This is a genomic window from Apilactobacillus micheneri, from assembly GCF_006493595.1.
Lineage (GTDB): Bacteria > Bacillota > Bacilli > Lactobacillales > Lactobacillaceae > Apilactobacillus > Apilactobacillus micheneri.
Genome location: NZ_QUBI01000004.1, coordinates 1 through 57,671, shown reverse-complemented (window position 1 = coordinate 57,671; position 57,671 = coordinate 1). Strand labels below are relative to the sequence as shown.

The window sequence follows — 57,671 nt, the reverse complement described above, 5'->3', positions numbered from 1 at the left end:
AATTACTCTTTGTTGAGCCCCATAAGTAACAAATGTTCCACGTCCTCTTTGTTTTTCTAATAAATTATTGTTAACTAGAAGGTTCATCCCTTTTAGTACAGTTGCTGGGTTGATTTGAAATGTTTTCGATATTTCTGTAGTTGATGGAATCTGAGTTCCTTCTTTAAAAGCCCCTGTAAAAATAGCATCTTCAATTTGATTTGAAACTTGTAAAAATATGGGTTCCGGACTTTGAAAGTCAAATTGCATGTAAGCACCTCCAATGCAATTTTAGTTAGTTGCTTATATAACTAACTATATATATGCTAAATAACTTTGTCAATAAAAAAAGCACTCAAATAATGAGTACTTCATAAAAGATTATTTATTTTTCGGCAGGTAAAACTGCACCCTTATATTTATCTTTAATCCAGTTTTGAGTTGACTTAGATTGTAAAGCCTTAACTAATAATTTAATTTCTCGATTATTACGATCATTATGTCTAGCAGCTACAATATTGTTGTAAGGAGAGTCTTTAGTTGCCTTTTGTAGCGCAATAGATTGCTTATCAGGTTGTAAACCACCTTGTACAGCATAATTAGAATTGATAGCTACTGCATCACCTTCACCGTTATTATAAATTAATGGCATAATTTTAGGCTCATAGCCTGTTTGAAATTTTAAATGTTTAGGATTATAAGTAATATCACTAAAAGTAGCTTGAGAAATATTAACACCTTTTTTGATTTTAATTAAACCTTGTTGCTGGAATAATTGAATAATTCTTCCGTAATCAGGAGCATTACTACTTACCAAGATTTTAGATCCATCTTTTAGTTGAGATAAACTTTTTGCCTTCTTAGAATAAATTCCAATTGGTTCCAAATGAACAGCACCCATATTTACTAGATCTGCATCATTTTGCTTATTCCATTGATCTAAAAATGCTGGTGTTTGGAAATAATTAGCATCTAATTGTTTACCAATTAAAGCACGATTAGGCAATACATAGTCTTGAAATGTAACAATATCAAGTTTTATACCTTCTTTTTTCAAGATAGGTTCTACATGCCTTAATATTTCAGCATGTGGGATGTTAGAGGCTCCTACTCTTAAAGTATTTTTAGCTTTATAATTACCAGGTCCTAAAAATAATAAAATGATAAATAAAATTATTACTGAACCGAAGGATACAATTTTTTTCATAATTAATCCTCCTTATAATGAACGTTTGTCAGTTTTCTTAACTAATAAATCACCAATAGTTTGAACAATTAGAACAATTATTAAAATAATAACAGTTGAAACTAAAGTAACAGTATTATTATTAGATTGGAAACCATCTAAATATGCTAAATATCCTAAACCACCTGATCCAATAGCTCCAGCCATTGCAGTATAAGAAATTAATGAAATAGCAGTTACAGTTCCACCAGCAATTAATGCGGGCGTACTTTCAGGAAGTAAAACTTTAAAAATGACATCCCAATTAGTTCCTCCCATTGATTTCACAGCTTCAATAACTCCACTATCAACTTCTCTAAAATCAGCTTCCACCATTCTTGCATAAAATGGTGCTGCAGAAATTACTAATGAAGGAATCGCAGCTTTAGGACCAATAATTGTCCCAACTAAATCTCTTGTAAATGGGAGTAATAATACAATTAAGATAATAAATGGGATTGAACGAAATACATTTACAAAAAAGGAAATGATCCAATTTAATATTTTCCATCCAATGCCTTTTTTATTATGACTTTCAAATAAAAGTAAGCCTAAAATAATACCCACAATTGCGACAATAATCATTGATAATGCTGTCATCCAAATTGTTTCCCAGGTTGCTTGTCTCATAGCTGACCAATTAATATTTTTTAATTGAAAATATGATTGAATTCCTTGATTATCCACGGTTGATCACCTCAGTTTCAATGTTTAATGAATTTAAATATTCAATAGCTTTATCTTGATCTTTCGGACTACCCAATAGTTGAATTATTAGTGATCCAATTGAACCACTTTGAGTTTGATGAATAGTAGCTTCAATAATACTCATTTCTAAAGTATCAAATTCACGCATCATATTAGAAACAACTGGTTGTTGTGATTGGTTGCCCTTAAAAGATAATTTAAGCACAGTTCCATTTGGATATTTATCCAAGATATCATCAACCGTCATGTTAAGTTCACCTGAAGAAGCTGGATTATCTTCATTTACGAAACGTTTAGTAATATTTTGTTTAGGATTTTGAAAGATATCATAAATATCCCCATGTTCAACAATCTTACCTTCCTCCATAACTGCAACTTTCTTAGCAACTTTTCTAATTGCGTGCATTTCATGAGTTATTAATAAGACAGTTAAATTTAATTCTTTATTAATTTTTAAAAGTAAGTCTAAAATTTCATCAGTAGTTTGAGGATCTAAGGCACTAGTAGCTTCATCAGATATTAGTATTTCTGGTTTATTAGCTAATGCTCTTGCAATACCTACTCTTTGCTTTTGACCACCAGATAATTCAGAAGGATAATCATTTTCACGGCCTTCTAGACCAACTAATTTAATAAATTCCTCTGCCTGTTTCCTTCTTTCTGCTTTGCTAATCCCAGATATTTCTAATGGTAATTCAACATTTTCGATAATAGTTCTAGACCAAAGAAGATTGAAGTGTTGGAAAATCATTCCAATCTTTTTTCTTTGTTCCCTTAATGACTTATTGCTTAATTTAGATATATCTTTTCCATTAATTTCAATTGCACCTGAAGTGGGTGCTTCCAAACCATCAAGAATTCTTACTAATGTACTTTTACCAGCTCCAGAATAGCCAATAATACCGTAAATTTCACCATCATCTACTTCAAAATTAACATCATTTACAGCCGTTAAAATACTTTTATCTAACTTATATTTTTTATAAACATTTTTAAATTTTATCAATAAACTTACCCCCTCATAAATAAAAAAGCCCTTCGTACTCTACTAAGTTAATAGTAAAGGACGAAGAGCTTCGTGTTACCACCTTTGTTCATTATTGCTTCACAACAATAATCTCAATAAGTATATTATACTTGGCAAAATAATGCTTGCTAAACATTATTAATTTGTTTAAAACTCGTTAATAAAGATAAAACAAAGACCATATTCAATAATAATGAAAGGCTCTATCTCAGCATTCAAAAGCTCTCTTATTCATTCATTAATTATTTACTCATCTTTTCATCAAATTTTAATAAGTATACAAATAATATTTTACAAAGTCAATAAAATACTATGAAAAATCTTTGCTAGAACTAAACATCGATCCATAATTATGGTATTGCATGGACATAATTAAGCCAATTCCAATCATATTACCAATCAATGCTGAACCACCTTGACTAACAAATGGTAAAGGAATTCCAGTTAATGGTAATAATCCAATACTCATACCAATATTTTCAAACACATGGAATAATATCATCATGATAATTCCAGTAGAAATATAAGCATAATATATATTCTTGGTTTCAAAAGTTACTCTAATCATACGGTAAATCAAGAAGAAATATAATCCAATCAATACTAATCCACCGATAAATCCAAAGTTTTCACCGATGACTGAAAAAATCATATCTGATTCACGAACTGGTACATAAACATGCGAAACATTAAATCCTGTTCCACTAAATCCACCAGAACCAACTGCTTTAATACTTTGCCATAACTGATAACCAGAACCACTTAAATTAGATGGATTAGATGGATCCAACCAATCATTAACACGGTCAAATTGATAAGATTGAAAACCAACTGCTTCTAATATTTTACGACCACCACTAGTTATAACTAAAATTAAAGCCGTTCCACCAATTGTTATAAAAGAAATAATTCCTGGTACAAGAATTTTCCAGGTAATTCCAGAAACGATAGCTAATCCTCCAAGCATTGCAAAGAAAACCAACATTGTACCAAAATCATTTTCAACTTTTAATAAAACACAAATTGGTAATGTCCAAAGAATCATCTTTAATAATAACCAAAAATCTGTTTTAACTAAATGTTCTCCATAATTACGATTGTGTTCGACAATTACTCTTGCTAGCATAACAACAAATGCAGGCTTCATGATCTCTGCAGGTTGAAAAGTCAATGGGCCTAACTGAAACCAACTTTTGGCTCCTGTTTGAATATAAAAGGATCGACTGTATAAAACCAATAAAGAAGCCAACATCAATAATGCACCCCAATAAATAACTGGGGCAATTTTCCAAAGTTGTTCAGAATCAAATTGCATAATAATTACTATTGCAATTGTTCCAATTGTGTACCATACAACTTGAGTTATCATTTGTTTTACGATAGCTCCTGAATAAGAGTCATGAGAAACGGCAATAAAAATAGAACCAATTCCAATTAGTGCTAATAATAATACACAAATGATTATTTGCCAGTCAATTCTAGAATCAACATTGTCATTTTCATTAGAATTATTCAACAATCTAAATCATCACCTTATTAAATTTTATAATTAACCTCGATGTAAATGATATTGACTAATTAATGTTTCAACACCTTCATCGATACTCTTTGTATGAAATACATCTTCACCAAAAATGACATCAAATTTTGATTCATCATTTGGTTTGATATAACCTACTTCTTTTTTACCAATAGATAAAACTTCACAATCAGTTCCATCTATTTTTTTGGTATCTAATTTAACATTAACATTTTTATTTGATTTTGACATATTTTCCTCCAAAAATAAAAGTAGTCGATAAATAAAGATCGGCTACTTCAAATTCATAGAGCGACGATATTCATCACTCGCTCTTTTGTTTCTAAAAATAGTAAAATGATCAGAAACTGGATCATATCCACCCTTAACAAATGGCTGACATCGAAGGATTCTAGAAATTCCCATAATCAAGCCTAAGAAAGGGCCATGTTTTTTAATAGCATCAATCATATAAGTTGAACATGTAGGGTAATAACGACATGCGGGTGGAAATAAAGGCGAAATCCACTTTTTATAAACACCAACTAAAAATAATAAAATTTTTGTCATTATATTACTTCTTATATTAATCTTTACGCTTTTCTGTTTTGTTCATATGTTCTAATAAAGCACCTGCACCTTTAGCAACATTATCCAAAGGATTTTCTGAAATGATAACTGGTACAGTTAATTCCTTAGAGATTGCATGGTCTAAGCCCCTTAATAAAGCTCCTCCACCAGTTAACATGATTCCACGATCAACAATATCAGAAGCCAATTCAGGTGGTACTACTTCTAATACATCTTTGGCAGCTTCAATAATTTGTTTAACAATATCAGAAATAGCAGATTGTACTTCTGGACTAGTTAAAGTAATAGATTTTGGCATTCCACCAATTGCATCTCTTCCTCTAACTTCCATTTCTTTAACATCGTCTTCATCAACAGTAGCAGTACCAATTTGGATTTTAATCTTTTCAGCTGTATGTTCACCAATAACCATCTTGTACTTATCTCTAACATAAGCAGCAATTTCGCTATTCATAGCATCACCGGCAACTCGAATAGATTTACTTGCAACAATGTCACCAAGTGAAATCACAGCAATATCAGATGTTCCTCCACCCATATCGATAACCATATTACCCTTAGGTTGGAAGATATCCATACCAGCACCAATAGCTGCAACTTTAGGTTCTTCTTCAATATATACTTTTCCACCACCAGCTTTTTCAGCAGCTTGGATGATAGCTTTTCTTTCAATGTTTGTGATATTAGTAGGTGCACAAATCATAGTTTTAGGCTTTGACATAAAACCTTTAACGCTCAATTTATTAATAAAATAAGTAAGCATTTGTTCAGTTACATCAAAGTCTGAAATAACCCCATCTTTTAATGGACGAATAGCCCTAATGTTACTTGGAGTTCTACCAACCATTCTATAAGCTTCAGAACCAACAGCTAATACCTTATTAGTCTGAATATCAACTGCAACGACTGAAGGTTCATTTAAAACAATTCCCTTACCAGTTACATATATTAAAACATTGGCAGTTCCTAAATCAATGCCGATATCTTTTACCATCTTTCATTTTCCTCCTGAATCAACTTGTATTAATATATTATATCATATTTATAGAATATACTATTTAAGATATTAGATTATTTTTCCAAAAAACTACTCATTAATTTCATCTTCTGCATCCAAAGAAATCCTTTTAATATCAGCACCTAAGCTCTTTAACTTATCGTGAAAATCATAATATCCGCGGTCTAAATATTTTAGGTTAGTAACTTGAGTTTGACCATTAGCTATTAATCCAGCTAAAACTAACGCTGCAGCAGCTCTTAAATCTGTTGCTGAAACTTCAGCACCACTAAATTCTGTAGGTCCTTTTAAAATAACTGTTTGACCATTAATATGAAATTTAGCATTCATTCGACTAAGTTCACCTAAATGCATAAAACGATTTTCAAAAACAGTTTCAGTTAACATACTATTACCATTAGAAGCCAATTGAAGCACCATCATTTGTGGTTGCATATCAGTTGGAAAGCCTGGATAAGGCAATGTTTGGATATCTACAGGTTTTAATTTATCAGGGCCAATAACTCTAATACCATCATCTTCTTCTTTAATAGTTACACCCATTTCTTTCATTTTAGAAATTAATGGTTCATTATATTGACTTTCAGCATTTTTAATTAAAACATTGCCATGAGTCAATGCAGCTGCCACCATAAAAGTTCCAGCTTCAATACGATCTTGTAATACATTATGGGTTGTACCATGTAGATGCTTAACGCCTTTAATTTTTAACTTACTGGTACCAGCCCCGGTTATTTTGGCACCCATTTTATTTAAAATATTGGCTAAATCAACAATTTCAGGTTCTCTAGCAACATTTTCAATAACCGTTTCTCCTTCAGCTAAGGTCGCAGCCATCATAAGATTTTGAGTTGCACCAACACTAGGAAAGTCTAAATAAATATTAGCACCCTTAAGACCTTCATCTGAAAAAGCCTCAACATAACCATCATGCTGACTAATCTTAGCGCCTAAAGCTTCAAAACCTTTTAAATGAATATCTATTGGTCTAGATCCAATTGCACATCCACCAGGCAAAGCAACTTTAGCGTGTCCTAATCTTGCTAATAATGGTCCCATTACAACTATAGATGCACGCATCTTAGAAACATATTTTAATGGTGCTTCAGGCAAAATATCATTTGAAGCACTTAAATGCATCGAATTATTATCAGTATCTAAGTTAATATCTAAATTTAAGTATTTCAATACTTTACTCATTATAAAAACATCAGATAATAGTGGAACATTATTTAAAATCGTTTCTCCTTCATCCGCTAAAATAGCCGATGCCATAATGGGTAATACTGCATTTTTGGCGCCTTCAATATTAACTTCTCCAGCTAATTTATTACCACCATTTACAATTATTTTATCCAATGGTAGACCTCCTAATTAAACTAATCAGCTAAAACTATAGAATATATTAATTATCCATATAAAAAATGAACCACATGAAAAGCCCAGCATTATTGACAATAATGTTAGTAAAACCTTAAATTGATTCTCATGCATACGAACATATTTTTCTAAGTGAATATCTTTTATACACCAAAAGGATATACTAATAAAAAATAGCTGAATTACTATATCTATTATGTTATTAATGTTTATTATTTGCATAATTTCACCATTTTCTTATCAAAACTATACCATAAAAATATGACTTTGTCTTTTTACAAAATATGTAAAAAAGACCCACAAAATTTTTGTAGGTCTTTGTATTAATGTTTTGCAACATTAATTCTGTTAACAGCTCTTCTTAAGGCAACTTGACTGCGTAAGACTTCTTGATCATCGTGTTTTTCACGAGCTTCTCGAATCTTTTCTTCCGCACGATGTTGAGCTTTAGAAGCACGATCAACATCAATGTCTCCTTGTCTTTCAGCGCTATCAGCAATAATAGTTAAATTGTTATCAGAAAATTCTACGAAACCTCCGTTTACGGCAATTTCATCTTCTTTTCCGTCATGTGTAACTTTTGCTTCGTCAACTTCCAATGAAGCAATTACAGGAATATGATTAGGCATAATTCCTAATTGACCACTCATAGTTCTAACAACGACTAATGTAGCAGTTTCACATTCGTATACTTTACCATCAGGAGTTACGATACTAACGGTCAATACTGAGTTATCAGCCAATTAGAACCCTCCTTAGTTATTTTGCTTCATCTTTTTAGCATTTTCAACTACGTCTTCAATAGGACCACAGTTTCTAAATGCATCTTCAGGAAGATCATCATACTTACCATCTAAGATAGCTTTAAATCCAGCAACAGTTTGATCAACTGGAACATATTTACCAGGTAAACCAGTAAATTGTTCAGCAACACTGAAACTTTGTGATAAGAAGAATTGAATACGACGAGCACGACCAACAATAGTCTTTTCTTCGTCTGACAATTCATCAATACCTAAGATAGAAATGATATCTTGAAGTTCATGGTATCTTTGCAATACTTGTTGAACTTCAGTAGCTACCTTATAATGTTCATCTCCAACAATTGATGGATCCAAAGCAGATGATGTTGATGCTAATGGATCAACAGCAGGATAAATACCTTGTTGAGTTAATGAACGTTCCAAGTTAGTAGTTGCATCCAAATGGGCAAATGTTGTAGCTGGAGCGGGGTCGGTATAATCATCGGCAGGAACATAAACAGCTTGAATAGATGTAATAGCACCCTTCTTAGTTGATGTAATACGTTCTTGCAATTGACCCATTTCAGTAGCTAATGTTGGTTGATAACCAACGGCAGATGGAATACGACCAAGTAATGCGGAAACTTCCATACCAGCTTGAGTAAATCTGAAAATGTTATCGATGAATAATAGAACATCGGTACCTACTTCATCACGGAAGTATTCAGCAATAGTCAAACCAGTTAAAGCAACACGCATACGTGCACCAGGTGGTTCGTTCATTTGACCATAAACCATGGCAGTTTTGTCTAGAACACCTGACTCTTTCATTTCAAAGTACATATCGTTACCTTCACGAGTACGTTCACCAACACCGGTAAACACTGAGATACCATTATGACCTTGAGCAATATTATGAATTAATTCTTGAATTAAAACAGTTTTACCAACACCGGCACCACCGAACAATCCAACTTTACCACCACGAATATATGGTGCTAATAAATCAATAACTTTAATTCCTGTTTCAAGAATTTCAGCAGATGGATTTAATTGATCATAAGATGGTGCTTGTCTATGGATTGGCCAACGTTCTGCATCTTTATCAAATTCTTGACCGCCATCAATTGTTTCACCAAGAACGTTAAATACACGACCTAAAGTGTTTTCACCAACAGGTACAGAAATAGGTGCACCTGTATTTTCAGCTTCCATGCCTCGACGTAAACCATCAGTTCCGTCCATAGCAATGGTTCTTAACACTCCGTCACCTAATTCAAGAGTAACTTCAGTAATTAAACTTTCGTTTTCGCCCTTGTTAATTTTAAGTGCAGTATTAATGTTAGGTAATTCAGCGTCCGTTGGGAATTCAACGTCAACGACTGGTCCAATAACTTGAATAACCTTACCAGTACTCATTTTCGTTAATTCCTCCCATCATGTCTTTTGTTATTAGTGCTTAAGTGCTTCTTGACCACCAACAATTTCAGTAATTTCAGTAGTAATAGCAGCTTGTCTTGCACGATTATATTGTAATTCTAATTTTGAAATTAAATCTTCAGCATTATCAGATGCAGATTGCATTGCTGATGAACTTGCTGAATGTTCAGAAGTTTTAGCATCAAGAATAGCACCGAAAACTAAGCTTTGAGCATATTGAGGCAAAATAGACTTCAATACTGCCTGTTTATCAGGTTCAACTTCATATTCTGCACTAATTTTTGATGTTTTAACATCTTTACTTGCTCCTTCATTCATAGCTTCACTATCCATTGGTAGCATTTTTTCAGCTCTGAATTCTGAAGAGATTCTATTGATGAAATGAGTATAACAAACATATAATTCGTCAAATACACCATCTTCATACATAGAATTAGCAGTTTTAACAATTTCTCTGACTTCAGCAAATGTAGGAATATCAGAAACACCACGATATTCGTAAGCAACATTAACATTGCGATTCTTGTAAAAATCAGCTCCATTACCACCGACAGCTAAAATCATATAGTCATCAGGATTAGGAGTATTTTTTTCAATAAACGCATTGGCTTCACGAATTACATTACTATTGTAACTTCCAACCATTCCACGATCTGAAGTAATAACTAGATATGCAGTCTTTTTAGCTTTACCTGAGTCTGCATTACTTGAGGAATTAATGTTGTCTAACAAATGTGACTGAGCCAAATGCATTACAACAGACTTAACACGAGAAACATATTGTTCATATGAAACTGAATGCTTTTGAATACGATTTAGCTTAGCAGTCGAAACCATTTGCATTGCAGTTGTAATTTGATGTGTACTTTTTGTTGATGCAATACGATGTTTAACTTCATTAATAGATTCAGCCATTAGTTATCACCATCCTTCAAGCTAGTTATTTTGTGTATCTTTTTTAGTTTCAGTTGGTTGAAATGAATTATCAAAAGCATTAACTGCTTCGTCTAACTTATCAGTATCTGGTAGTTGACCAGTTTCAACAATTGAATCTAATAAGTCACGGTGTGAAGCATCAAAGTATTCGAATAATTCATTTTGATAACGAGCAATATCGTCAACTTCAATGTTATCCAAATGACCATGAGTTAAGCAGTATAAGATAATTACTTGTTTTTCAACTGGTAGTGGCGCATGAAGAGGTTGTTTTAGAACTTCTTCAGTACGAGCTCCACGATTCAATTTAGCTTGAGTTGCATCATCTAAATCAGAACCAAATTGAGCAAAGGCTTGTAGTTCGTGATATGATGCTAAATCAAGTCTTAAAGTACCAGCAACTTTCTTCATAGCTTTAATTTGTGCATCTCCACCAACACGAGATACTGAAGTACCGGCATCAATAGCTGGACGAGTACCTGAATAGAACATATCTGAATTTAAGAAGATTTGTCCATCAGTAATAGAAATTACGTTGGTTGGAATATATGCAGAAACATCTCCTGCTTGAGTTTCAACAATTGGTAAAGCAGTCATTGAACCGCCACCTAATTTGTCTGATAACTTAGCAGCACGTTCTAATAAACGTGAATGAGTGTAGAAAATATCACCTGGATAAGCTTCACGACCTGGTGGTCTACGAAGAATAAGTGATAGTTCACGGTAAGCATTAGCTTGTTTTGTTAAATCATCATATACAACTAAAACATGCTTACCTTGATTCATAAAGTATTCACCAATTGCAGCACCTGCATAAGGAGCAATGTATAACAATGGAGCTGGTTCTGATGGACCAGCAGATAATACGATTGTGTAATCCATTGCACCATATTTTTCAAGTGTTGAAACTTGTGAACGAACAGTTGAATCTTTTTGACCAATTGCAACATAAATACAAATCATGTCTTGATCTTTTTGGTTTAAGATTGTATCAATAGCAACTGAAGTTTTACCAGTTTTTCTATCACCAATGATCAATTCACGTTGACCACGACCAATAGGAACTAATGAATCAATTGCTTTAATACCAGTTTGTAATGGTTCAGACACACTTTGTCTGTCCATAATTCCTGGTGCTTTCTTTTCAATTGGACGAGATGATTCTGCTTTAATATCACCTTTACCATCGATTGGTTGACCTAATGAATTAATAGTTCTACCAATCATATCTTTACTAACAGGAACTTCCATGATTTGGCCGGTACGTTTTACAGTAGCGCCTTCACGAATTCCAGTACAATCACCTAAAACAACAATACCTACATCATTGCTTTCAAGGTTTTGAGCCATACCGAAAATCCCGTTTTCAAACTCAAGCAACTCACCAGACAACGCATTATCTAAGCCATGAGCACGAGCAACACCGTCACCTACATAAGTAACGATACCTGTTTCATCAACAGATAGCTCATCTTTGTAGCCAGCTAATTGTTGCTTGATTAGAGCACTGATTTCCTCAGCTTTAATGCTCATAAAAGTTTCACCTCTTCGATAGATATTGTTATTAATTTAATAGAAGTTTCTTGATACTATTAATCTTTGTACTTACACTTCCATCAAAAATAACGTTCGATGATTTAATAACTACACCACCGATTATACTTTGATCAATTTTGTTATCTAAAATAACTTTTTTTGCGTTCATACGTGTTTTAAAAGTATCGGATAATTTTGCTGTTTGTTCATCTGATAATGGAACCGCAGTAATAGCTACTGCACGAACAATCTTATTCTTTTCATCATATAATTGTTCAAATTCATCAACAATCATAGTAATTTCATCCATATTATTAGTTGATAACAAAACATTCAATAGATTTTTAATAACATCAATATCAACATTTTCAATCAAAGGTTTAGCTAAATTATTTTTATATTCTTTTGGGAAACTAACATCAGTTAAAGAATTGCCTAAATCTGAATTATTTTCAAATACTTGTTTGATTTGCAATAATTCATTATAGCCATCTTCAACTTGATCATTAGAATCTAATAGTTCAAAAATTACTTTTGAATAACGTTTTGCAAATGTAATCTTATCTAGCATTTTGCTTCCCCAACCCTTCAATATAAGAATCAATCAATGCTTTTTGATCATCAGACTTTAATTCTTTTTGAATGATTTTTGAAGCAATCTCAACAGATAAGTTTGCTACATCATCTTTAGTGTTAGCCAAAGCATCTTTTCTTTCTTGCTCGATATCTTTTTGAGCAGAAGCTTTAACACTTTGTGCATCATTTCTAGCCTCAGAAACAATTTGTTCACTTTGTTTTTGTGCTGAATCTTTAGCATTACTAATAATGTCATTAGCATCATCACGTGATTTTGATAAAGCAACTTCACGTTTTTTAGCTAATTCTTCAGCATCTTTACGAGACTTTTCAGCTGAACTAATATCATTAGAAATCTTATCAGCACGCTTAGTCATTACATCAGATAATGGTTTCCAAGCATAGTGCTTAATTAATGCCATTAATACAATAAATACAATAGCAGTAAAGATAATATTACCAATAGCTAGTCCACCTTCTTCTGTTGCAGCAACAGAAGAAAATAATGTTTGTGAAAGCATCTATTGACACCTCCTTACTTAAAAAAGTTATATTTATATAAAAATTACTTGTTCATTAAGATAAATGCCATAACTAATGTAATGATTGGTAAACCTTCGACCAAACCAACACCAATAAACATGTTAGTTCTTAATTGACCAGTCATTTCTGGTTGTCTAACCATTCCTTCTAGATATTTAGAAATAACAACACCATTACCAATACCTGCACCAATAGCAGAACCGGCTACGGCAATACCAGCAGCAATTGCTCCCATGATAAAATCCTCCTTAAAAATAGAAAAAATTATTCCTCAGGTTGAATCTTTTGAGAAATGTAAACGAAAGTTAAGATTACGAAAACTAATGATTGAATAGTTCCGATAAAGATTGAAAAACCAACCCAAAGTAATCCTAAAATGAAACTAGGAATCACCATAATTACTCCGTGAGAAAAGGCTAAGTTACTAACCATTCCAAGTAGCAATTCACCCGCGAATATATTACCAAATAGACGCAAGCCAAGAGTTAGAAAGTTCGCAAACTCTTCGAAGATATTCAATGGTAACCATAACTTAAATGGTTTTAAATATGTACTTGAGAAGTACCCTTTAAAACCTAATTTTGAAACTCCTGCAAAATGAGCCAGACCCAAAGCCATTACAGCCAATGTCATTGTGACAACTGGATTGGAAGTGGGACTTTTTACATAAGTAACTCCATTATAAGCAACTTCTAAGAATAATCCTAATTGATTAGAAATAAATAAGAATACGAATAAAACAAATGCATATAATCCATAAGGCTTAGCATTCTTTGCAGAAAGCGAATTTGTAGATAATCCATTTGTATATTCAACAATCATTTCTAGAACATTTTGTTTCTTAGTAGGCTTAATTTGTAGTTTCCTAGATAAAGCAAATATAAAGAAAAATACGATTGCAGCAACTACAACTAAAGAAACCATGTTACCAATATCAAAGGTTAAACCAAAAAGCTTAAAAGTGGAAACAGGTTCATTCACAGAATATCACCCCTTTTCTTAGCTTACTATACATCATTAACAAAAACGATGTAAGTATGAATTCTAAGATGATGTATTTTATTATAAAATACATTAAAATCTTACCACCATTCGATGGTTATTTCAAAACAAAAATCAATAAACATAGCTAAAAGAAAATATGTATATTGGTTGTTGATTATTATATACAAAAAAAGGAGTTACTGCAAAAAAAGGAGTTACTGCAAAAAAAGCAGTAACTCCTTTTTATAATTATTTAGTTCCAAATAGTCTGTCACCAGCGTCCCCTAATCCAGGAACAATATAACCATTTTCTAAATGGTCATCTAGTGCAGCTGAATAAATATCAATATTAGGATGAGCTTTTTGTAAAGCTTTAACTCCTTCTGGAGCAGCCACTAAACAAACAAACTTAATATTAGATTCAGGTACGCCTCTTTTAATCAAAGCGTCTACTGCCATAATTGCAGAACCACCAGTAGCTAACATTGGATCAACAACAAAAATTTGTCTTTTATCAATATCACTAGGTAACTTCACAAAATATTCATGGGGCTCAAGTGTTTTTTCATCACGATACATCCCAATATGGCCAACTTTAGCTGCAGGAATCAAGTTTAAGATTCCATCAACCATTCCAATACCTGCTCTTAAAATTGGAACAACAGCCACTTTTTTGCCTGCTAAGCGTTTTGCATGTGCAACCCCTTCTGGCGTTTTTACATCAACGTCTTCTAATGGCATATCACGAGAAACTTCAAATGCTAATAAAGTAGCAATTTCATTGACAACTTCACGAAATTCACGAGTTCCACAATCTTTATTTCTAATAATTGTTAATTTATGTTGAATCAAGGGATGATTCATAACTTCAAAATTACCCATCTAATATAATACCTCTTTTTCTATTTGAAAATTGGATGTTTACTTGTTAATAAACGTACCTGTTCTTTAACTTTATCTAATACAGAAGAATTATCATGATTTTCAATTGCTTTAGATATTAATCTAGCAACTTCTCTTGAATCATCTTCATTAAATCCACGAGAAGTAATTGCTGGAGTCCCTAATCTTAATCCACTAGTAACAAATGGACTTAATTTTTCATCAGGAACTGCCTCTTTATTGGTGGTAATTTTTAATGTATCTAATAATGCTTGAGTTTCCTTACCATTCAATTGCGTATTAGTTAAATCTAAGACCATTAAATGATTATCGGTTCCACCTGAAACTACTTTAATATTTGGAGAGTTTTTAAATTCATCAGCCATTGCTTTGGCATTTTTAATCACTTGTTCACAATAAGTCTTAAAGGATGGTTGCAAGTCTTCAAAGAAACAAGCTGCTTTACCAGCAATGACATGTTCTAAAGGACCACCTTGAGTGCCAGGAAACAATGAAGAATTTAATTTTTTAGCATACTTTGCTTGCGATAAGATCATCCCACCACGAGGACCTCTTAGAGTTTTATGGGTAGTTGTTGTAACAACATCAGCAATGCCAATTGGACTTGGATGTAATCCAGTTGCAACTAGGCCTGCAATATGAGCCATATCTACCATTAAATATGCGCCCACTGCATCAGCAATTTCTCTAAACTTATTCCAATCAATAATTCTACTATATGCAGAAGCTCCAGCAACGATTAGTTGTGGTTTAATTTCTTTAGCTTCTTCTAAGATAGCATCATAATTTAGTTCCTCTGTTTTAGAATCTAATCCATAAGAATATGATTTGTAAATTTTCCCAGAAAAGTTAACTTTAGCACCATGAGTTAAATGACCCCCAGCGTTTAAATCCATTCCTAAGATTTTATCACCAGGTTTTAAAAACGCAGCGTATGCAGCTTGATTAGCCTGTGAACCTGAATGTGGTTGCACATTGACATATTCAGCACCAAATAATTTTTTAGCACGATCAATTGCTAAGCTTTCAGAAACATCAACGAAGTCACAACCTCCATAGTATCGCTTACCTGGATAACCCTCAGCATATTTATTAGTTAATACCGAACCTTGAGCTGCCATCACAGCATTTGAAGCAATGTTTTCAGAGGCAATCAGTTCAATAGTATGTTCCTGTCTATCCTTTTCATCATGGATTGCATTCCACAATTCTTTATCTACATTTACATAATCATAATTCATGGCGTTCTCTCCTCCAAATATAGGTTACTAAATATAAGTTACATCTAAAGTATAAATTATAAATAATAAAAATGCATCTTTATCTTAAATGAAAATGAACTTGGCCAGCTGATTTATTTAGTCTATTCATATAAGCTTCACCAATTCCATCAGATGAAAATGCCTGAGTTAAAATTGATTTAACTTCTGGTTCATTATCAAAATGCCTTAATCCGGCAAATAATAAATGACTCGCAGAATTAACGTTATCGCCTAAACTAAAAGTTTCAACATTATCTGACCAATTATAACTGTTAATATTATGATTGTCCGCCATAATACCGACTGGATGGTCTTGTTTGGCAGCCCAATCAACTGCTTCTTGCCATTCATTTTCGTCATCAACAATGTAGACTTGAGCATTAGGTGCGTAATGCTTATATTTCATACCTGGAGCTTTGGGAACTTGGTCATCTGCAACTTTAGTTCTTTGATCCAATACTGGCTTATGAATGACTTTAGAAATTTGTTCAGCAGTAATTGCACCTGGTCTAAGAATAGCTGGCTTGTCAGTAGACATATCTAAAACTGTAGACTCAACCCCATATTTAGATTCACCATCATCTAAGATTCCTGCAATTTTTCCCTTTAAGTCATGATAAACATGTTCTGCTTTAGTTGGACTAGGTTTACCAGAAGTATTAGCTGAAGGACCTACAATGGGCACTCCAGACTCTCTAATTAATGACAATGTCACATCATTGTTAGGATTTCTAAAAGCTGCTGTATTTAGGCCACCAGTAACTGCTTTAGATAAAACATCAGGTTTTAATTTAAAAATAATTGTTAATGGTCCTGGCCAAAAAGTATCTAATAAACTTTGTGCTTCTTTCGATAATGGTTGGGCGTATTGTTTAACCATATCAGGTCCATCAACATGCACAATTAAAGGATTATCACTTGGACGGCCTTTTGCAGCATATACTGCTTTAACTGCTTTTTCATTGGTGGCATCTGCACCTAACCCATAAACAGTTTCTGTTGGAAATGATACTAATTGACCATCATTAATGTCCTTAGCAGCAAGCTTTAAATCTTTTTTAGTATAAATATTTGTATCCATAATTTATCACTTTCCTTTTAATATCTGACTCTTACCATTCTAGGATTACCATAAAAATCATCCCTGGTAGTAATCAAAGCATTAGGCAGTTTTTTATTAAAAATATCAACAACTGCTGATTTTTGTTTAAAACCTATTTCTAGATATAAATCACCATGATGATGAAATGAAATAGACTGAATATAACTAGCAATTCTTTCATATATAAATAGACCATGATTTTTAGCAAACAATGCTTCATGCGGTTCATATTGAATAACACTAGCATCCATATACTTAAGTTCATCATCTGCTACATATGGAGGATTACTTATTATTACATCATAATCTTGATTAATATTTTCAAATAAGTCACTACTAATAAATTTTACATCAACTTGGTTAGCTTTAGCATTTTTTTTAGCAACTGATAAAGCAGCATCTGATATATCAGCAGCATCAACATTCCAATTATTATTTTCCATTTTTAATGAAACGGCGATTGCACCACTACCAGTTCCCATATCTAAAATGCTTAATTTATCTTTGGAACCATAGTCAGATACTACCCATTCAACTAATTCTTCCGTTTCTGGGCGTGGAATTAAGACATTACTATCAACATAAAATTCATGTCCAAAGAAATTAGCTTTCCCAATAATATATTGTGGAGGGTATCCCTCAATATATTTATTAACGTCATTAAAATATTGTTTTAAATCAGTTTTGTTCATTTCATCACGATAATGAAGTAATAAGTGAGTAGTATCTAAATTAAATCTTTCCATCATCAAAAATTTGGCAATTTCTTTATCCAAATTTTTATCCTCTATACACAAAGAAGCCCTTTTTTGGGCTTCAAAATATGTCATCTTATTCATTCTTTAACTGCTCCAACTTCTTAGCTTGGTCAGAAACAATTAAGGCATCAATAATTTCGTCCAAATCTCCATTCATCACTTTATCTAACTTATTTAAAGTTAAACCAATACGATGATCAGTTACACGATTTTGTGGATAATTATAAGTTCTAATTCTTTCGGAACGATCACCAGTACCAATGGCAGCCTTTCTTTCGGAATCATATTTATCTTCTTCTTGTTGTTGGTAATAGTCATAAACACGAGCTTTTAAAACTTGCATTGCTTTTGCACGGTTTTGTTGTTGAGAACGTTCATCTTGCATAGCAACTACAATTCCAGTAGGTAAATGAGTCATTCTAACCGCAGATGAAGTCTTGTTAACATGTTGTCCACCAGCACCGGAAGCACGATAAACATCAGTTTTAATATCTTTAGGATCAATATCAATGTCAACATCTTCAGCTTCAGGCATAACCCCAACAGTCGCAGTTGAAGTATGAATGCGACCAGCTGATTCAGTTGCAGGCACACGTTGTACACGATGAGCTCCGTTTTCAAATTTAAGTTTAGAGTAAACTTTTTCACCCTGAATCATAATGGCAATTTCTTTAAAGCCACCTACTTCAGTATCACTTTGATCAATAATAGAAGTTTTCCAACCTTGTTTTTCAGCGTAGCGAATATACATATCGTATAAATCAGCAGCAAATAGACTACCTTCGTCACCACCAGCAGCACCATGAATTTCCATAATAATATTTTTATCGTCATTAGGATCTTTAGGTAATAACATGATTTTCATTTTTTCTTCTAATGCTTCTTTTTGGGGTTCAAGTTCACTAATTTCACCTTTAACCATTTCGTTCATGTCATCATCCAACTTTTCAGCTAGCATTTCTCTATCTTCATCTAATTGGGCAGTAATCTTTTTATATTTATTAAATTCACTAACAATATCACGAAGACTACCTTCTTCTTTAGATAAAGCCATAAAACGTTTTGTATCAGCAATCACTTCTGGATCACTAATTAATTCATTTAATTCATCATAACGGTCAACAACCGCTTGTAACTTTTCAAATATTTCATCCATAAATTAAAGTCCTCACTTTCCGATTAAATCTAATGGTGGGTTGAAGTAATGTTTGCGACAAACTGGGTAGTATGATTCATTACCACCAACTTGAATTTGTTCACCTTCATAAACCGGTTTAGCATCATGAAAGCGTAAATTCATAATGGCTTTTCTACCACAGAACCAACAAATTGTTTTCATTTCTTCGATTTTATCTGCATAAAGGAGTAAGTTTTCAGAACCTTCAAATAATTTATTTTGAAAATCATTTTTTAATCCGAAAGCAATTACTGGGATATTCAGTTCATCAACAATTTTAGCAAATTGTAGTACATTTGCTCTACTTAGAAACTGTGCTTCATCAACTAAAATACAACTAGCATCTGGATTAATTTGTTTTACCATTTCAAAACAGTCAGATTGAGTATCAATTACATGCGCACTTCTACTTAAACCTACTCTTGAAGAAACGGTTCCTCTTTCTTCTCTGGTATCTAGAGCACTAGTCATAATAATTACTGATTTACCTTGTTCCTCATAATTATGAGCAACTTTAATAATTTCAATAGTTTTACCACTATTCATTGCCCCATAACGATAATATAGTTGAGCCATGGTACAACTCGCTTTCTCTTTTTATTTTCATTATTATTATAGCTGATTTACAGACTAATTTCGATAGTATGAAATAAAGTTAATAAAATTGACATACTTATATGCACTTTTACGGTCTATAATAGTAAAGTGTGATAAAATTTTGAATATTATATCAATAAGGAGCGCATTCACAATGTCACTTAGAAGCGAACTAGCAACTATTGCTGGAAAATCATCATACTGGTTCTTACATACTTTCATGAATGGTGGAAGTTCATTACCAGGTAAAATAACTACTAAGATTGATCCTGCTATCTTAAAACATTTAGGAAAAAACTATGATGTAGTTGTTATCACTGGTACTAATGGTAAGACTTTAACAACTGCCCTTACTGTCCAAGTTTTAAAAACAAAATACGATAATGTATTAACCAATCCTTCTGGATCTAACATGGAACAAGGATTAGTTACTACCTTTTTAAAAGCCAAAAATAATAAGAATAAACGTCCACTTGCAGTTTTAGAAGTAGATGAAGCAAATGTGGTTAAATTAACTAAGTATATTAAACCGGTTGCATTTGTCTTTACCAATATTTTTCGTGATCAAATGGATCGCTATGGTGAAATCTATACTACTTACAAAAAGATTATTGATGGTGTGAAATTAGCACCCAAAGCTACTATTATCGCTAATGGTGATGCACCTATCTTTAATTCTGTAGACTTACCTAATCCTAAAATATATTATGGATTTAAAAATCATAATGATGAAAAGGATATGAAAGCAGAACCTAATACTGATGGTATTTTATGTCCAGTTTGTGAAAACATTTTGCACTATCACTATATTAGTTATGCTAACTTAGGTAATTATTTCTGTCCTCATTGCGGTTTTAAGCGTCCCATTTTAAGTCATGAATTAACCCAATTGGGTCAATTAACTCCTAATTCATCATCATTTACTGTTGATGGACAAGAATTATCAATCGGTATTGGTGGCGTTTATAACATTTATAATGCACTAGCTGCATATTCAGTCGGCCGCTTTTTAGGGATTGAACCTGAAAAAGCTGCTGAAGCTTTTCATTCTAATGAAAGAGTCTTTGGTCGCCAAGAACAAATTAATGTTGAAGGCAAAGATGTTACTTTAATTTTAGTTAAGAATCCCGTAGGATTGAATCAAGTTATTGATATGATTTCAAAAGAAAAAGAAGAATTTTCATTTATTGGTCTATTAAATGCTAACTATGCTGATGGAATTGATACTAGTTGGATCTGGGATGGCGAATTTGAACGCTTAAAGGATATGCCAATTAAAAAATATATCACAGGTGGCGAAAGATATCGTGATATTACCTTTAGATTAAAAGTAGCTGGTGTTGATGAAAACATTCATGATGTTGAGCCAGACCTAGAAAAAGTAGTAAATGACATCCCAGACTTACCAACAAATAAGGTATATATTTTAGCTACTTATACTGCAATGATGAAACTTAGAAAAGATTTTGCAGAAAAAGGATACATCAAGGGAGGCATTGAATAATGGCAAATAAATATACACTCAATATTGCTCATCTATATGGTGATTTAATGAATACCTATGGTGATTTAGGTAACATTTTAGTTTTAAAATATTATGGCAAAAAAATGGGGATTGATGTGCAATCTAACGTAGTAAGCTTAGATGAAGGTTTTAAAGCAGATGATTATGATATTGCTGTATTTGGTGGTGGCCAAGATTTTGAACAAACTATTGTTTCAAAAGATATTCAAACTAAAAAAGATGAAATCAAAAAATTTATTGAATCAGATGGTTGTCTATTAGCAATATGTGGTGGTTTTCAACTACTAGGTAAATATTATATTGATGCTAATGGCGATAAAATTCCTGGTATTGGCGTATTAGATCATTACACAGAACAACAACATGATAATCGTTTCATTGGTAATATTTTAATTAAAAATGAAGAAACCGGTGAACAATACCATGGATTCGAAAATCACCAAGGTGTAACTTACACTGGTAAAGGAGAACGTCCTTTAGGTGATGTTGAAAAAGGTTATGGTAACAATGGTCAAGATAAAGCTGAAGGTGCTATTTACAAAAATGTTTATTGTACCTACTTTCATGGACCAATTTTAGCTAGAAACAACATCATCGCTAAACATATTTTAATTAAAGCACTAAAAAGACGTTATCCTAATGATGACTTTTCAAGACTAGAACAAATGGATGTTGAAAAATCTTATTAATCAAAAAAGCTTGGAATTTATTTCCAAGTTTTTTTATTTTCATCTAAATAGGTTTCAATTAAAGGCTTTCTTCTTTCAATATAATATTCATTTGGTGCTTTAGGATGAACCCGATTGGATAAGAAGATCATTGCTCGTTTTAATTTGGGAATTATAACCATGAATGTTCCTGTATATCCAGACTGCCATATAAATTTCATTCCATGATAGTGAAGCAATTCGAATCCATAACTACGTCCTAAAGCATGAGAATAAGTTTGATCGTCATAAAATTGTTTTACTAACGATGATGAAATAATTGGATTGTCATCAGGATATAAAATAGCATGCACAAATTTAATTAAATCATTCATATTACTAAATAATCCTGCTGATCCACAATCTGATCCTAATATTTGAGCTTTAGGATCATGAACTAATCCTTGTAATAAGCCTTTTTTCTCATCATAAACTGTGGGCACACATTTGTGCTTATCTTTGGGAGCAAAAGAACTATTATTCATGTGTAATGGTTTTAATACCCATTCAGTAATTAAATCGTGAATTGATTTTCCTGTAATTTTCTTAGCAATTAAGCCTAAGAAAATAAAGTTAACATCAGCATAGTGCATTTCATGATTCAAACCTTTACCCGCTTTCAAATTAAGTAATGCCTTAATTAGTTCATCATGAGTTAAGTTATTTCGATTATTAATATACCCTTCAATTCCAGAAGTATGGGTAATTAAATTTCGCACAGTTACCTTTGGATATTTCCATTGAGGTAAATACTTACTAATAGAATCTTCCATATTAAGTTGGTTATCATCAACTAATTTTAAAATTACCATTGTGGTACCAACAACTTTAGTAATTGATGCCATATCATATATTAAATTATCTTTTAATTTTATTTTTTTAGGTACTAATTCACTGTAACCAATCAAATGCCTTGCTACCTTATTACCATCAATAAAAGCATAATTAACCCCAGGGACAACCCCATCATCAACTAGTCTATTTATCATTTCAATTGTTTTTGGATAATCCATAATTTTCACCTGATTTATTATTTCATATAAAAAACACTTTCGAACTTACATCATAAACTAATGATTTATCGAAAGTGTTTTATTTAATTACATTATAACTTGATTTTATTTTAAATGCTTAATTTATAAATTATTACCTATAAATTGAGAATTATACAAGTCAGCGTAAAAGCCATTTTGTTTCATCAATGAATTATGATCACCAGTTTCAATGATTTGTCCATGATCCATTACAATGATTTTTTCAGCATTTTGAATTGTAGATAAGCGATGTGCAACTACAAAACTAGTACGTCCTTGTATTAAATTATCCATAGCTCGTTGAATCATCGATTCAGTCTTAGTATCAACTGAACTAGTTGCTTCATCCAAAATAAGAACTTCCGGATCAGCAACAAAAGCACGAGCAATGGTGATCAACTGACGTTGACCTTGTGAAATATTAGTAGCATTTTCATTCAAAACAGTGTTATAACCATCTGGAAGTTTTTGAATAAAGCCATCTGCTTGTGCTTCTTTGGCTGCATTATAAGCATCTTCATCAGTTGCATTCGCATTTCCATACTTAATATTATCAAGAACCGTTCCAGTAAAGAGCCAACTATCTTGAAGTACCATTGAAATATGTGAACGTAATTCCGGTTTACTAAAGTCTCTTGTATCCTTACCTTTAAATTTAATAGAACCAGAATCAATATCATAAAATCTCTCAAGTAAATTAATAATAGTGGTTTTACCAGCACCAGTTGGTCCAACAATTGCAACCGTAGTGCCTTGTTTAACATGTAAATTAAAATCTTGAATTAATGGTGTATCAGGTAAATATCTAAAGTCAACATTTTCAAAAGTGATTTCATCATTAGTATCTTCAACTTTGTTGTTAACAGTTTGATCCTTCATTTCAGGTTCATCAAGAATTTTAAAAATACGTTCAGCAGAAGCAATTGTTGACTGAATAGTATTAGTTAAATTAGCCAAATTAGTTATAGGTTGATTAAACATATTTACATATTGTAGAAATGCTTGAACATTCCCTAAAGCAATGGTTCCAGCAGCAACCTTGATTCCACCAAAAACTGCAACAAATACATAATTTAAATTCTTCACAAAATTCATCAATGGGAACATGAAACTTGAAACAAATTGAGCTTTCCAAGCTGATTGATAATATTTATCATTTTGTTTTTCAAATTGTTGAATAGTTTCTTCTTCACGGTTAAAAGTTTTAATGATATTACGACCAGCAAAATTTTCTTCAACTTGACTATTAACTTGGCCTAAATGTTTTTGTTGTTTACTAAAGAATCTTTGTGAACGAGGGGTAACTACACCTACGATAACCGCAATTAACGGAAATGTACATAATGCTACCAATGTTAAAGACCAACTAATAGTTGTCATCATGTAAAGGACCCCAAAGAATAACAAAACACTAGTGATTAATTGGGTCAAATTGGTCTGCAACATCGTGGAGATATTATCCATATCATTAATCATGGTGGACATAATATCCCCATTAGCATGGGTATCATAATAGGAAATTGGTAAGCGTTTTAGCTTAGACTTCATATCTTTTCTCAATTGATAAACAACTTTTTGAGAAATATAAGTCATAATAAATTGTTGTCCCATGTTAAATAAAGCAGCAGCAACATATAACAATCCCACTACTAGTAAAATGTGACCAACTGCACCAAAATCAATTGGAATACTTCCAACATGTAGCCCCGCCTTCTTCATTTCAAAGGCCTTCATAATTCCTTTATAAATTTCAGTAGTAGCTTCACCTAAAATTTTGGGAGTAACAATCTGCAAAACTGTTGCAACAACTGCCATGATTAAGGTAAATACAATTCCAATTAACCAAGGCTTAACGTATGTTATTAAACGCCAAGTAGAACCCCAAAAGTTTTCAGCACGTTTTTTACTGTTATTTTCCATTATTTGGATCCTCCCTTCTTGATTTGAGAGTCTAAAATAACTTTATAATATGGATTATCTTGGGATAATTCTTTGTGTGTTCCAGCACCAACTAATTCTCCATTGTTTAATACTAGAATTAAATCAGCATCTGCAACTGTAGAAATTCTTTGTGCAACAATTACAGTAATTGCATGCTTAATTTTTTCATCTTTATTTAGACCTTGTCTTAATTCAGCATCAGTTTTGAAATCAAGTGCTGAGAATGAATCATCAAAAATATAAATTGCAGCATCTTTTAGAATGGTTCTGGCAATAGCTAAACGTTGCTTTTGTCCACCAGAAAAGTTTTCACCGTTTTGTTCAACTTTAGCATTTAAGCCCCCTTCTTCTTTAATAAAGTCGGAAGCTTTGGCTAAGTCTAATGCATGCCATATTTCTTCATCACTTGCATTTTCATTTCCATATTGCATATTTTCCTTAACTGTACCAGTAAATAAGACTGCCTTTTGTTGAGTTAAAGAAATTAAAGCATGTAGATTTTTTTGAGAGATATTTTGAATATTAGTACCATTGATTTTAATAGCACCAGAAGTAACATCATATAATCTTGGAATTAAATCAATTAAACTAGATTTACCAGAACCAGTTTCACCAATTACAGCAACCGTTTGCCCTGCCTTGGCAGAAAAGTTAATGTCCTTTAGTGATAGATTTTTGGAATCTTGATATTTAAAATCAACATGGTCAAAACTTAAAGTATTATTATCCTTTTCAATTTTATCAGGATTCTTAGGATCATTGATTGAATTTTTAACATCGAATACTTCATTAATACGTGAAGCAGAAGCTTGTGCTCTAGGAATAAAGACAAATAGGAATGATAGCATCATAAAACTAATTAAGATTTGAGTAGCATAAGTCATGAATGCAACTAAGTTACCAACATCTAATCCATTATTGGCAATCATTTTGGCACCAAACCACACGATTCCAACATTAGTTCCACTTAAAATAAAAGTCATCAATGGAAACATTAGAGAAACTAACATGAATACGCGAATTCCAGTGCTAGCATATTTGGTATTATATTTATCAAAACGATTTTGTTCATAATCATCACGATTGAATGCTCTGATTACTCTAACACCAGTTAAACCTTCTCTGAATACTAAGTTTAGTTTATCAGTTTGACCTTGCAATTTCTTAAACATAGGACCAGCAAATGACATAATAATAGCAACTACAATTGCTAGCACAACTAAAGCAGCAAAGAAAACAATTGTTAATCGCGGACTCTTAAAGAAAGCCAATGACATAGCACCAATTAGCATAATTGGTGACATAATCATCATTCTTAAAACCTGAATCATTACATTTTGGATTTGAACAACATCATTAGTATTTCTAGTAATTAGTGATGCATCACCAAATTTATCCAAATCTTGATCAGATAAATACATTATTTTACGATACATTGCTGAACGAATCTTCTTCCCCATTTTTTGGGATTGAGTTGCCGCAAAATAAATATTTCCACCGGCAGCTACTACACCGATAAAGGTAACAAACAACATTTTAAATCCTTCACTCCAAATGTAAGGAACGTTATTTTTAGCTACCCCATTATTAATTAGATTTGAAGTAACAGTTGGTAGGTATAAATCACAAGATACTTGAACCACTAAAAACAGCACAGCTGCTAGAACTGCACTCCAAACTAAATATTTTTTAGCTAATTTTATCAAGGTTAATCTTCACTCCTTCTTTATATATATTTATAAATTTTAATCAATAAATATTATTCTAATATTTATTGATTAAAATTTAAATTAAATAATCTTCTATATAGAAAATAAAAAACGTCGCACAATGCGACGTTTAATAATTGGGTATACTGGGCTCGAACCAGTAGATTGCGGATTCAGAGTCCGCTGCCTTACCAATTTGGCGAATACCCAAAAATATATTACATTTATTAATGTTAAACTTATGCAATAAAACTGTCAACACTATTGAACGATTGACAATCTTAATAGTTTCAAGTAACATAATTATTGTTAATATTTATTGCCCGCTGGTCAAACTGGTTTAAGACGTCGCCCTCTCAAGGCGGAGTTATGGGTTCGAGACCCATGCGGGTGATCATTAGAAAAAGACAAGTCATTAAATGACTTGTCTTTTTTGTTATTATTAGTAGCTAAATGCTAAATAGCCACTTTTTTTCCATCTATGAGTAAGCTGACTAACACTAATGGTCTTATTTAATCCATCATAAACATCTTTATAGAAAAATACTTTTCGGTTAAATCCAATTAACATCACACAATGTTGATTATCGTCTAACCACATTATAACTGGACGATTTCTTAATAATTGTCCCCTAATTCGACGATATGACTTATTATTAAGCAGTTTAAAAGACCCTTTATTATTAATAAATAATCTAAAAAAGTCATTAGGCTTATATGAATGCTTATTATCTAAAAACTTAATAACTTCATCAATGGATAAATGATAACCAGAATATGATAAAAGATTCTGTGCAGCTACAACAGCATTATCATATTGATGATCCACTTTAAAATGTAATTTCAGTAAACGATAATTTTTCCGCACAAACTTATGAGATACCCAACCTTCATTGACCACTCCACAAAAATGAAACCATAATTGCTTTTTATAAAATCCTATTTTATCTATTTCTAACTTATTATAATTATTTTCCTTGGAAAATGGACAACGCTTACTTTTAGCCTCTTGCATTTCATTAACGTACCATTTTTCCATTTTGAGATGTTTCAACCTCACGTAGAAAGGATTTATTCTTTCACTTGCGATTGCATTTGCTTTCATTAATTCACCCTCAATACATTAATTATAACAATAATTAGTTAGTTTTATTAATATTTTATGCTAAGAATTATAAATGTTTTACACAATCGTATAATATGGTAAAATTAATTATGTAAGTTTTGGGGTCGTTATGGATTCGACGGGTATAGTTCGAATTCGAATGGCGTTACGTAGCGGCGTCTACGCAAAACCGTCCAGTTTTCTAAATTATAACTGCAAAAACTAATTTAAAACCTGCTATGATGGCTGCCTAATAAGCGCTTGTAGCAATCCGATTTAGCTTCACCTATGGGTTAACATTGGGTTTTATATGAAATAGGTTACGCTATTCAACTCAAACCTGAAGTTGGTAGAAGAGATTAATCAGGTTAGCTAATCATGACAGCCTTGGTGTATGGCGTTTTGATTAGTGAAATTCAAATAATACTCCTATGAGCGTAGAAATTCGAATGGCGATATGCTCGGACGCGGGTTCAAATCCCGCCGACTCCATAAGTTAGTAAAAAGCTGCTATAATAAGCGTTATGAACGCTGATTATAGCAGCTTTTTTTATTTTTATTAACAATAAATAAAACAAATAAATGGTAACCAATACGGTATCCATTAAATAAATGTCGTTGGAATATGGGAATTAAAAAGACTACTTTAAAATGAATCGCCTTACGAAAGTTAGTTTTAAATGTCTAACTTTTGTAAGGCGGTTTAAAATATTTGTTTAACTTTAGAGGTTCATTTGTTTCATTTTATCTATTATAAGCATATAAAGAATTTAGTTTATGAGTTTAATTATTATTGTTATTTATAGTATATGTTAACCAAGCTATATTACCTTTTTTTTCAACTGTTTTTAAATTAAAGCTTACTGGTTTATCACCAGACATACCGTCTTTGGATTGAAATAAAGATGGGGTATCGGGACTTCCATCAGCTGTTGGCATAACTAGCAAACTAATTTCGTCACAAAGATTTTGTTGTATGAGTGACCAATTTAAGATACCGCCACCGCCAAGCATCAATTTTTCAATTTTAAATAATTGTTTTAATTTCATTAGAGCGGTCTCAAAGTCTATATTTTTATCACCAGCAATGATATATGAAATGTTTTTCCTTCTTAAAAAGTATTTATACTCGTTGCTTGTTTCATTGGTAATGATTTCTATAATATTATTTGTTAAATTACCAAATTTAATAGTACTATTTTGCCAAGCTATTTTTCCCTTAGGATCAACTGAGATATAAAATTTATTATCTAAATTAATATCTTTTGCGATAAAATCCCCAGCTTTTACAATTTCAGCATTTGTATCTAATTCTGGCTTTTTGAATTTTGTTAGATTTTCATCTGTTGTTAATCTACCACACATTACACCTTGATTATCACCATAGCGACCTTCAGGGGTAAATCCTTCTACATAAAATAATTTTGTTGCATCACTATTTTCTTCTTCTAATTTTTTTCTATATGATCCTTTGATTTTTCCATTTAAGGAAGGTGCCATATAGCAAAACACATATGGACGATTCATTAACATTACCTCCTGTAAAAAATTGTAATTTAATATTACAGAAGATATTTTATAAAAATTATATTATTTTTGTAACATCATTCCATGACAATAAAATGTTAATTTATGCCAAATGCTATTTATCAATTTGTTTTTTGTATTCTAAAATAGTTTTTCCTGTCCAAACAGTAAAAGCTCGTAAAAAAGAATTGATTTCTTGATAACCTAATAAGAATGCTATGTCTGAACTACTCATGTTAGTGTTTTGTAAATAATTTTCGGCTAGAATCTTTCTTGTGTGATTTAATTGCTCTCTAAAAGTAGTATGTTCTTTTTTTAATGCTCTTTGAAGAGTTCTAGTACTTATATTTAATTTATCACCTACATCTTCAATGGCACATTTGCCAGCAGGCAATAAATTAATTAGAGTTGTCTGTACATGAGATTTATAGCTATTATCTGTTTCAAAATCATTTAAATTCTTATATAGAATAGGTTCTAAGAATTTAATCATATTTTCATTATAACTATTAAATTGAACTTTTAAGTCATTATTATAGAATATGATTTTATTAAAGTTTCCTTTTACTATATTACATGACATATATTTTTTGAATGATTTACTAAAATCATAGTTTGTAATAATCATTTTAGGATTTATAGGTTTATTAGTCGCTTTTCTAATTACATGGACTAAAAAAATGAATTCTATTTCTAATAGAAAAGATGGTATTCTTAATGCTATGTTGCTTGGTTCTATATTTATTTCAAAATTATCTTTATTTTTATCTAATATATATTTAATTGGAGCAATTAATCTTTTATATTGTGATAATCTTGTGATAAATGATTCACCGTTTTTACTACAATACGATGTGAATATTGCTGGTGAGAATGTTTCTACATTATCATAAGTAGCTAATTTGATTGGGACATGTTCATTCTTTATTTGTTCTCCTACAAGTGACATAAACATATAATATTTTTTTTCACTTAAAGATGGGTTATCTTGATTAAAAAAATTGAATGGTAAATGCATTTGATTAATGACTTTTTTTATATCTATTCCTAATAAATTAAAATATTTTATATATTGACCATCTAATATATAATTTTTCATTCTATAATTCCTTCTTTAGTTTATTATTTTAAGATACATGCATCATAATAAAATCAAATAATTTAGTTGGTAATAATGCATGCATTATTACACCAGATTTTGCTGCTGTTCCCATTACATAACGTGTTTTTGGATTCTTTTTATTCATTGCTTTAAGAATTTTTTTAGCAACTACATTAGGACTTGAAAGTCCATTGCCATTATATTGTTTCTTCATTCCATTGCCGGCTTTTAAAGCTTCTTTCTGATACACGGTATTTTTAGAAGAATTGATTAATTGATTTGCTGCAATCATTCCCCAATTAGTTTTTATACCACCAGGTTCTATTATTGCTACTTTTATACCAAATTTCTTAGTTTCCATTCTTAATGCATCACTTAAGGCTTCTACTGAATATTTACTAGCATGATACCAGCCACCAAAGTAACTAACCATTTTTCCACCAATAGAAGAAATATTTATAATTTTTCCATATTTTTGTTTTCTCATATATGGAAGTACTAATTTTGTTAGTTCAATCATACCAAAAACGTTGACTTCCATTTGCTTTTTTGCTTCTTCAATTGAAACGTTTTCTAATGCTCCATATGATCCATAACCAGCATTATTAATTAGTCCATCAATGGTGCCTTCTTTTTTTATTATTTGATTAATTGCCTTATTTCTTGAGAAATTATCAGTTACATCTAATTTAATTGGAGTAACTCCAAATTCTTTTAATGAATTTAATTTATCTAATCTTCTACCTCCTCCATAAACTTTATATCCATTGTTTGCTAATATTTTAGCGGTTGAGTATCCAATTCCACTACTTGCACCCGTTATAAAAACAACATTATTTTTCATATTCGCTTCCTCCTTTATATAAATATTATATTTATTATTGGTTATTTATATAATGTTTATATGCGCCAATTAATAATCAGTTTACGACAGTTATTTATTAATTCAAATATGTATCATAGTATACAAAAAGCACTCAATAATGAGTGCTCTATTTACATACAATAAAAACATTGAATTGGATTACCATGGCATCCCAACCCCCTTTAACAATTGAATAGGCGTGTCTTGTACTTTATCCATCAACTCCTGGTACTCTCCATTAGGGATGCGTACAGCACCCTTTTTATAAGTTGGTAGCAAGGTTTGAATTTGTCTAACAAACTTACTACGAGAAGTAGAAGAATATCCATTTTCACTGCAATAACGAGTATATGCAATATATAATGACTTGGTAGTCAATTTATGAATATTCCACTTCATAAATTCTTCTTCTACAAATTCCTTAATCGGATCATTCTCTTTTTCAAAATTATTCAATGCATGTTTTGATATATCCGGAGTGATAAACTTTTCAAAATCAGAATAAACGTTCAATGCTTTAAACAATGTATATTCCAAAACGTCTTGTCTTTTCAAATAAACGTCCTTAATTTTCCAGTTATCATTATTACCCTTATAACGCTGTCTAAATGGAACTATCAGCATTCTGCGGTATTATGTTCCACCCTTATTGCTAAAGTGTGGCAAACCATTGAAAGATTGGATTACCGTGGGCGTTAGTTGAGTGGTAAAACTATCCTTCCCCTTGTACTCAATATTAACAACATCCCCTGTGATAACACTATTAAAATTACTACTATCACGGATATACCCATTCGGATTGTCATCCCCAATACAGACTGATTTACCCATCAGTCTGGACATCGCAAAGCGTTCACTAAACTCATTTACCTTTAAGGTGGCTACATTGTGCTCTCCTACAAGGTTGGTAATTAAAGATTGAAAGGTCCCCTTACCACTATTACCATGTTCAGAATTCAATAATATCGCCTTACGCCTGGTATAGTTACCATTTAAAGAATCAGCCAACACCTGCCATAATAATTGAAATACCTGGTCATCAGGTCGTCCCTGTTCGTCCTTGGATAAATTACTAAGCCAATCATCCAAGGTCCAATTATCTATTTTAGGGATGTTTTCAACTTCGTTATACTTTGGATCATAGTTAGTACTGACTTTACTAGAAAACACATGTTCTGGAGTGTAATCTTCCAATTTCTTAGTTTTTAAATTAAAGATTCCATTACCAACTGGAATTAAGTCTTTGGTGTGTTCTGGTTTTTTAACATTAACCACCATCATCTCTAACTTTTCTAACACTTCATGAATGCCCTTATAATAGCATTTATAATACGTTTTAAGTAATCATAATTACGCGTATATAAACCATATTGGGGGCTTTCCTTATTGTTTACATATATTGCTATCCGTTCTCCCTCATCAATTGAGAAACGCGTAAAGTAGAAATATTTAAGCATTATTTTAGCTCCTGCTAAGTAACTTAATTTGCCATCCCTACTCTGCTTAATAAATTTATTAGCTGCTCTTTTAGCCTTTGCAATATCACTTCGTTCATCAATCTTGATTATAAATTTATGACAAATAATTATAAATAATAGAACTTAGTTTTTTAGCAGCACCTATACCTGGTTTAGAATCATAATAATCAGTAAATCTTTTATCATTTAAATAAAGTTTAGCCATATACTTATGATAATCATTACTATAATTCTTATTAATTAACTTTAACCAGTTCTTGTGTAGATCAAATATGTATTTATCATTGCTATCATCATTTTTCACACTATTACCTAATAAAGTAATTATCTTATTACCAATATTTTTGTAATCTTTTATGTTTCCATCTGGCAAATTGGAAAAATCTTGATTAAATGAATCCATAAAATCATCTCCATAATTTTGTCTTAGTTCCTTACCATATTTTTTTCATTATTATTAATATGATTTTGCTTAAAAATTGATAATTTTTCATTATCACTCATACTTGTATTCTCCTTCTGGACCCTTTTAATCATTTTAATTTTGTTATCAATACTTTCCCTTTTATTTAATAGATGATTAAGATGTGTTTGCAGTTCATCATAAAAAGATAAATTACTTGAAGATAAAATGGCCTTTATTCTATTAAGACTAAATCCTAGATCTTTATAAAAAAGTATTCTTTGCAAAATTACAACATTAATTGAATCATATACACGATAATTATTCGATGATCTTTTAGGGCTTAATAGATTTATCTCATCATAATAATGTAAAGTTCTAACTGTTAGTCCGGACATTTCAGCTATTTCTTTTGTTGAATATTTCATAGTACTATTTCCTCCAACAAGTTCATTATCTTCTATGACTTAACGTAATAGTCAATATTTATTTGATATTATATCCAGTCACTTCAAAATGTCCGTCCGAAGTAAAGTGTAATTTAGTTAAGCTGCCGTTTTCTGGTCTTTTACTAACATCAAACTTACCATTAGCAAAACGATCAACTAAACTAAGTACTGCTGGTCCATGACTAACTAACAATACTTTACCGTTATTTTGAATATTAGGATCATCTATAATTTCCTGGAGTCCTTTATCCCAACGTTTCCAATAATCTTTACTATTTTCTGCCTGATGGAAAGGATCCATTTCATGAAAAGCATCTTTTATTCCATCTGATCCTAATTGTTTAACCATATTAGAATAAGAATCAAATTTATTAGAAGCAGCTAAAGTATAATTAGTTGTATCAATATTACTACCTTCAAAAGAACCATAAAATACTCCTCTCAATAATGGAGTATCAACTATGTTGTCAGTATTTGAATGATAAAGATTATTATCACAAATAGTTTTTGCTGTATATCTAGCTCTTTCCATATCACTACAATAAATTGCATCAAATTTTTCACCAGATAATTTATCCGCAATTTTTTGTGCATCATCAATTCCTTGTTTAGTTAAGGGAGTATTGCTCCAACCTTGCATTTTACGATATATATTATAATAAGTTTGTCCATGACGAACTACATATAAGTCAAACTCTTTCATTATAAATACCTCCCTGTTTGTTTAATAATTATATCAAAATAAATAATAAAAGTTCAGTAAAGTTATTTAATGGACTATTTTATAAAAATATTTTTGTACAACCAAACACTACCCAAAAAGTAAGTAGAGGCTAATAAAGAAAAAATAGGTAAAATGAAAAACATATCTTTAGGTAAAACTAGTGCTAATAATGGAAAAGCATAGCTAGCTGGTAATTTTATATGCAAAATTTTTAAAATAGCGAACACCATAGGCAAAGAGATAAGTATAACAACGATCCAAGAATAAATAAAAGTATGAATAATCATCCCTAATGATGCTGATAGCCACAATGCTAATATATGTCTCCACAAAGTATTAAATTCATATTTATCTTTTTGGATAACTTCATAAAAGACTACCAAAACTGGTGGAATAGCTGCCATATGGGGCTTATTAAATATCATTACTAATATAATCCATATTATGGATATTAATAAAAAAGTTCCAATTCCATTAAAATTCATAATTAAAGGTACATTTGAATCCTTATACTTTTTCTGCATCCAAACAAATATCGCAAGAATAAAAGTTAATATAAATACAATCCATATGAAATCAAGTTCATGACTATCAATAATAATTGGTAATAGTCCGGTAGCAAATGACGGCGCTAGAACAGATTTAATAAACTTAAGCAAAATTAACACTAATATTAATACCAATAATATTTTTGCAACATAGATAATTTGAAATTGGTTTACTATAAATCCTGCAACAGCTGATAATGACGGTGAAATACATACTTTTACAGGATCGTAAATCCAATTACTATTTTGATAAACTAATGTTCCAACAGTTAATGCTGCCATTTCTGGAACAATAATTTCTTTATTATTTAATATCACTGCAGTAAGAATCATCAAAATGATTATAAATAGTCCAAATAAATTTCTATTAATTTTTGACAACCTAAAATTATCCCTTCTTAAAATATAAAAAGTAACCACTAATGAACAGCAGTTACTTAATAATAAACTATTTAATTATTTTAAACGCATTCGAATCATTTTTCCAATTTCTGCAACAATCAATGTTACAGCTCCGGAAGCAATAATTATTAACCAGTCTAATAAACTAATATTAGCAGTATAGAAATATGATTGCATAAATGGAACATAAGTCAAGATTAATTGTAATACAATCATTAAACCAATAATCCAGAAAGCTTTCATATTGGTAAATAGTTCTTTAGATATTGCTGGTTTACTAGTACGAATGTTAAACAAGTAGAATATTTTACCAAATACTACCACATTAACGACCATTGTGCTTGCAACTGACTCAGCATATCCATGACCAGTTAACCATTCAAATACTAGAATCCCCATAATCGCAATCAAACATGAAATATAAATCATTTGAAAAACATCATGTTTATTTAATAGGCTATCTTGATTATTACGAGGCTTACGTTTCATAATTCCATTTTCTGCTGGTTCAAAAATGAAAGCAAATTGAATGGTAATTGCTGAAACCATATTAATCCAAAGCAATTGCGTTGGTTGTAATGGCATGTCTTTATTCATCAAAATCGTAAATGCGATAATCAACCCTTCAGCAAATGAAGTTGGTAATAAGAATAAAATACTCTTCTTAATATTGTCATAAATTCGACGACCTTCTTTAATAGCTACCGCCATTGTACTGAAATTATCATCAGTCAGAATCATATCGGCAGAATCTTTAGCAACATCGGTACCTTCTATTCCCATTGCTACACCAATATCGGCTTTTTTTAAAGCTGGTGCATCGTTAACTCCATCCCCGGTCATAGCAGTTACTTTGCCAGCATCTTCAAGAGCCTGAATAATATCCATTTTATTTTTAGGTGTTGTTCTAGCAAATACTTGGTTATTTAATACTGCATCTTTAAATTGTTCATTAGACATTTCATCTAATTGTGCACCGGTTACTGCACTAATCTGGTCAGCCAAGCCTAATTGTTCACCGATAGCTTTAGCAGTCATTGGATTATCACCAGTAATCATCTTTAAACGAACGCCAGCTGAATTCATTTCTTTAAGTGCTTGAATCACTTCTTCTCTTGGTGGATCAATAATAGCCGCTAAACCTAAGAATGTAATGCCTTCATTCAATATTTCATGAGTGATTTCATTTACATCATCAGCAACATCTTTATATCCAACAGCAATTACACGTTTTCCTTGCTTAGATAAGTCATTAATTTGATTATTTAAATATGTTTCATCAAATGAACTATCATTTTTATATGTCATATTAAATAATTTATCAGGAGACCCTTTAATAAAAATCTTCTTTTGACCATTTTCATCACGAACTAGCTTAGCAATGTAACGATAATCAGAATCAAATGGTAATGTATCAACTTCTTGGTAATTAGCATGATTAGGATAATTAAATTCCTTATGGTACAAAGTTAAGAAAGCCCCATCAGTTGGCTCACCATTAATTTCCCAATTGTTATTTTCATATGTTAAAACAGTATCATTTGCTTCATAACCTGATTCTAAAAACAATTTCATTTTAGAATCCATTTTAATATTTTTACCGTTAAGTTGAATATGTCCTTTAGGATCATATCCATCACCAGTAACTGTATAATTTTTATCATTAATGATAATGTTTTTAACAGTCATTTCGTTTTTAGTAAGCGTTCCTGTTTTATCGGTTGCAATGACATCAACTGATCCTAATGTTTCAATCGCAGGAAGTGATTTAATGATAGTATGTTTCTTCTTAGCCATATCACTAACACCCATTGCAAGAACAACAGATGTTGTTGCAGGTAGTCCTTCAGGAATAGCTCCCACTAGCATCGATACGACTGCTAAGGATAATACCGACAATGAATAGGTTCCCATAAATAGACCTAGTATAAATAGCAAAATTGAAACCGCTATAATTACATAAGTAATTTGGGTACCTAACTTATCTAGTTCAATCATTAATGGTGATTTTCTAGACTTGGTATTACTTACTTCAGAAGAAATTTTACCAATTTCTGTGTTAGCACCAGTATCAACAACGATTCCCTTACCACTACCAGATGTGACTGAGGTTGATGCATATGCCATATTCTTTCTTTCAGCTAGCGGTGTTTTATCATTATCAATAACATCTTCAATTTTTTCAATTGAATCAGGTTCTCCAGTTAGTGCTGCTTCTTGAATCCTTAAATTATCAGCATCAAAGATTCTTAAGTCAGCAGGTACATTATCACCTGCTTCTAAGAAAACCACATCACCAACTACTAACTGCTCTGCAGAAATATCATCACGAATACCATTACGATAAACAGTTGCTTTTGTTGATAGCATTTGTTTAATTTTTTCTAAAGCTTCAGAGGCATTTGCTTCTTGGTAATATCCAATTAACGCATTAATAATTACCACTAAAGCAATAACCAGAGCATCAGAGTAATGACTCATCAATAAAGTAATTAATGCTGCCACTATTAAAATATAAATAATCATATTATTAAATTGGCGCACAAATAGTTTCCATTTAGGCTCTTTTGCAACTTCAATTTTATTTAGCCCATCTTTGTCTAACTGATTACGAACTTGCTCATCATTCAAACCAGCTTTTATATCTTTAATATTATATTTTTCTATTATTTGATCAACGGTTAATTGATAGTTTTCTTTATCACTCATTTATATCTACCTTTTCAAATTTAATATAGTTAAAATAATATTATTAAAACTACTTTAATTGATAATAAGGTAAACAAGATATAAACCTATGCAAAAATATTTTCATAATTTTATATCACCTCGCAGATATTATAACTTATTAATCATATAATTTATAGCTAAATATTATTCATTTTACATTACTGAATAAATTTAACTGCTGTTCCATATGCAACAACTGATTGCATATCATTACCAATCGATCCAGAGTCAAATCTCATCATAACAATGGCATCTGCATTCTTACCTTTTGCCTCATCTTTCATTCTCTGAATAGCTTCTTCTCGAGAATTATGTAGCATTTGGGTATATCCTTTAATTTCTCCACCAACAAGATTTTTTAGACCAGCTGCAATATTACTGCCTAGATTTCTTGATTGTGTAGTTACACCAAATACTTCTCCCAGCACTTCATAGTTGGTGCCAATGTTTTCAGTAGTAGAAACTAACATTTCTAAAAATCTCCTCAATTTATTTCATTATAATTAAATTATAATCGTATAATTCTTATTTTCCTAACAAGTCAACTCATAATAAATTTGAAAGAAATAGTATTGTATATATTTACCATTTAGTGTTAATATTTAATTGTTAATAAGTTTATATATTAAATACTATAAATATGGATGAGTACTAAACTACAAATTTTTAGCGAGTTAAGGATAGTGAGAGCTTAATAATATTGTTATTTAGGAATAACACCTATTTGTTTTTATTTCGAAACTTAAGTAGGAATAAACGTTTTTCATACGTTATATGAAAAAGTGGCCTTATTTAAAAAAGGCATTTTAGGTGGTACCGCGGAAAAGAGCTTTCGTCCTTTGATGGATGAAGGCTCTTTTTATTTTATTGTATTTAATTAAATTAGAAAGGTGTGTAATTTATATGCAACAACTAAGCGTTATTGATTTATATAACAAAGACATCGAAGACAAATCAACAGTTGCTCTTGAAGGTTCAGTAAAAACTATTCGTGGATCAAAGAATATTAGTTTTATTGAATTAAATGATGGTTCATGCTTTAGAAGTGCTCAAATTATCTTGAAAAAAGATAACCCTAACTTTGAAGAAATTAGTAAATTACCTATTGCCTCAACAATTACTGTTGAAGGTGAATTTGTTAAAACTCCAGATGCTCAACAAGCATTTGAAATTCATGGACAAAAAGTAGAATTAGTTGGTCATTCCAATGCTGACTACCCATTACAAAAGAAGAAACAAAGTTTTGAATACTTAAGAACAATTGCTCATCTACGTCCAAGAACTAATACCTTTTACTCTGTATTCCGTATCCGTTCATTAGCAGCATTCGCTGTTCATGAATATCTACAACACAATGATTTCGTATATGTTAATACCCCTATCATTACTAGTAGTGATGCTGAAGGTGCTGGAGCAATGTTCCGTGCCACCACTTTAGACATGAATAATTTACCTAAAGATGATAAAGGTAATGTTGATAATTCAAAAGACTTTTTCAAAACTGTTACTAATTTGACTGTTAGTGGTCAATTACAAGAAGAAGCTTTTACCATGGCATTTAAGAATGTATATACTTTTGGTCCTACATTTAGAGCTGAAAATTCACATACTCCTCGTCATGCTTCAGAATTCTGGATGATTGAACCAGATATGGCATACACTCGCTTACCAGGTATGATGGATTGTGCTGAAGGTCTATTAAAATATGTTATCAATTACCTTCTAGAACATGCTAAAGATGAATTAAACTTCTTAGACAAAAATGTCGAACCTGGATTAATTGAAAAATTAAAGAGTACTGCCGGTAAAGAATTCGCTCGTGTAACTTACACTGATGCAATCAAGTTATTGCAAGAATCTGGTGAAAAGTTCGATATTCCGGTCAAATGGGGTATGGATTTAAAATCTGAACATGAACGTTACTTATGTGAAGAAATTTATAAACGCCCTACTTTCTTAACTGATTATCCTCGCGATATTAAAGCATTCTATATGCGTGATAACGATGATGGTAAGACAGTTGCTGCTTCTGATTGTTTAGTGCCAGGAATTGGTGAAATCGTTGGTGGAAGTGAACGTGAAGAACGTGAAGATGTCCTTGATCAAAAGATTCATGAATTTGGCTTAAAACCTGAAGAATATGCTTGGTATGCTGAATTAAGAAAATATGGTGAAATTAAGCATTCTGGATTTGGTATTGGATTTGAAAGACTAGTTATGTATGTAACTGGTATGGAAAACATCAGAGATGTAATCCCTTACCCACGTGAACCAGGAAACGCACCATTCTAATTTTTTAATACAATAAAAGAGATAACAGATACTTTAATAATCTGTTATCTCTTTTATTTTGCCTAAATTATTAATACTAAAAACACCTAATTCTTTAAAATTATAATTAATCAATTGAATAACAAATAATTCATTGTCTATATCAAATTCAATTGGAACGGTCATAATATTATTGATTTTTAATTGTTCTAATAATTCTGTTTTTGCATCTATAAAGGATTTAATTTTGGTATTATTTTGTACTAAATTCGTAGAAGGAAAAAAATAACCAAACTCACCACGATATGTTACTTTAAGTAAATTTTGTTTTGATTCAAGGATTTTAATTATATTAGACAATTTCATTACTCCTTTCATAAAAATATAATTGGTAATATATATCAATAAGATTTATATCACATAAATATAGTCAGATAAAGACTCATTAACTGAAATTTTAAATGATAAAATGTAACTCTAGTCTTTTTTAGGAGCGATTACATATCGAAGAAATTAAATCACAAAATAGTAAAAAATATATGAAAATAAAAAGATGGCTTAAAATATTTGGTCCCGGATTAATTGTTATGTTAGCAGATACTGATGCTGGTTGCTTAATAACTGCCGCTCAATCTGGGGCCCAATATGGATATTCTATGATTTTGCCACAAATTATTTTAATCCCAATTTTATATATGGCACAAGAAATGACTGTTAGATTAGGTATAGTTACTAAAAAAGGGCATGGTGAGTTAATCCGTGAACATTTTGGTAAAAAATGGGCTTACTTGTCAGCCGTAACTTTATTTATATCGGTGATTGGCGCTTTAATAACTGAATTTATAGGGATTGCTGGAGTTGGTGAATTATTTGGCATTTCTAAATGGGTAACAGTTCCATTTGCAATTATTCTATTATCATTAATTGGATTAAATGGCAGTTACAAAAAAGTAGAACATATTGGAATTGCTGTTGGCCTTTTCGAATTAGTATTTATTATTGGTTTGTTTTTCGTCCACCCTTCATCAAGTCAAATTATAAACGGATTTATTAAACTCCCAATAAATGATCTAAATTACATATACTTAATTGCTGCGAATGTAGGTGCAGTAATTATGCCGTGGATGATATTTTATCAACAAGGTGCTGTTATTGATAAACAATTAAAACCTAATATGATTAAAGAAGAAAAATATGATACAGCTATTGGTACCATCATCACTCAGGCAATTATGATTGGATATATTATTTTATTTGCTGCAATAGTAGCAAACAAAAATAACATAATAAAATTAAACTCAGTCGCAGATTTAGCTAGTGGATTAGGAAACTTTTCTGGTATCAACACAGCAAAAATCATAATTGGACTAAGTATTATTGGTGGTGCCTTTGTCGCAGCCATTGTTGTAGCATTAGCTGGTACCTGGGGAATTACTGAAGTCTTAAACGTTCCTCATAGTTTAAATTACAAAATAAGTCGTAAAAATTTATATTTTTATTTAATATATGTATCTGTATTTTTAATTAGCGGTATTATGGTCTTATTTATGCAAAATATGATTGATATTACTATTTTTATCGAGGTATTAAATGCCTTAATGACTCCAATTGTATTAGGATTTTTATTAATGTTAGAAAATAAAGCCCTCCCAAATAAATACAAAATGCATGGATTTTATAAATGGTTGGTTATTATTTGTTGCTTAATAGTTATGATGTTTGGTATTTATATGATTGGACCTACTTTAAACCTTTGGTAAAAATTTCATAAAAAAAGGCCTAATATTAGGCCTTTTTATTTTACATATTATTTTTCATCATTTCAGTGATAGCATCAGCCATTCTATGAATTCCTTCATGAATTTGGTCATCTTTCATATTAGAAAAATTTAGTCTAAAAGTTCCTGGAATAATTTCATCTGGATAAAATGGTTCTCCTGGAACAAAAGCAACATTATGTTTAACACAATTCTTAAATAATTCCATAGTATTAATATTGCCAGGTACTTCAACCCAGATAAACATCCCGCCTTCTGGATTACTATGCTTAACACCTCTTGGAAATTGTTTATCAATTTCTTTTAACATCATTGATGCACGACGATGATAAGCATCGCGAATTCTTTGAATATGAAGATCTAAGTTATTATCCTCCATATACTGAGCAACAATATATTGGGATAAATTATCTGAATGCAAATCTGCAGATTGCTTCATTACAACAAACATATCTACAAATTTTTCATCAGCAATAATCCAACCTAAGCGCATTCCTGGAGCCAATATTTTAGAAAAAGTACTCATATAGATGACATGCCCATCTTTATCAAAATGTTTAATTGGATCAATAGATTTTCCCGAATAACGAATTTCACCATATGGATCATCTTCCATTACCATAACATCATATTTTCTTGCTAAATCAGCGACATTTTTCCTACGGTTGGTAGGCATTGTTCGTCCAGTTGGATTTTGAAAATTGGGAATAGTATAAATAAGCTTTGCATTTGGATATTTTTTCAAGGATGCTTCTAGAACATCAATTTTCATTCCATTTTCGTCCATATCTACACCAACAATTTTAGCTCCATAACTTCTAAATACATCCAATGCACATAGATATGTAGGTTTTTCAACTAAAACCACATCATCCTGATTAATCATCATCTTAGAAATTAAATCAATAGATTGTTCGGATCCAGTAGTAATACAAATATTTGATGATTTACAGTTAATATGTTTATGAGAATACATTCGCTTAGCTACTAATTGTCTTAATTTCGAATTACCAATGGATGCAGTATACTGTAAAGCATCTTGGCCATGTTTTTCAAAAACTTTGTCAGATGCTTTTTTCATTTCATTTACTGGAAATAATTCTGGAGCAGGTAGGCCTCCAGCAAATGAAATAATTTTAGGATCCCCAGCTACCTTTAAAATTTCACCTACCACATCATTGTTGTGTTTGGGTACGCGATTTGAAAACTTAAAATCCATAATACTTCACTCCATTCATTCTTATATTATGAATAATAATAACATAACAATTAAAATAAATTAATATTTTTTTAATGATATTCCAATACAAAAAAGACTGATCATAAAAATCAGTCTTTTTTATAAATAATTTAAATTATGATAATCTACCAATCATAACGGCAGCAAATACAATTAAAATCAATCCAACGATTGTGAATAATAATTCTTTTCTGTTTTTGTGTTCTTTTAAGATTAATAAACCACCTAGTGTTGAAACAACAACATTCATCTGAGTTAATGGGAATGAAGTTGCAACACCATTTAGACTTAATGAGGTTAAGTATGCCAAGGTACCTAAACCACCTAATAGTCCAATAATTCCATTCTTAATAGTAAACTTAGATTTCATTAATTGTACACTACTCTTACCATTCATTATAAATGAAATAACAATAGCACCTAAACACATACCAATTGTTTGAGGTAGTAATCCAACAATTCCAGAAGCATTTGGAATTCTAGGGAATACAGAACAAGCTGTGTAACCTAATGATCCAATAAGTAACAATGGAATACCAGCTTTATAATCCATCTTAACTCTAGAAACTGATTTATCAACGTAACTAGTAGAAAATACTCCAATGATTAATAGAGCGATACTGATAAAACCAATTGTTTTAGCATCAAGAGATCCCCATTCACCCCAAAAAATAACACCACATAATGGGATTTCAATTAATTGCAATCCTGTTGAAATAGGCATTGCTGAAGAAACATTCATTTTTTGGAAAGAACTAAATTGAGTAAACTGAGCAAATGACCAAGCCATTCCACCTAAGAAAGGCCATAAAAATTCTTGGAAAGAGATTGATGGTCTAGTAAATGCATAAATTATTAGTCCAACAATAACTTGTCCATATCCAGTACCCATAACTTGTTCAATTGGACGACCACCAACTTTAGTGGCAATTAGAGGTCCAACCCCCCACAATAACGCGGGAAGTATTCCGATTAAAATATTCAAACTCATATTAGAAACACTTCTTTCTCATTTGATTACAAAATTAATTATGCACTTCTTTATAATTAAAGTTAAATAAAAGCTATATATCATTTTGCATATTTATTATTATACATTTGGAATTGATTTTAGTAAAGCGCTTTCATTAATTTTCATTTAAGTTATTTTTAAGTATCTCTATTTAAAATAAATAAAAAAATATATGGAAGTGATTTAAATGAAAAAAAGGATAATAAAAAAATTGATTTTAATAACTGCTATATCATTAATTTTATTTACTTCATTCATTAACACTAAAAATCAAAATCAAGTAATAAAAAGAACAAACCCAGATAATCAAACTGAGTTTGTTTTGAAATAATTATAAATCATGATGCTTTCTTAAATAATGCATCATTAGATAAATGATCGCAAATGTAATAAATACTGTAAATAACCAAGACCAACTACTATTAGCAAAAGGCAATCCAACATTCATACCATAAAATCCACTAATAATTGGTGGAATTGCCAAAATTAAAGACCAAATAGTAAGAATTTTCATGGTCTCATTTAAATTATTATTAATAATATTACTGTAAGTATCTTCAATTTGACTAACAATTTCATCATTAACGTCAAACATATATTTACATTCACTATATTCAACAACAACATCATCAATATGCTGATCTTGATGATTATTAAAGGTAATTGGAACTACAAAATTATCACTAGATTTTTGTAATTGATTAATAGCCATAATATTAGCAGCTGTAGATGATTTTAAGTAGACTAAGTCATTTTTTAAAATAGCAATTTCATTAAGTTGTTTATTATTAACAGTTTTACGTAGTCCTTGTAAATGTTCAACATCTTCGTTGATTTCATCTAATTTATTCATGTATGGCTTATTAATTCTTTCTAAGATACTAAAAATAACATCAAATTTATTACAACTACTTTGTTGTTTAACACGATATCTAGAATCACTTTTAGTTATAATAACATCTTCAGTGAATGCAGCAACTACTGGTGAAGTATCAACATTTTCATCTTGTCCGCTTATCAATGCACGTGCAATCAAAACTGAATATTTTTTTACAGAATCATATTCAAAACGAGAATGTTCATGTCGATCAAGCATGTATCCTTTTAGGATGTTAGGTAATTTATAATCATCAATTGTGTTAACTACCTCTTTAGTGTTAGCATCAACCAATTCAATCCAAGTTGAATCAATTAATTTATGTACCTTCTTCAAAGATAATCCCTCATTTTTGTATAATTATTTTAACTTAAATAATTGATAGTAAAATTTAAGTACTGATACAATATATTATATATGTTTTTATCATTATGAAGAAAGGATTTGGCTTAATATTAATAATTATAAAAAAGTAGCTATTTTAATGGCATCAAGCTTATTTATGCAATTTTTAGATGCAACTATTTTAACAACTGCCCTACCATATATTGGTAAAAGTTTGGATGTCCCAACTAATTCATTGTCTTTAACTGTTAGTATTTATTTTATTACCATGGCTATTTTCATCCCATTAAGTGGATGGATTGCCAAAAGAATTGGTAAAAAAAATGCTTGGATGTTAGCAACCTCATTATTTGTACTTAGTTCACTAGGAGATGCCGTTGCTCCAACATTTTCTTTCCTACTAATCAGTCGTTTTGTACAAGGTTTTGCTGGTTCATTAATGACCCCCACTGCTAGATTAATTATGTTAGAAAAGACTCCATCTAATCAATTACTAAAAATGGCCAATTATTTAGTTTGGCCTGCTTTAATTGCACCTGCAATCGCACCAATGTTAGGAGGATTTATTGTTAAATATCTTAGTTGGCAGTGGATTTTCTTGCTTAATATTCCTATTGGTTTGATTGCCGTAATCATTGGAAATGAATTAATCGAAAAAGATGATAATAAGATACGCAGTAAATTTGATTTGTTAGGTTTTATTGAGATTGCTATGTCATCTGGACTAATTTTAATTGGTGCAGAAATAGCAACTTATGGTAAACATTTATGGAAGTTATCAGGTATTTTAGTAATAATTGGCTTGTTAATGATTTTATTAGTTGGATACCATTTATCAAAAACAAAAGAACCATTATTTGAAATAAAGGCTTTAAAAGTCAGTTCATTTCGAATTTATCAAACTGGCGGAACCTTTTTATGGCTATCTGTCGGTGCATTACCATATTTATTAACTATCTATTTACAAACTGTATTCCATTGGTCCGCATTAACTGCTGGATACTATGTAATTTTTGTATTTATAGGTAATATCGGAATCAAACCATTTACCAATATAATAATTAAAGCAATTAAATATAAATGGTCATTAATTTTAGCATTAATTACCGTTGCTATTAGTACTGCATTAATTGCATTAGTCCGTCCAAATACAAGTGGTATAATTATTGCATTATTAGCATTGTTATCTGGTTGTGGCCGATCTTTGGCACTAACTTGCTATAATGCGGTCACCTTTTCAGAAATTCCAATGGATGAAAGAAATTCTGCTAATACTCTAAGTTCAGTATTACAGACCATGGCACAGGGATTAGGAGTTTCACTTATTTCAGTAATTGTATCTGCAGTATCAACTTTTGTAAGTGTTAATATCGCATATGAATATGGGTTTATCTTTTTAGGAATTTTAATGATATATCCAATTATTGAAGTTCTAATACAACCCAAAGATTTTGGGTTTAAAGCGCTATAAAAAGGTTCAACTGAATCCAATAATCAGTTGATGTGAACCCCAAAAGTTGGACAACTTTTACTAGGATATTAATCCCAAATATTGATTTGGTGATTGGTATCCTAGTTTTTCTTTTATTCTATTATTATTGTAATCCTTAATCCATGCTTTCATGGCATGGATTAAGGATTGTTTTTATTTGCTTTTCAATACCATATTTATTTAAAGAAAGCGTAGCTTTCTTAAGATTATAATAATAAAGACTCCGAGGATACTCAATAATCTTTAAAATATAGATCTTGGAGAAATTCTTTAATTGATGAATAAGTTTGTTTACACAAACAAATTGACTACTATTATTATTTTCAATTTTAATTTTTTCATAATGATATTTAACCATATATTTTTTAGCTAAAGCTTTTTGATGTGCGTTTATGATTGATTTAGTTTTCTTCATTTTAGGACGGCCACGTTTGTTGTACAATGATCGTATGCCTTTGGTCTCCATTCTTCTCTGCCAAGTGAAGATAGTACTACTGGCAGATATATTGAATTGAAGTGCTGTTTCTGGATACGACTTGTGGTGGGTGTGCATCCAATTCAGCACTTTTATTTTATACTCACCAGAATACGCTTTACCATAATTTCTTACAATTAAACCCTTTAAGCCGTAAGCTTTATACATATTAATCCATAGCAAAACAGTACTATTATTCACAATATTATATTTTTTACAAAGATAAGTTGAACCATATCCTTGTAGATATTCTAAAACAACATTTAATTTAAATTCATAACTAAATTTAACCAAAAAATGACCCCCAAAATATTGAACAATTTCTTGTCCAACTTTTGGGGGTCACTTCAAGTGAACCTTTTTTATATAATAAGATTATTTTTAATTTTATCCACGACCATTATTAAATGCTGGATATAACTTCATACCACCATCAACAAAGATTGTGTCACCAGTTACATATGATGATTCATCAGATGCTAACCAAGCAGCTGCAGCAGCAACTTCATTTGGCTTACCAATACGACCCATTGGAACTAATTCAGCAGTTTCTGCATAGGTCTTTGGATCAGCAAACTTTTTAGCATTAATTGGTGTATTAATTGCACCTGGAGCAATTGCATTTACACGAATATTCTTTTCAGCATATTCCTTAGCAACTGTTTCAGTAAGTAATTTACTACCACCCTTTGATGCTGCATAGTCAGCAAAATGTGGCCATGAAATTTGTTGATGAACTGAAGACATGTTAATAATGTTACCTTGTTTATTATTATCTAAGAAATAATTTAAAGCAGCTTTAGTACCTAAGAAAGTACCTGTTAAGTTAACATTAATAACCTTGTTCCAATCATCTAATGATAATTCATGAGTTGGAGCTTCTTTTTCCATACCAGCATTATTAATCCATAAGTCTAAAGTTCCAAAATGTTCAACAGCAGTATCTACTAACTTTTGAATATCTTCTTCTTTAGCAACATTAGCTTGAACGGCAACAGCGTCTCCACCTTCATGCTTAATTTGATCAACAGCTTTTTGAGCTCCTGCTTCGTCAGAATTATAATTAAATACTAACTTCATGTTTTCATTTGCTAAACGAGTAGCAACAGCATTACCAATACCTTTTGAAGCACCAGTAACAACTGCAACTTTTCCCTTAAGATCTGTATACATTAAAATCATTCCTCTCTAATTATTAACTATTTAAATTATTACATACATTATAAAAAAACGTTAATAATTTGTTTCTATATTATAAAACTGATTAATATTATTGATAATATTAACAACATAATATTATTCAAAGTGAAAATTTTTAAAAATTGCCAACTACTTTTATTTGCATATGCTTGAACTTGCTTAAAAGCTAATAAATTTGCTAAAGATGCAACTAAGCTACCTAATCCGCCAATATTAACACCTAAATATAATGGATAAAAATCATTAGTAAATTTTGCAATCAAGACTGCTCCTGGCACATTACTAATGATTTGACTAATTAATGCCCCCGAAAAAAATACTTGATGTGATGTATTCAGTAAATGATTCAAGCTACCAATAACTAATTGGTTGCGACTTAAAATACCAACAATCAAAAAGAATCCAACAAAAGATAGTAATAATGAATAATCTACATCAGTAATTGTTGAACGATTAATATAAGTTCCATAAATTAGGGTTATTGCAAAAGGAATCCATAAATTAATTACCTCAAATATGCCAAGAAAGATAAAGATTATTAATATAATAACTGGCAAACATTTTTTGTAATCCAAGTTAATTTTTGATAAATCGTTTGCATTAATTTTTTTATTTTTTACAAATAATACCAGACACCCTAAAATAAACATTCCTAATAATAGAATTATGAAAGCTGGATTAAAAAATTGATTAATTGATAAATGATAATATGACAATAAAAATACATTTTGTGGATTACCGAATGGAGTTACAGAACTACCTAAGTTAGAAGCAATTGTAATCAATGTTACCGGATATGGAATTGATAATTTTTGTGTATAAGCAATTTCTATATATAAAGGTACTAAAGTGATAATTGCGATATCATTTGTGACTAGCATGGACCCCAGAAAAGAAAATATTGTCATCAAAGAAACTATTTGTCGAGTACTATGGGAAATGTTAATTATATAATTGCTAAAGAATTTTAAAATATTTAGATATTTAATAATTGAAACTAACATCATCATAGTAAATAAAGATATAATGGTAGTAAAATTAATATCATTCATTCTAGGAGTGCCAATAAAAAACATTAGAATGAGTATTACGATAACAATTTTAAGTATTGGGTCGTCAAAAATATTATTTTTAATTTTATTCATTTATAAATTCATCCCATTTTTTAATTGCAATTTTTTATCTTTATATATAATTTAACATTTATTCTAATATTTTATACTTTTTCTTTAAAGTGTGCCTATTTAGTGGTATGTTGTATTCTATTAGGTAAAAATTACATAAAATTTTATATTTATTTGGAGGATTTAGTTATGAAAGCTAAATTTGATAAGCTATCCTTTGCCGGAATGTTAATCACATTGGGTATTGTTTATGGTGATATTGGTACATCACCTTTGTATGTAATGAATGCAATTATCGGTGACGCTGGAAAAATGTCTGACATTACTCCAGATTACATTGTAGGATCTATTTCACTAATAATTTGGACCCTTATGATTATTACTACAGTGAAATATGTCTTAATTACAATGAAAGCCGATAACAACGGTGAAGGTGGTATTTTTGCTCTTTATGCATTAGTAAGGCGTCGAGCAAAGTGGTTAGTTTGGCCAGCTTTAATTGGTGGAGCTGCCCTTTTAGCTGATGGTACTCTAACTCCTGCGGTTACCGTAACTTCTGCTGTTGAAGGTTTGAAGGGACAATCATTTGGGGCCATCTCTTTCAGTAATTCCCAACAAGATGTTGTAATAATTACATCTTGTGTATTATTAGTTCTATTTATTATTCAAAGGTTTGGGACTGGAATTATTGGAAATTCTTTTGGACCTGTTATGCTAGTTTGGTTCTCATTTTTAGCAATTATGGGGATTATTAATTTATTACATTATCCTATGATTCTAAAGGCTTTTAATCCAATCTATGCTGTAAGAATTCTATTTAGCCCTACTAATAAATCGGGTATTTTTATTTTAGGTAGTATTTTTCTTGCAACCACTGGTGCTGAAGCATTATATTCTGATATGGGACATGTTGGTAAAAAGAACATATATGGTACTTGGCCATTTGTATATATTTCATTAATTCTTAACTATTTAGGTCAAGGTGCTTGGATTATTAAAAATTCCCATAATCCTGCATTTGCCGGATTAAAAAATTTAAATCCATTTTATGATATGTTACCAAGTAGTTTACGTGGATTTGCAATTGCAATTGCGGCATTAGCAGCTATTATTGCATCACAAGCATTAATTACAGGATCATTTACATTAGTAGATGAAGCAATTGGTTTGAAGTTCTTACCTCGAATGATTGTTAAGCATCCAAGTAATGTAAGAAGTCAAATCTATATTGCAACTGTCAATTGGTTCTTATGTATAGTTACATTTATTGTATTATGGTTCTTCAGAAGTTCAGAACGGATGGAATCAGCTTACGGATTAGCAATTACAATTACGATGTTAATGACTACTTTATTATTATTTGAATTCTTGTCATCCAAGATTAAACGTGTCTTTGCATTTTTCATTGCGCTATTCTTTGCAGTAATAGAATTTACATTCTTCTTAGCAAGTGTTGTTAAATTCGTGCATGGTGGATATGTAACCCTAATTATTATGCTTTCTATTTTATTGGTTATGATTCTTTGGTACTTCGGTAACAAACGTCGTGATCATTATGAAAAAGAAAGTGAATATGTTTCATTATTGGATTATCGTAAACAATTATCAGAATTAAGTAATGATGATTCAATTCCTTTGTATACTTCTAACTTAGTTTATATGACTAAAATCAAGAATGATTATCAAATCAAACGTAGTACTATGTATTCTATTCTAGATAAAGAACCTAAACGTGCCAAAGTTTATTGGTTTGTAACGGTTAATGAAACTAATAATCCTTACGAAAGTAATTATACTGTTGATTTATTAGATACTAAGAATGTTGTAGATATTCAACTTTACTTAGGTTTTAGAAAACAACAAAGTGTAAGTATTTATCTACATCAAATAGTTCATTACCTAATAGAACAAGGCGTAATTGATCCACAAAAGCAACATTACTCATCAACTAATGTTCCTGGTAATGTTGGTGATTTTAAATTTGTTATTATTAATGAAAGACCTTCTGATTTAGCATTGAATTCTGAAATTAATGCCTTTGATCGTCAACTAATTTCTGGAAGAATATTCTTACAAAATATTACTGCTTCTCCTATTTCATGGTATGGATTAGAATTCAGTAATGTAATTGAAGAGTCTTCACCATTATTTATAACAATGCAACATGATCAATATTTAGTACAAAGAAAGATATATCATTCAATTCATTCTAGAAAAAAATAGTAAATAAAAAGATTTACCATTAAGTTGGTAAATCTTTTTTTATTGCTAAAAAATATATGAATTGATACATGCTAATAATACAACAATATAAACAATAGCAAGTGTTTTTCGATACCAAAGGCCCTTAGGATTGTTAAACCAATAATAAACGTATATTGGTGCCATCAATATACAAATAATTCCTAACAGCATAATACCAATATATAAGACCGGTGATGAATCACTTATTCCACTTATGATAAATATAAATGGAAATACCAATAATCCTAAATTAAGTAACATTTCCTTAGTGAATGAATTCATTGTATCATCTCTTCTTTATTAAAATAATTTTTCTTAAAATGATAGGTGCTATTAAGGTTGTAGCAACTATTGAAGCAATTATAGTTGAATAATAACCTTCACTAATCAAATGAGCATTTAATCCAATGCCAGCTATAATGAGTCCAACTTCACCCCTACTAATCATTCCAGCACCAATTTCCATTGAAGATATCGAATTGAATTTACTTATTTTAGCACCCAACATTGCGCCAAAGAATTTAGTTATAACTGCTAATACAGTAAATATAACAAAAATTAATAAATTATTTACAATCCCGCTTAGCTCCATATTTAATCCTACATTAGCAAAAAAAACTGGAATAAATAATGAATATCCAATATTTTCAAATTTATTAGATATATCCTTTTTAAAATCAGTACGACTAAATATAATACCAGCAAAAAAAGCTCCAGTAATGGTACTTAAAGATGTTTCTTCAGCCAAATAAGAGAACGCTAGGCATGTAATCATAGCAATTTCAGCGATTCCTACATTAAATTTTTTTATAAAAAGATTTAACCATTTGGTAATTACTTTATATAAAACATAAACAAGGATAAAGAAACCAATTTGAAGTAAGATAGTGATAATAATATTAGTATTATTATCATCACTAACTCCAAAGAAAGATACTGCAAAGCTCAAAGCCAAGATTGATAAAACATCATCGGCTACTGCAGCGCCTAAAATAGTGATTCCCTCAACGCTATCTAGTTCTTTCATTTCTCTCAAAACTTCAACCGATATAGAAACAGAAGTAGCCGCAAAAATAATTCCAATAAACAAACTTTCTACATTAGAAAAATGATGCATAATACCGGCAATGTACATGAACAAGATAGGTGCTATAATTCCTAAAATTGCAACCAATAAACTAGGTTTTAAATATTTTTTTAATAGATCTAAATTACTTTCTAATCCAGCAATAAACATCAATATAATGACGCCAATGTCTGAAAAAACACTAATTATAGATCCAGTATGAACAATATTTAAGATTGATGGTCCCAAAAATACTCCACTAATTAATTGTCCCACTACCCCTGGTAAACCAAATTTTTGAAATAGCTTACCAAATATTATTGTAAAAACTAAAATTAAAATTAGTTCAATTAAATAATTCAAATAACTCCTCTCCCTTAAAAAAACATATAATTATCTAATATATTAACATAACTAATTGTCTATAATCTTACATTGAACTACTTAATAATTTACGTTATAATTATAAATACATATTCAAATTCACCACTAAATGTTACTTAATTTTTTCTTGCTATTATTTTCTGTAACATATGAGTGGACACATAATATAAAAGGCTGCTGATTCTTTCAGCAGTCTTTTTTATCCAACGTGATTTTCTTTCAGAATCATTTGAACTTCTTGTTTCATTTCGTCGTTCTTTTTCCATTCTTCAAAATGATCTAAATTTTCATCTGGCATCGTATAATTTTTGTTAATATAGTCTTCATAATTTGCAACATGATCAGAATGAGGAATATTTAATTGAAGGATTCTAACTTCTTTAATAAATCCTTTCTCTGCAGCTAATTCAGCTCGACCGTTCTGCACCATGTTACTGATTTCCATATACTTGCTTCCATCTAGCCTAGTAATTTGTTCAATTAAATCTAATGTTTCATCACTTTTATATTCTTCAGACATTACATAATATCTCCTTACTAAAAAAATCCGCATAAACGGATTTTTTATTATTTTACACTCATTTTTTGAGTTTTATGATGTTTTTTTATACCTGATGCCTGTTCTAATTTACCAGGTAACTTCAATGTTTTTGAAGGTTTTACAATTGAAGAAGGATTTTTAACAATATGACTAATCGAATGACCAGAAATATTTACTAAACAGAAAAACATAGTTGCAAAAACAACCAACCAAGTAAATGCAACCGTTAATTTGGGCATTTTTTCACTAATAACAGAACTATAGAAACGTTTCTTTATTTTTGCAGCTACCCTTTTTTCATCAGGATGTTCTTTTTGTTCAGTTTCAATTACCTTATTTTGATATTTATTAATATCAAAGTCTTTTTGAATTTGCTTTTTATCAGTTTCAAAATCAACTTTTTGTTGTTTGGATAGACCTTTAAACCATTTAGTAAATTCACGATATTTCTTAGTAACATCCTTAGTTTTACCGATAGTTTTTAATTCACCATAATTAATCCAGGCAACACGATCACAAAGCAATTCAATTTGTCTTAAAGAATGACTAACAAAAATAATGGTTTTACCTTCAGCTTTAAAACCAGCAATTTTATCAACACATTTTTGATAAAATGTATCATCCCCAACAGATAGTGCTTCATCGATGATCAAAATATCAGGCTTAATATGAACAGCAATTGAGAATCCTAATCTAGATCTCATACCACTTGAATAACTTTTAACCGGTTGATCAACGAAATCACCAATATCAGCAAAAGAAATAATATCATCCATCATATTATCAATTTGATTATTAGTAAGACCCTGCATTAAGGATTTTAATCTAATATTTTCACGACCAGTTAAATTTTTTCTTAAACCAGCACTAATTGCAACAATTGATGTATCTCCTCTAACATCAACAAAACCACTAGTTTGTGGAATAATACCAGATATTATATTTGATATAGTGGATTTACCTGAACCATTAACCCCAATTAATCCTAAAGTTTCTCCTGGTTTGACATCAAAAGAAATTCCCATTAAAGACCAAAAATGAGGTACATTAGTTTTAATCGAAAAAAATGATTTTAATTTATCAGCTTGAGTTTTAAATAAGTCATATTCTTTTGTTACATTTTGAACCCTAATTTTATAATCTTCTGTCATTTTTATACTTCCTAAAATTTTATTCAATTGTTTATTATAAAACTACAAGAATATTATATCAAATCAAAGTATAACTAAAAAGCTAAACTAAAACTTTAAAGCCCCTGATGCAATCCAATAGTTTTTATTATTTAAGTTAATACGGTACCAATTGGTGTTATCTTTACCTTTTACACCTGATTTATCATAAGTAATTAAATAATCACTAGGTACTTTTACGTCATCCCAATTAGTAACTTTTGCTTTCTTAGATGACCCTGGCATATCATTATAAAGACGATATTTACCATAATTGTTAAGGTAAGCATATCCAGACTTGTTATTATAATTATTTTTAAATTCTTTATGTCTGGTTATATTTGATAAATCTTTTGACTTAATCCAAGCATTACCAGTTCCTGGAATATAGATTCGATACCATTCTGTTCTTACTCCATCATTATTAATGATGGCTTTCACACTAGTATGATAGCTGTCATCAACCAAATCCTTATTTTCCTTAACCTTTTTACTCAAATATGGTGAATTATATACATGATTATAAACATTGCTATGAGTATTAGTATTTACAGTAACTTCTTTATTTTCTTTAATATAATTAACTTTAGGCATCTCTAAGGCCTTTGAATATACCCAATATTTTTTCTTTGAGTGATCCGATAGTCTAATTCGATACCATTTAGATTCATTTTTACCATAATTACGAATTCCCAAACAATCAACAAATACCTTCTTACTGGAATTTAAAGATTTATTCCAACCATAAGACCTAATATTACGAGTAGTTCCCTTTACATGATTATATAATTTATATGTTCTATATTTATTGGATAATTTGAAAGTTTCTTTACCATCTGATCCAACATACTTAGTAATGTTTTCTTTTTTAGGTTGTTCAGGTCGTGTTGCTGGTTGTGTTGGTTGTGATTGATTAGAATTATTATTTTGAGTGTTAATATTGTTTTGATTGTTAATATTGTTTTGTGTGTTATTATCTTGATTGTTATTAGATGGAACTGAACCAGAATCGTAAGTTTTTAAATTATTTTGATTAATAAATGAAATTAATTTATTTGAATAAGCTGGATCAGTAGCATATCCATCAGTTTGAATATTAATAGCAGCTTGCTCAACTGTTGGAGCCATGGATCGATGAACATTTGAATATCTAATATTATTGTTTAGGAAATCAGCATAGCCCTGTAGACTACTTAATAAATCAGGATAAGTACTAAAAGTAGAATTTGTTGTATAACTACTTCCGTTACTAAATTCAGTAGTTGGGGTGTTAATACCTTGACCATTTGTAGCTTTAATTCCAAATAAGTTATTACTGCTTTGGGTTAAAGAACTTTGTCCATAAGCACTTTCTAAAGCTGCTTGTGCAAGTAATAATGAAGGATATAAATCATTTTTATTAGCAATTCTTTGTGCTAATGGACCAAGTTTATCAAAAAAATTTTGACTATTTAATTCACTAGAAATAACGCTTACATTATTAGTATTAGTAACATCCACACTAGAATTATTGGATTGATTATTATCATCTGCATTAACATCTAACACTTTAAAAGAAGTCATAACTGCACTAACAGTCATAACTGATAGAAAAGCCTTTGCAATATTTTTGTTTCGCATAATCTTCCTCCATGTTTATGTATATTATCTTCTTATGCCACGCTTATCTGCGCTTAATTTATTTTGTTGATTTTTAAATTTTTCCCAAGTCTTATCTTTTTTAGCTTGTGACTTAGCATTGTTTGGTCTTTTTTTAGTAAATTTCATAAATTGAACTCCAATCTTCGGTATTATAACATTAATAAGATAAATATTTATATACCCTTAAATAAAATTATAACATCACTAGGTATAAATCGTTATTACAAAACAAAAACATTTATATAATAAAAAGCATTAGGTGATGTGAACCCTTAAAACGAAACAACTATTTATTTTCTAGGAGGTAAAGTTCCCGATATTCTTTCGGAGCTTTACCTCCTAATTTTGTTTTAATTCTATATTTATTATAGTATTTAATCCAATTTTTCATTGTTTTAATTAACGAATCTTTTGTTTCATAATTAACATTCATGACTTCTGTTTTCATAATATGAAAGAAAGATTCCATTTGAGCATTATCTAAGCATGTCCCTTTACGGGACATGGATTGAAATATATGATTATTCTTTAATAGTCTCTGCCATTTATTATTTTGATA

The 57,671-nt window shown here is 30.6% G+C and carries 59 protein-coding genes, 2 tRNA genes, 1 other RNA gene and 1 other annotated feature (1 of these 63 running past the window's edge); of the genes, 8 read left to right on the top strand and 54 right to left on the bottom strand.

Features of this window, described 5'->3' with window-relative positions; genetic code table 11:
• From DY123_RS05390 to DY123_RS05275, 24 genes are all read right to left on the bottom strand, one after another.
• On the bottom strand, positions 1 to 249 hold the 5' portion of the coding sequence (locus tag DY123_RS05390; RefSeq protein ID WP_105964857.1) for a GntR family transcriptional regulator. Its footprint begins 123 nt before the window's first position; only the first 249 of its 372 coding nucleotides appear in the window; its start codon is at positions 247 to 249; the stop codon falls past the left edge of the window.
• Between the two features lie 115 nt (positions 250 to 364).
• On the bottom strand, positions 365 to 1,186 hold the full coding sequence (locus tag DY123_RS05385) for a MetQ/NlpA family ABC transporter substrate-binding protein (protein WP_105964858.1): 822 nt from the start codon (positions 1,184 to 1,186) through the stop codon (positions 365 to 367).
• Between the two features lie 12 nt (positions 1,187 to 1,198).
• The gene (locus DY123_RS05380) at positions 1,199 to 1,891 is read right to left on the bottom strand and encodes a methionine ABC transporter permease (protein WP_318530774.1); all 693 of its coding nucleotides are present in this window, start codon (positions 1,889 to 1,891) and stop codon (positions 1,199 to 1,201) included.
• Positions 1,884 to 2,918, bottom strand: a complete 1,035-nt coding sequence (locus tag DY123_RS05375; protein ID WP_140924297.1) for a methionine ABC transporter ATP-binding protein — start codon at positions 2,916 to 2,918, stop codon at positions 1,884 to 1,886. The genes DY123_RS05380 and DY123_RS05375 overlap by 8 nt, the downstream gene beginning before the upstream one ends.
• A gap of 331 nt (positions 2,919 to 3,249) precedes the next feature.
• Positions 3,250 to 4,458 (bottom strand): FtsW/RodA/SpoVE family cell cycle protein, encoded by a 1,209-nt coding sequence (locus tag DY123_RS05370; protein WP_225426765.1) that lies wholly within the window; start codon positions 4,456 to 4,458, stop codon positions 3,250 to 3,252.
• Positions 4,459 to 4,488: 30 nt separating this feature from the next.
• Positions 4,489 to 4,710, bottom strand: a complete 222-nt coding sequence (locus DY123_RS05365) for a DUF2969 family protein (protein WP_105964859.1) — start codon at positions 4,708 to 4,710, stop codon at positions 4,489 to 4,491.
• 42 nt (positions 4,711 to 4,752) lie between these two features.
• Positions 4,753 to 5,028: a membrane protein insertion efficiency factor YidD gene (gene yidD / locus DY123_RS05360; RefSeq protein WP_211097628.1), complete on the bottom strand. Its 276-nt coding sequence runs from the start codon at positions 5,026 to 5,028 to the stop codon at positions 4,753 to 4,755.
• A gap of 16 nt (positions 5,029 to 5,044) precedes the next feature.
• A complete protein-coding gene (locus DY123_RS05355; RefSeq protein WP_140924295.1) occupies positions 5,045 to 6,043 on the bottom strand; it encodes a rod shape-determining protein in 999 nt (332 codons plus the stop codon).
• A gap of 93 nt (positions 6,044 to 6,136) precedes the next feature.
• On the bottom strand, positions 6,137 to 7,426 hold the full coding sequence (gene murA / locus DY123_RS05350) for a UDP-N-acetylglucosamine 1-carboxyvinyltransferase (RefSeq protein ID WP_140934561.1): 1,290 nt from the start codon (positions 7,424 to 7,426) through the stop codon (positions 6,137 to 6,139).
• A gap of 24 nt (positions 7,427 to 7,450) precedes the next feature.
• Entirely contained in the window at positions 7,451 to 7,669 is a 219-nt protein-coding gene (locus tag DY123_RS07725) for a DUF1146 domain-containing protein (protein ID WP_105964863.1), read from the bottom strand.
• 101 nt (positions 7,670 to 7,770) lie between these two features.
• On the bottom strand, positions 7,771 to 8,190 hold the full coding sequence (locus DY123_RS05340; protein ID WP_105964864.1) for a F0F1 ATP synthase subunit epsilon: 420 nt from the start codon (positions 8,188 to 8,190) through the stop codon (positions 7,771 to 7,773).
• Between the two features lie 12 nt (positions 8,191 to 8,202).
• Positions 8,203 to 9,609 (bottom strand): F0F1 ATP synthase subunit beta, encoded by a 1,407-nt coding sequence (atpD, locus tag DY123_RS05335; RefSeq protein WP_105964865.1) that lies wholly within the window; start codon positions 9,607 to 9,609, stop codon positions 8,203 to 8,205.
• A 33-nt stretch (positions 9,610 to 9,642) separates the two neighbouring features.
• A complete protein-coding gene (locus DY123_RS05330) occupies positions 9,643 to 10,545 on the bottom strand; it encodes a F0F1 ATP synthase subunit gamma (protein WP_108982360.1) in 903 nt (300 codons plus the stop codon).
• A 21-nt stretch (positions 10,546 to 10,566) separates the two neighbouring features.
• On the bottom strand, positions 10,567 to 12,099 hold the full coding sequence (gene atpA / locus DY123_RS05325) for a F0F1 ATP synthase subunit alpha (RefSeq protein ID WP_108982361.1): 1,533 nt from the start codon (positions 12,097 to 12,099) through the stop codon (positions 10,567 to 10,569).
• A 31-nt stretch (positions 12,100 to 12,130) separates the two neighbouring features.
• A complete protein-coding gene (gene atpH / locus DY123_RS05320; RefSeq protein ID WP_108982362.1) occupies positions 12,131 to 12,673 on the bottom strand; it encodes an ATP synthase F1 subunit delta in 543 nt (180 codons plus the stop codon).
• The gene (gene atpF, locus DY123_RS05315) at positions 12,663 to 13,199 is read right to left on the bottom strand and encodes a F0F1 ATP synthase subunit B (RefSeq protein ID WP_108982363.1); all 537 of its coding nucleotides are present in this window, start codon (positions 13,197 to 13,199) and stop codon (positions 12,663 to 12,665) included. The genes atpH and atpF overlap by 11 nt, the downstream gene beginning before the upstream one ends.
• A gap of 44 nt (positions 13,200 to 13,243) precedes the next feature.
• A complete protein-coding gene (atpE, locus tag DY123_RS05310) occupies positions 13,244 to 13,456 on the bottom strand; it encodes a F0F1 ATP synthase subunit C (protein WP_105957131.1) in 213 nt (70 codons plus the stop codon).
• A 29-nt stretch (positions 13,457 to 13,485) separates the two neighbouring features.
• Positions 13,486 to 14,202, bottom strand: coding sequence for a F0F1 ATP synthase subunit A (atpB, locus tag DY123_RS05305; RefSeq protein ID WP_105964870.1), 717 nt, complete (start codon positions 14,200 to 14,202; stop codon positions 13,486 to 13,488).
• A gap of 252 nt (positions 14,203 to 14,454) precedes the next feature.
• Complete coding sequence (upp, locus tag DY123_RS05300; RefSeq protein ID WP_108982364.1) at positions 14,455 to 15,087, bottom strand: uracil phosphoribosyltransferase; 633 nt, start codon at positions 15,085 to 15,087, stop codon at positions 14,455 to 14,457.
• A 20-nt stretch (positions 15,088 to 15,107) separates the two neighbouring features.
• The gene (gene glyA / locus DY123_RS05295; protein ID WP_108982365.1) at positions 15,108 to 16,349 is read right to left on the bottom strand and encodes a serine hydroxymethyltransferase; all 1,242 of its coding nucleotides are present in this window, start codon (positions 16,347 to 16,349) and stop codon (positions 15,108 to 15,110) included.
• Positions 16,350 to 16,428: 79 nt separating this feature from the next.
• Positions 16,429 to 17,451 carry an L-threonylcarbamoyladenylate synthase gene (locus tag DY123_RS05290; protein ID WP_140924291.1) on the bottom strand — a complete coding sequence of 341 codons (1,023 nt, stop codon included), beginning with the start codon at positions 17,449 to 17,451 and terminating at the stop codon, positions 16,429 to 16,431.
• A 17-nt stretch (positions 17,452 to 17,468) separates the two neighbouring features.
• Positions 17,469 to 18,311, bottom strand: a complete 843-nt coding sequence (prmC, locus tag DY123_RS05285) for a peptide chain release factor N(5)-glutamine methyltransferase (protein WP_140936314.1) — start codon at positions 18,309 to 18,311, stop codon at positions 17,469 to 17,471.
• Positions 18,304 to 19,386, bottom strand: coding sequence for a peptide chain release factor 1 (gene prfA / locus DY123_RS05280; protein ID WP_140924287.1), 1,083 nt, complete (start codon positions 19,384 to 19,386; stop codon positions 18,304 to 18,306). The genes prmC and prfA overlap by 8 nt, the downstream gene beginning before the upstream one ends.
• Before the next feature lie 12 nt (positions 19,387 to 19,398).
• Positions 19,399 to 19,983 carry a thymidine kinase gene (locus DY123_RS05275; protein ID WP_105964876.1) on the bottom strand — a complete coding sequence of 195 codons (585 nt, stop codon included), beginning with the start codon at positions 19,981 to 19,983 and terminating at the stop codon, positions 19,399 to 19,401.
• Positions 19,984 to 20,158: 175 nt separating this feature from the next.
• Here DY123_RS05275 and DY123_RS05270 point away from each other — a divergent pair, with 175 nt between their 5' ends.
• Positions 20,159 to 21,508 carry a Mur ligase family protein gene (locus DY123_RS05270; protein ID WP_105964877.1) on the top strand — a complete coding sequence of 450 codons (1,350 nt, stop codon included), beginning with the start codon at positions 20,159 to 20,161 and terminating at the stop codon, positions 21,506 to 21,508.
• Positions 21,508 to 22,218 (top strand): type 1 glutamine amidotransferase, encoded by a 711-nt coding sequence (locus DY123_RS05265; protein ID WP_105964878.1) that lies wholly within the window; start codon positions 21,508 to 21,510, stop codon positions 22,216 to 22,218. The genes DY123_RS05270 and DY123_RS05265 overlap by 1 nt, the downstream gene beginning before the upstream one ends.
• Positions 22,219 to 22,235: 17 nt before the next feature.
• Here DY123_RS05265 and DY123_RS05260 read toward each other — a convergent pair whose 3' ends face one another.
• The 4 genes from DY123_RS05260 to DY123_RS05245 form a co-directional block, all read right to left on the bottom strand.
• Positions 22,236 to 23,249: a serine hydrolase domain-containing protein gene (locus DY123_RS05260; protein WP_140924284.1), complete on the bottom strand. Its 1,014-nt coding sequence runs from the start codon at positions 23,247 to 23,249 to the stop codon at positions 22,236 to 22,238.
• Between the two features lie 123 nt (positions 23,250 to 23,372).
• Positions 23,373 to 25,190, bottom strand: coding sequence for an ABC transporter ATP-binding protein (locus DY123_RS05255; RefSeq protein ID WP_140924282.1), 1,818 nt, complete (start codon positions 25,188 to 25,190; stop codon positions 23,373 to 23,375).
• Positions 25,190 to 26,917 (bottom strand): ABC transporter ATP-binding protein, encoded by a 1,728-nt coding sequence (locus tag DY123_RS05250; RefSeq protein ID WP_140924280.1) that lies wholly within the window; start codon positions 26,915 to 26,917, stop codon positions 25,190 to 25,192. Before DY123_RS05250 ends, DY123_RS05255 begins: the two co-directional genes overlap by 1 nt.
• Positions 26,918 to 27,057: 140 nt before the next feature.
• Positions 27,058 to 27,130, bottom strand: a tRNA-Gln gene (locus tag DY123_RS05245).
• 110 nt (positions 27,131 to 27,240) lie between these two features.
• Between DY123_RS05245 and DY123_RS05240 the strand changes: the two genes are divergently transcribed.
• A tRNA-Glu gene (locus DY123_RS05240) sits at positions 27,241 to 27,314 on the top strand.
• 48 nt (positions 27,315 to 27,362) lie between these two features.
• On the opposite strand, the gene DY123_RS05235 is transcribed toward DY123_RS05240, so the two are convergent.
• Positions 27,363 to 28,025 carry a hypothetical protein gene (locus tag DY123_RS05235; protein ID WP_140924278.1) on the bottom strand — a complete coding sequence of 221 codons (663 nt, stop codon included), beginning with the start codon at positions 28,023 to 28,025 and terminating at the stop codon, positions 27,363 to 27,365.
• Positions 28,026 to 28,146: 121 nt separating this feature from the next.
• On the opposite strand from DY123_RS05235, the gene ssrA reads away from it, so the two are divergent.
• Positions 28,147 to 28,520: a transfer-messenger RNA gene (gene ssrA, locus DY123_RS05230) on the top strand.
• A 288-nt stretch (positions 28,521 to 28,808) separates the two neighbouring features.
• On the opposite strand, the gene DY123_RS05225 is transcribed toward ssrA, so the two are convergent.
• The 11 genes from DY123_RS05225 to DY123_RS05175 form a co-directional block, all read right to left on the bottom strand.
• Positions 28,809 to 29,552: a dihydrofolate reductase family protein gene (locus tag DY123_RS05225; RefSeq protein WP_140924277.1), complete on the bottom strand. Its 744-nt coding sequence runs from the start codon at positions 29,550 to 29,552 to the stop codon at positions 28,809 to 28,811.
• A 115-nt stretch (positions 29,553 to 29,667) separates the two neighbouring features.
• Positions 29,668 to 30,651, bottom strand: a complete 984-nt coding sequence (locus DY123_RS05220; RefSeq protein ID WP_140924275.1) for a helix-turn-helix domain-containing protein — start codon at positions 30,649 to 30,651, stop codon at positions 29,668 to 29,670.
• Between the two features lie 28 nt (positions 30,652 to 30,679).
• Positions 30,680 to 31,498: an oxidoreductase gene (locus tag DY123_RS05215; RefSeq protein WP_140924273.1), complete on the bottom strand. Its 819-nt coding sequence runs from the start codon at positions 31,496 to 31,498 to the stop codon at positions 30,680 to 30,682.
• 180 nt (positions 31,499 to 31,678) lie between these two features.
• Entirely contained in the window at positions 31,679 to 32,143 is a 465-nt protein-coding gene (locus DY123_RS05210) for a primase-like DNA-binding domain-containing protein (RefSeq protein WP_140924271.1), read from the bottom strand.
• A gap of 9 nt (positions 32,144 to 32,152) precedes the next feature.
• Positions 32,153 to 32,827, bottom strand: coding sequence for a phage/plasmid primase, P4 family (locus DY123_RS05205; protein ID WP_263854190.1), 675 nt, complete (start codon positions 32,825 to 32,827; stop codon positions 32,153 to 32,155).
• A gap of 264 nt (positions 32,828 to 33,091) precedes the next feature.
• On the bottom strand, positions 33,092 to 33,400 hold the full coding sequence (locus tag DY123_RS05200; protein ID WP_140924267.1) for a TipAS antibiotic-recognition domain-containing protein: 309 nt from the start codon (positions 33,398 to 33,400) through the stop codon (positions 33,092 to 33,094).
• Positions 33,401 to 33,423: 23 nt separating this feature from the next.
• Positions 33,424 to 33,828 carry a MerR family transcriptional regulator gene (locus DY123_RS05195; protein WP_140924266.1) on the bottom strand — a complete coding sequence of 135 codons (405 nt, stop codon included), beginning with the start codon at positions 33,826 to 33,828 and terminating at the stop codon, positions 33,424 to 33,426.
• 58 nt (positions 33,829 to 33,886) lie between these two features.
• Positions 33,887 to 34,552, bottom strand: coding sequence for a histidine phosphatase family protein (locus DY123_RS05190; protein ID WP_140934559.1), 666 nt, complete (start codon positions 34,550 to 34,552; stop codon positions 33,887 to 33,889).
• Positions 34,553 to 34,626: 74 nt separating this feature from the next.
• A complete protein-coding gene (locus DY123_RS05185) occupies positions 34,627 to 35,502 on the bottom strand; it encodes a hypothetical protein (RefSeq protein ID WP_140924262.1) in 876 nt (291 codons plus the stop codon).
• A 75-nt stretch (positions 35,503 to 35,577) separates the two neighbouring features.
• Positions 35,578 to 38,232, bottom strand: coding sequence for an HAD-IC family P-type ATPase (locus DY123_RS05180; RefSeq protein ID WP_140924260.1), 2,655 nt, complete (start codon positions 38,230 to 38,232; stop codon positions 35,578 to 35,580).
• A gap of 179 nt (positions 38,233 to 38,411) precedes the next feature.
• Positions 38,412 to 38,723: a heavy metal-binding domain-containing protein gene (locus tag DY123_RS05175; protein ID WP_105964890.1), complete on the bottom strand. Its 312-nt coding sequence runs from the start codon at positions 38,721 to 38,723 to the stop codon at positions 38,412 to 38,414.
• Positions 38,724 to 38,878: 155 nt separating this feature from the next.
• Positions 38,879 to 39,096 (top strand) — a binding site (T-box leader).
• Between the two features lie 60 nt (positions 39,097 to 39,156).
• Between DY123_RS05175 and asnS the strand changes: the two genes are divergently transcribed.
• On the top strand, positions 39,157 to 40,545 hold the full coding sequence (gene asnS, locus DY123_RS05170; RefSeq protein ID WP_140924258.1) for an asparagine--tRNA ligase: 1,389 nt from the start codon (positions 39,157 to 39,159) through the stop codon (positions 40,543 to 40,545).
• A 33-nt stretch (positions 40,546 to 40,578) separates the two neighbouring features.
• Here asnS and DY123_RS05165 read toward each other — a convergent pair whose 3' ends face one another.
• A complete protein-coding gene (locus DY123_RS05165; protein ID WP_140924257.1) occupies positions 40,579 to 40,884 on the bottom strand; it encodes a hypothetical protein in 306 nt (101 codons plus the stop codon).
• 179 nt (positions 40,885 to 41,063) lie between these two features.
• Between DY123_RS05165 and DY123_RS05160 the strand changes: the two genes are divergently transcribed.
• Positions 41,064 to 42,284 carry an NRAMP family divalent metal transporter gene (locus DY123_RS05160; RefSeq protein ID WP_140924255.1) on the top strand — a complete coding sequence of 407 codons (1,221 nt, stop codon included), beginning with the start codon at positions 41,064 to 41,066 and terminating at the stop codon, positions 42,282 to 42,284.
• A gap of 40 nt (positions 42,285 to 42,324) precedes the next feature.
• Here DY123_RS05160 and DY123_RS05155 read toward each other — a convergent pair whose 3' ends face one another.
• The 3 genes from DY123_RS05155 to DY123_RS05145 form a co-directional block, all read right to left on the bottom strand.
• Positions 42,325 to 43,521 carry an aminotransferase-like domain-containing protein gene (locus DY123_RS05155; RefSeq protein WP_140936430.1) on the bottom strand — a complete coding sequence of 399 codons (1,197 nt, stop codon included), beginning with the start codon at positions 43,519 to 43,521 and terminating at the stop codon, positions 42,325 to 42,327.
• Positions 43,522 to 43,657: 136 nt separating this feature from the next.
• Complete coding sequence (locus DY123_RS05150; RefSeq protein ID WP_140924252.1) at positions 43,658 to 44,533, bottom strand: GRP family sugar transporter; 876 nt, start codon at positions 44,531 to 44,533, stop codon at positions 43,658 to 43,660.
• Positions 44,534 to 44,885: 352 nt separating this feature from the next.
• Positions 44,886 to 45,767: a magnesium transporter CorA family protein gene (locus DY123_RS05145; protein WP_140924250.1), complete on the bottom strand. Its 882-nt coding sequence runs from the start codon at positions 45,765 to 45,767 to the stop codon at positions 44,886 to 44,888.
• A 148-nt stretch (positions 45,768 to 45,915) separates the two neighbouring features.
• On the opposite strand from DY123_RS05145, the gene DY123_RS05140 reads away from it, so the two are divergent.
• Positions 45,916 to 47,247 (top strand): MFS transporter, encoded by a 1,332-nt coding sequence (locus tag DY123_RS05140; RefSeq protein WP_140924248.1) that lies wholly within the window; start codon positions 45,916 to 45,918, stop codon positions 47,245 to 47,247.
• A gap of 136 nt (positions 47,248 to 47,383) precedes the next feature.
• Here the strand turns inward: DY123_RS05140 and DY123_RS05135 are convergent, their stop codons facing one another.
• From DY123_RS05135 to DY123_RS05125, 3 genes are all read right to left on the bottom strand, one after another.
• On the bottom strand, positions 47,384 to 48,037 hold the full coding sequence (locus DY123_RS05135; protein ID WP_140924247.1) for a helix-turn-helix domain-containing protein: 654 nt from the start codon (positions 48,035 to 48,037) through the stop codon (positions 47,384 to 47,386).
• Between the two features lie 93 nt (positions 48,038 to 48,130).
• Positions 48,131 to 48,916: a glucose-1-dehydrogenase gene (locus DY123_RS05130; protein WP_105964898.1), complete on the bottom strand. Its 786-nt coding sequence runs from the start codon at positions 48,914 to 48,916 to the stop codon at positions 48,131 to 48,133.
• Between the two features lie 74 nt (positions 48,917 to 48,990).
• Positions 48,991 to 50,088: an SLC13 family permease gene (locus DY123_RS05125; RefSeq protein ID WP_140934558.1), complete on the bottom strand. Its 1,098-nt coding sequence runs from the start codon at positions 50,086 to 50,088 to the stop codon at positions 48,991 to 48,993.
• Positions 50,089 to 50,256: 168 nt separating this feature from the next.
• Between DY123_RS05125 and DY123_RS05120 the strand changes: the two genes are divergently transcribed.
• Positions 50,257 to 52,290: a KUP/HAK/KT family potassium transporter gene (locus DY123_RS05120; RefSeq protein WP_140924242.1), complete on the top strand. Its 2,034-nt coding sequence runs from the start codon at positions 50,257 to 50,259 to the stop codon at positions 52,288 to 52,290.
• Between the two features lie 45 nt (positions 52,291 to 52,335).
• Here DY123_RS05120 and DY123_RS05115 read toward each other — a convergent pair whose 3' ends face one another.
• From DY123_RS05115 to DY123_RS05090, 7 genes are all read right to left on the bottom strand, one after another.
• Positions 52,336 to 52,572: a hypothetical protein gene (locus DY123_RS05115; protein ID WP_140936429.1), complete on the bottom strand. Its 237-nt coding sequence runs from the start codon at positions 52,570 to 52,572 to the stop codon at positions 52,336 to 52,338.
• Between the two features lie 25 nt (positions 52,573 to 52,597).
• Complete coding sequence (locus DY123_RS05110) at positions 52,598 to 53,740, bottom strand: cation:proton antiporter (protein WP_140934557.1); 1,143 nt, start codon at positions 53,738 to 53,740, stop codon at positions 52,598 to 52,600.
• 220 nt (positions 53,741 to 53,960) lie between these two features.
• A complete protein-coding gene (locus tag DY123_RS05105) occupies positions 53,961 to 54,281 on the bottom strand; it encodes a hypothetical protein (protein WP_105964903.1) in 321 nt (106 codons plus the stop codon).
• A gap of 47 nt (positions 54,282 to 54,328) precedes the next feature.
• A complete protein-coding gene (locus tag DY123_RS05100; RefSeq protein ID WP_140924238.1) occupies positions 54,329 to 55,453 on the bottom strand; it encodes an ABC transporter ATP-binding protein in 1,125 nt (374 codons plus the stop codon).
• 87 nt (positions 55,454 to 55,540) lie between these two features.
• Positions 55,541 to 57,091 carry a glycoside hydrolase family 73 protein gene (locus tag DY123_RS05095; RefSeq protein ID WP_140934556.1) on the bottom strand — a complete coding sequence of 517 codons (1,551 nt, stop codon included), beginning with the start codon at positions 57,089 to 57,091 and terminating at the stop codon, positions 55,541 to 55,543.
• A gap of 24 nt (positions 57,092 to 57,115) precedes the next feature.
• Positions 57,116 to 57,238, bottom strand: coding sequence for a hypothetical protein (locus DY123_RS07690; RefSeq protein ID WP_263854113.1), 123 nt, complete (start codon positions 57,236 to 57,238; stop codon positions 57,116 to 57,118).
• Positions 57,239 to 57,398: 160 nt separating this feature from the next.
• On the bottom strand, positions 57,399 to 57,671 hold a 273-nt coding region (locus tag DY123_RS05090), incomplete at its 5' end, for an IS3 family transposase (RefSeq protein WP_140936312.1).

What these genes read in the sequence shown, in the direction of transcription:
- DY123_RS05385 (WP_105964858.1), bottom strand. Translation starts at nt 1,186, where the DNA reads ATGAAAAAAATTGTATCCTTCGGTTCAGTAATAATTTTATTTATCATT.
- DY123_RS05365 (WP_105964859.1), bottom strand. Translation starts at nt 4,710, where the DNA reads ATGTCAAAATCAAATAAAAATGTTAATGTTAAATTAGATACCAAAAAA.
- yidD (WP_211097628.1), bottom strand. Translation starts at nt 5,028, where the DNA reads ATGACAAAAATTTTATTATTTTTAGTTGGTGTTTATAAAAAGTGGATT.
- DY123_RS05355 (WP_140924295.1), bottom strand. Translation starts at nt 6,043, where the DNA reads ATGGTAAAAGATATCGGCATTGATTTAGGAACTGCCAATGTTTTAATA.
- DY123_RS07725 (WP_105964863.1), bottom strand. Translation starts at nt 7,669, where the DNA reads ATGCAAATAATAAACATTAATAACATAATAGATATAGTAATTCAGCTA.
- atpD (WP_105964865.1), bottom strand. Translation starts at nt 9,609, where the DNA reads ATGAGTACTGGTAAGGTTATTCAAGTTATTGGACCAGTCGTTGACGTT.
- DY123_RS05330 (WP_108982360.1), bottom strand. Translation starts at nt 10,545, where the DNA reads ATGGCTGAATCTATTAATGAAGTTAAACATCGTATTGCATCAACAAAA.
- atpA (WP_108982361.1), bottom strand. Translation starts at nt 12,099, where the DNA reads ATGAGCATTAAAGCTGAGGAAATCAGTGCTCTAATCAAGCAACAATTA.
- atpH (WP_108982362.1), bottom strand. Translation starts at nt 12,673, where the DNA reads ATGCTAGATAAGATTACATTTGCAAAACGTTATTCAAAAGTAATTTTT.
- atpF (WP_108982363.1), bottom strand. Translation starts at nt 13,199, where the DNA reads ATGCTTTCACAAACATTATTTTCTTCTGTTGCTGCAACAGAAGAAGGT.
- atpE (WP_105957131.1), bottom strand. Translation starts at nt 13,456, where the DNA reads ATGGGAGCAATTGCTGCTGGTATTGCCGTAGCCGGTTCTGCTATTGGT.
- upp (WP_108982364.1), bottom strand. Translation starts at nt 15,087, where the DNA reads ATGGGTAATTTTGAAGTTATGAATCATCCCTTGATTCAACATAAATTA.
- glyA (WP_108982365.1), bottom strand. Translation starts at nt 16,349, where the DNA reads ATGAATTATGATTATGTAAATGTAGATAAAGAATTGTGGAATGCAATC.
- DY123_RS05290 (WP_140924291.1), bottom strand. Translation starts at nt 17,451, where the DNA reads ATGGATACAAATATTTATACTAAAAAAGATTTAAAGCTTGCTGCTAAG.
- prmC (WP_140936314.1), bottom strand. Translation starts at nt 18,311, where the DNA reads ATGAATAAGATGACATATTTTGAAGCCCAAAAAAGGGCTTCTTTGTGT.
- prfA (WP_140924287.1), bottom strand. Translation starts at nt 19,386, where the DNA reads ATGGATGAAATATTTGAAAAGTTACAAGCGGTTGTTGACCGTTATGAT.
- DY123_RS05275 (WP_105964876.1), bottom strand. Translation starts at nt 19,983, where the DNA reads ATGGCTCAACTATATTATCGTTATGGGGCAATGAATAGTGGTAAAACT.
- DY123_RS05270 (WP_105964877.1), top strand. Translation starts at nt 20,159, where the DNA reads ATGTCACTTAGAAGCGAACTAGCAACTATTGCTGGAAAATCATCATAC.
- DY123_RS05265 (WP_105964878.1), top strand. Translation starts at nt 21,508, where the DNA reads ATGGCAAATAAATATACACTCAATATTGCTCATCTATATGGTGATTTA.
- DY123_RS05260 (WP_140924284.1), bottom strand. Translation starts at nt 23,249, where the DNA reads ATGGATTATCCAAAAACAATTGAAATGATAAATAGACTAGTTGATGAT.
- DY123_RS05255 (WP_140924282.1), bottom strand. Translation starts at nt 25,190, where the DNA reads ATGGAAAATAACAGTAAAAAACGTGCTGAAAACTTTTGGGGTTCTACT.
- DY123_RS05235 (WP_140924278.1), bottom strand. Translation starts at nt 28,025, where the DNA reads ATGAAAGCAAATGCAATCGCAAGTGAAAGAATAAATCCTTTCTACGTG.
- DY123_RS05225 (WP_140924277.1), bottom strand. Translation starts at nt 29,552, where the DNA reads ATGAATCGTCCATATGTGTTTTGCTATATGGCACCTTCCTTAAATGGA.
- DY123_RS05220 (WP_140924275.1), bottom strand. Translation starts at nt 30,651, where the DNA reads ATGAAAAATTATATATTAGATGGTCAATATATAAAATATTTTAATTTA.
- DY123_RS05215 (WP_140924273.1), bottom strand. Translation starts at nt 31,498, where the DNA reads ATGAAAAATAATGTTGTTTTTATAACGGGTGCAAGTAGTGGAATTGGA.
- DY123_RS05210 (WP_140924271.1), bottom strand. Translation starts at nt 32,143, where the DNA reads ATGCTGATAGTTCCATTTAGACAGCGTTATAAGGGTAATAATGATAAC.
- DY123_RS05200 (WP_140924267.1), bottom strand. Translation starts at nt 33,400, where the DNA reads ATGGATTCATTTAATCAAGATTTTTCCAATTTGCCAGATGGAAACATA.
- DY123_RS05195 (WP_140924266.1), bottom strand. Translation starts at nt 33,828, where the DNA reads ATGAAATATTCAACAAAAGAAATAGCTGAAATGTCCGGACTAACAGTT.
- DY123_RS05190 (WP_140934559.1), bottom strand. Translation starts at nt 34,552, where the DNA reads ATGAAAGAGTTTGACTTATATGTAGTTCGTCATGGACAAACTTATTAT.
- DY123_RS05180 (WP_140924260.1), bottom strand. Translation starts at nt 38,232, where the DNA reads ATGAGTGATAAAGAAAACTATCAATTAACCGTTGATCAAATAATAGAA.
- DY123_RS05175 (WP_105964890.1), bottom strand. Translation starts at nt 38,723, where the DNA reads ATGTTAGTTTCTACTACTGAAAACATTGGCACCAACTATGAAGTGCTG.
- asnS (WP_140924258.1), top strand. Translation starts at nt 39,157, where the DNA reads ATGCAACAACTAAGCGTTATTGATTTATATAACAAAGACATCGAAGAC.
- DY123_RS05160 (WP_140924255.1), top strand. Translation starts at nt 41,064, where the DNA reads ATGAAAATAAAAAGATGGCTTAAAATATTTGGTCCCGGATTAATTGTT.
- DY123_RS05155 (WP_140936430.1), bottom strand. Translation starts at nt 43,521, where the DNA reads ATGGATTTTAAGTTTTCAAATCGCGTACCCAAACACAACAATGATGTG.
- DY123_RS05150 (WP_140924252.1), bottom strand. Translation starts at nt 44,533, where the DNA reads ATGAGTTTGAATATTTTAATCGGAATACTTCCCGCGTTATTGTGGGGG.
- DY123_RS05140 (WP_140924248.1), top strand. Translation starts at nt 45,916, where the DNA reads ATGGCATCAAGCTTATTTATGCAATTTTTAGATGCAACTATTTTAACA.
- DY123_RS05130 (WP_105964898.1), bottom strand. Translation starts at nt 48,916, where the DNA reads ATGTATACAGATCTTAAGGGAAAAGTTGCAGTTGTTACTGGTGCTTCA.
- DY123_RS05125 (WP_140934558.1), bottom strand. Translation starts at nt 50,088, where the DNA reads ATGAATAAAATTAAAAATAATATTTTTGACGACCCAATACTTAAAATT.
- DY123_RS05120 (WP_140924242.1), top strand. Translation starts at nt 50,257, where the DNA reads ATGAAAGCTAAATTTGATAAGCTATCCTTTGCCGGAATGTTAATCACA.
- DY123_RS05115 (WP_140936429.1), bottom strand. Translation starts at nt 52,572, where the DNA reads ATGTTACTTAATTTAGGATTATTGGTATTTCCATTTATATTTATCATA.
- DY123_RS05105 (WP_105964903.1), bottom strand. Translation starts at nt 54,281, where the DNA reads ATGTCTGAAGAATATAAAAGTGATGAAACATTAGATTTAATTGAACAA.
- DY123_RS05100 (WP_140924238.1), bottom strand. Translation starts at nt 55,453, where the DNA reads ATGACAGAAGATTATAAAATTAGGGTTCAAAATGTAACAAAAGAATAT.
- DY123_RS05095 (WP_140934556.1), bottom strand. Translation starts at nt 57,091, where the DNA reads ATGCGAAACAAAAATATTGCAAAGGCTTTTCTATCAGTTATGACTGTT.
- DY123_RS07690 (WP_263854113.1), bottom strand. Translation starts at nt 57,238, where the DNA reads ATGAAATTTACTAAAAAAAGACCAAACAATGCTAAGTCACAAGCTAAA.